The following is a 57,671-nucleotide window of genomic DNA, read 5'->3' as shown; positions in this document are numbered from 1 at the left end:
TCGCGAAATCTCGTACTTCTTCGCAGCTACTGAAGTAACCACTCGCTAAGCATTGCTTAAGAGTGAAGGTGAATCCATGACTACATCGACTGTAAAAACCAACCTGCTGGGTCTGACTCAACAGGAAATGGAAAAATTCTTCGACTCAATCGGGGAGAAGCGTTTCCGTGCCGGTCAGGTAATGAAATGGATTCACCACCTTGGCGTCGATGATTTCGACGCCATGACGAACGTCAGCAAGGCCTTGCGCGACAAGCTCAAGGTTATTGCCGAGGTTCGTGGTCCTGAAGTGGTCAGCGAGGACATTTCCACCGACGGCACCCGTAAGTGGGTGGTGCGTGTGGCGTCCGGCAGCTGCGTCGAGACTGTGTACATTCCCCAGGGCAAACGCGGCACGTTGTGCGTTTCGTCCCAGGCAGGCTGTGCCCTGGATTGCAGTTTCTGCTCCACCGGCAAGCAAGGTTTCAACAGCAACCTCACCGCCGCCGAAGTCATCGGTCAGGTGTGGATTGCCAATAAATCGTTCGGCAGCATCCCGGCGACCGCCGACCGTGCCATCACCAACGTGGTGATGATGGGCATGGGCGAGCCGCTGCTGAACTTCGACAACGTCGTTGCGGCCATGCACCTGATGATGGACGACCTGGGTTATGGCATTTCCAAGCGCCGTGTGACCCTGTCGACCTCCGGCGTGGTGCCGATGATCGATGAGCTGTCCAAGCACATCGACGTCTCGCTGGCGTTGTCGCTGCACGCACCGAATGACGCATTGCGTAACCAATTGGTGCCGATCAACAAGAAGTATCCGCTTAAGATGCTGCTCGAGTCGTGCCAGCGCTATATGTCGTCCCTGGGCGAAAAGCGCGTGCTGACCATTGAGTACACCTTGCTCAAGGACATCAACGACAAGGTTGAACATGCCGTTGAGATGATCGAGTTGCTCAAGAACATCCCGTGCAAGATCAACCTGATTCCGTTCAACCCGTTCCCGCATTCCGGTTATGAGCGCCCGAGCAACAACGCGATTCGCCGGTTTCAGGATCAGCTTCACCATGCAGGCTTCAATGTCACCGTACGCACCACCCGCGGTGAAGACATCGATGCCGCGTGTGGCCAATTGGTAGGGCAGGTGCTGGATCGCACCCGTCGCAGCGAACGTTATATCGCCGTGCGCGAGTTAAGCGCCGAAAACGATATGGCTTCAAACGCCGCGAAATAATTCAAGAGAGGATCTCTATGTCCCTGCGCTTTGCGCTGCTTTTGCTGTGGGCCAGCCTGTGTGCTGGTTGTGTCCTGTCGGGCGATTTCAACCCGATGAAGACCAGCAAGGGCCGTGATGAGGCGCGTGTTGCATACGTGCAACTGGGCTTGGGCTACTTGCAACAAGGTATGACCGAACGCGCTAAAGTCCCGCTGAAAAAGGCGTTGGAGCTGGATGACTCGGACCCGGATGCCAATGCGGCATTAGGGTTGGTGTTTCAGGCTGAAATGGAGCCTGAACTGGCAGACCAGTATTTTCGCAAGGCGCTGTCCTCCCGCCCCAACGATGCGCGAATCCTGAACAACTACGGCAGTTTCCTGTTCGAAGAAAAACGTTACAAAGAGGCGTACGAGCGCTTTGAACAGGCCGCCGCCGATACGCTGTATCCTGAGCGTTCGCGAGTATTCGAGAACCTGGGCATGACCGCATCAAAGCTGGGTGAGCGTGATCTCGCGCAGCAGCAACTGGAAAAAGCCCTGCGTTTGAATCGCCAACAGCCACGTGCATTACTCGAAATGGCTGAGTTGTCCTTCGAAGACAGGCATTATGTGCCCGCGCGTGACTATTACGATCGTTTTAGCCTGCTGGCCGAGCAAAATGCACGTAGTCTATTGCTCGGCGTTCGGCTGGCAACAGTGTTCGATGATCGCGACAAGGCCGCCAGTGCGGGCCTGCAACTAAAACGACTCTATCCCGGTACCCCGGAATATCAGCAATACCTGTCGGAGCAATGATGAAAGCGGCGCATCCCGAAGTTGTAGCAGCGAATCGCGTTAACCCCGGTGAGACTTTGCGCCAGGCTCGCGAAAGCAATGGCTGGTCGCTGGCCGAAGTGGCCCTCAAGCTCAACCTCACTGTCACCTCCTTGAGCAATCTGGAAGCCGGCGCATTCGACAAGCTGCCTGGGCACACCTTTGCTCGCGGTTATATCCGTGCGTACGCCAAATTGCTGGGCATGGACCAAGCCGTTCTGGTCCAGCAGTTCGACCAATCGACTGGCACCGATTCCCACGGCAGCAGCGTGCATAGCTTGGGTCGTATCGAAGAGCCGGTGCGGGTTTCCCATACGATTTTGCGAATTGTCAGCCTGTTGTTGCTGATCGCGGTCATTGGTGGTGGTTTTGTCTGGTGGCAGGATCAAACCTCGCTGCGCACCAAGGATTTGATCGGTTTGAGCCCGGAACACGTTGAAGTGGAAGGCGCCGACGGCACCACCCAGATCCATCCGCTGGACGAGCCGGAAGACCAGGCTGTCGCGCAAGGTCAGGCTGAAAGCGCTACTCCGCTTGCATTGCCGCAAGCCGAAACCTCCTCTGAAGCGCCGGCTGAAGCTGAAGCAACGGCGCCTGCTGTTGCACCGACAGCCCCGACGCCGGTTACCCCGACACACAACGTCGCTCCAGTTGTTGCAGCACCGGCTGCTCCGGCTCCGGCTGTTCCAGTGGTTCCGGCACCGGTGGTGACCGCTCCGGTTGCTCCGGCTTCCGCTCCGGTCGCAACAGCTCCAGTGGCCGGCCAAGGCCAGGTTCAGCTGAAGTTCACCGCCGACTGCTGGACACAAGTGACCGATGGCGCTGGCAAGGTGCTGTTGAGTGGTCTCAAGCGTAAAGGCGATAGCGTTTCCGTCAGCGGCAAGCCGCCGTTTTCTGTGCGTCTGGGCTTCGCCCGTGGCGCGCAGGTCAGCTACAACGGTCAGGCGGTTGATGTCGCTCCGTTCACCAGTGGCGAGACTGCTCGCCTGAAGTTGGGTCAATAAGTCATGCACGGCGAATCTCCAATCAAACGTCGCGAATCCCGCAAGATCTGGGTCGGTAACGTGCCTGTTGGCGGCGATGCGCCCATCGCTGTGCAGAGCATGACCAACAGCGACACCAATGACGTTGCCGCTACCGTGGCCCAGATCAATCGTCTGGAAGCCGCTGGCGTCGATATCGTGCGCATTTCTGTGCCGGATATGGATGCCGCCGAAGCCTTCGGCAAGATCAAGAAACTGGTCAAAGTGCCGTTGGTGGCTGACATCCACTTCGACTACCGGATCGCCTTGCGCGTGGCCGAGTTGGGTGTTGACTGCCTGCGGATCAACCCGGGCAATATCGGTCGCGAAGACCGTGTACGCGCGGTGGTCGATGCCGCCCGAGATCGCGGGATTCCGATCCGCATCGGCGTCAACGCCGGCTCCCTGGAAAAAGACCTGCAAAAGAAGTACGGCGAGCCCACCCCGGCTGCGCTGGTCGAGTCTGCCCTGCGTCACGTCGAGCACCTCGAACGCCTGAATTTCCAGGACTTCAAAGTCAGCGTGAAGGCCTCCGACGTGTTCATGGCCGTCGAAGCCTACCGCCTGCTGGCCAAGGAAATCGTCCAGCCGCTGCATTTGGGTATCACCGAAGCGGGTGGTTTGCGTTCAGGCACAGTGAAATCCGCCGTGGGCCTCGGTATGCTGCTCGCCGAAGGGATTGGCGATACTATTCGCATCTCGTTGGCGGCTGACCCGGTCGAGGAAGTGAAAGTCGGCTACGACATTCTCAAATCCCTGCATCTGCGTTCCCGTGGCATCAACTTCATCGCCTGCCCGAGCTGCTCGCGGCAGAACTTCGATGTGGTCAAAACCATGAACGAGCTGGAAGGGCGCCTTGAAGACCTGCTGGTGCCGCTGGATGTCGCGGTCATCGGATGCGTGGTCAACGGGCCGGGTGAAGCCAAGGAAGCCCATATCGGCTTGACCGGCGGCACGCCAAACCTGATTTACATCGACGGCAAGCCGTCGCAGAAACTGACGAATGACAATCTGGTGGATGAGCTTGAACGCTTGATCCGCCAGAAAGCGGCCGAAAAGGTCGAAGCTGACGCTGCCGTTATTGCGCGTGGCTGAGCCTGACTAAAGAGCCGAACGAATTTAAGGATTTATTGTGAGCAAGTCTTTGCAAGCCATTCGTGGCATGAACGATATCCTGCCCGAACAGACTCCCCTGTGGCGTCATTTCGAGGGCACTGTTTCGCGTCTGCTGGATAACTACGGTTACAAGCAGATCCGCATGCCGATCGTCGAGTTCACCGAGCTGTTCAAGCGCTCCATCGGTGAAGTGACCGACATCGTCGAAAAAGAGATGTACACCTTCGACGACCGCAACGGCGACTCCCTGACCCTGCGTCCTGAAGGCACGGCAGCCTGCGTGCGTGCGGTGCTTGAGCACGGCATCACCGGCGGTGGCCAGGTGCAAAAACTCTGGTACATCGGTCCGATGTTCCGCCACGAGCGTCCACAGAAAGGCCGTTATCGCCAGTTCCATCAGATCGGTGTCGAGGTGTTCAACCTCGACGGTCCGGACATCGATGCCGAGCTGATCGTGCTGACCTGGCGCCTGTGGGGCGAGCTGGGCATCCGTGATGCGGTCAAGCTCGAACTCAACAGCCTGGGCACTGCCGAGTCGCGCGGTCGCTATCGTGAAGCGCTGGTCGAGTTCCTGTCCGCACATCTGGACAAGCTGGACGAAGACAGCCAGCGCCGTCTGAAGACCAACCCGCTGCGGGTTCTGGATACCAAGAACGCCGACACGCAAGCCATCCTGGTGGACGCGCCGAAAATGGCCGACTACCTGGATGATGAGTCCCGCGTGCACTTCGAGGGCCTGAAGGCTCGTCTGGACGCCGCCGGCATTCCTTATGTAATCAACCCGAAGCTGGTTCGCGGGCTGGATTACTACAGCAAGACCGTTTTCGAATGGGTCACCGACAAGTTGGGCGCCCAGGGCACCGTGTGTGCCGGTGGTCGTTACGACGGTCTGGTTGAGCAGATGGGCGGCAAGCCGACCACGGGCGTTGGTTTCGCCATGGGTATCGAACGCTTGGTGCTGTTGCTTGAAACCCTGGAGCAGATCCCGGAAGAAATCTCCCGTCAGGTCGACGTCTACCTCTGCGCCTTCGGTGAAGCGGCGGAGCTGGCGGGCCTGACCCTGAGCGAACGTGTCCGTGATCAATTGCCCAACCTGCGCCTGCAAGTCAATGCCGGCGCCGGCAGCTTCAAAAGCCAGTTCAAGAAGGCCGACAAGAGCGGTGCGCTGTATGCACTGATCCTCGGTGACGATGAGATGGCCCAGCAAGTGGTAGGTTTCAAACCCCTGCGTGGCCAGGGCGAACAACAAAGTATTGCCTGGGATGCGCTTGCTGCACACCTGGCCACCTGCGTCGTGCAGGGTTGAAGCTGTCAAACAGCCGATTTAGCGATTAAGGAGTATTGGGGTGTCGAGTACCGAAGACGAACATCTGGCGGATTTGAAGGACTGGTGGTCACGCAACGGCAAGCCCTTGGTCACTGGCGGCCTGTTGGCGCTGGTCATCGTGTTCGGCTGGCAAGCCTTTCACAAGTATCAGAGCAATCAGTCGCAGGGCGCCTCGATGCTCTATCAGCAATTGCTCGAAACCACGCTGACGCCTGACGGCAAGCCTGACGCAGCCCGTGTTGCCGACCTGGCCGGCAAGCTCAACAGCGAGTTCGCCGGTAGCGCATACGCTCAGTACGGTAGCCTGTTCGTGGCGAAAGTCGCGGTCGACAGCGCCAAGCTGGACGACGCAGTCACCGAGCTGAAAGCCATTGTCGCCAAACCGGCCAACCCGGCACTGGGCGAAATTGCCCGTCAGCGCCTGGCGCAGGTACTGGCCGCGCAGAACAAGGCCGATGAAGCCTTGAAACTGCTCGAAGGCGATGCCGACAAAGCATTCCTGGCCACTCGCGAAGAACTTAAAGGCGACCTGCTGGTGCAGTTGGGTCGTACCGACGAAGCGAACAAGGCGTATCAAAAAGCCAAGGCCGCCCTGTCGGATGAAGCGGCGGTCGGCGGCCTGCAAATCAAGCTGGATGATCTGGCCAAAGGGGATGCGTGACGTGATTCGTTGGAAGCATGCAGCATTGCTGGCCCTGGCCATTTTGGCCGCGGGTTGCAGCAGCAACAGCAAAAAGGAATTGCCACCTGCCGAGCTGGTCGACTTCAAAGAAGAAGTGGTTCTGCAAAAGCAGTGGAGTCGTTCGATCGGTGACGGTCAGGGTAAATCCTACAACATGCTGGTACCGGCGATTGATGGCGAAACCATCTATGCTGGCGACGTCACTGGCGTGGTGATGGCGATGAATCGCAGCAATGGCGACGTCAAATGGAAGAAAGATCTCGACCTGCCTGTTTCCGGCGCCGTTGGCGTGGGTTACGGTCTGGTCATGATCGGTACGCTCCAAGGCGAAATCGTTGCCATGGACGCGATCAACGGTGAAGAGAAATGGCGCGCTCGCGTGAACAGTGAAGTTCTCGCACCGCCGGCCACCAACGGTGACGTGGTGGTGGTTCAAACTCAGGACGACCGTCTGATCGGTCTGGATGCCGCGACTGGCAACCAGCGCTGGTTGTATGACAGCACCCCTGCGGTCCTGACGCTGCGCGGCACCAGTGCGCCGATCGTGACCAACCGTTTAGCGGTAGCAGGCCTGTCGACCGGTAAAGTGGTCGCTCTCAATGTCTCCAACGGCGTGCCGGTGTGGGAACAACGTGTAGCGATCCCACAGGGTCGTTCGGAGCTGGAGCGTGTGGTCGACATCGACGGCGGCTTGCTGCTGTCCGGCGGTACGCTGTACGTCGCCAGCTATCAGGGCCGTCTTGCGGCACTGGACCTGGAAAGCGGGCGTCAGCTCTGGCAGCGTGATGCTTCCAGCTATGCTGGCGTCGCCCAGGGGTTTGGCAACGTTTACGTGAGCCTGGCTTCGGGCACCGTTGAAGGCGTCGACGAACGTTCCACCTCTGCGTTGTGGAGCAATGATTCGCTGGCCCGCCGTCAACTGTCGGCTCCGGAAGTGTTCTCCAGCTACGTTGCAGTCGGCGATATGGAAGGCTACTTGCACCTGCTGAGTCAGGTGGACGGTCGTTTCGTCGGCCGCGAACGCATCGACAGCGACGGCCTGCGTGCCCGTCCGCTGGTGGTGGGTGACACGATTTATGTATATGGCAACAGCGGCAAACTGGAAGCCCTGACCATTAAGTAACAACTATGCTTGGGGTTTACACCCCAGGCAGCTTCACTTGTGGGTATGAATGTGGGAGGGAGCCTGCTCGCGATGGACGTCAACGATAACGTTTGCGGCCTGAATGAATGCGGTGCCTTTGCGTTTATCGCGAGCAGGCTCGCTCCCACAAAAACAGCCACGGTGATGCCCCGAGCACCAGCCGCTGCCTCGCAGCGGCTTTTGTATTTTCTGAAATAACGAAGTGGAGAGCCGCATGGTTCCCGTAATCGCCCTGGTGGGCCGACCGAACGTCGGCAAGTCCACCTTGTTCAACCGCCTGACCAGGACTCGTGACGCCATCGTCGGCGACTTGTCCGGTCTGACCCGTGATCGCCAATACGGTGAGGCCAAGTGGCAAGGGCGTTCCTACATTCTGGTCGACACCGGCGGTATCTCCGGTGACGAGCACGGTATGGACGAAAAAATGGCCGAGCAGTCGCTGCTGGCCATTGAAGAAGCCGATGTCGTTCTGTTCCTGGTAGATGCCAAGGCTGGCTTCACCGCCGCCGACCAGATGATCGCCGAGCATTTGCGCAAACGTAACAAGCGTTCTTACGTGGTTGCCAACAAGGTCGACAACATCGACCCTGAAATGGCCCGCGCTGAATTCGCCCCGTTGGGCATGGGCCACGCGATCCCTATCGCTGGTGCTCATGGTCGTGGCATCACCCAGATGCTGGAAATCGCCCTGAGCGATTTCCCGAAAGACGACGAAGAGCCGGAAGACGGCGAAGAAGAGATCGTTGCCGAAGGTGAGGAAGCCAAGCGCATTCCTGGCCCAAGCGAAAAAGACGGTATCAAGATCGCTATCATCGGTCGCCCGAACGTCGGCAAGTCGACCCTGGTCAACCGCATGCTCGGTGAAGACCGGGTCATCGTGTATGACCAGCCAGGTACGACCCGCGACAGTATCTACATCCCGTTCGAGCGTAACGACGAGAAGTACACGCTGATCGACACCGCCGGTGTGCGCAAGCGCGGCAAGATCCACGAAGAAGTTGAAAAGTTCTCCGTGGTCAAAACCCTGCAGGCGATCAAAGACGCCAACGTGGTGATCTTCGTCATGGACGCGCGCGAAGGCGTGGTGGACCACGACCTCAACCTGCTGGGCTTCGCCATTGAGTCGGGTCGTGCGCTGGTTATCGCGATCAACAAGTGGGACGGCATGACGCCGAGCGAGCGCGACTTCGTGAAGGTCGAGTTGCAACGTCGACTGTTCTTCGTTGACTACGCCGACATCCACTTTATCTCGGCTCTGCACGGCACGGGCGTGGGTAACCTTTACGCCTCGGTACAGAACTCGTTCAAGTCCGCCGTGACCCGCTGGCCAACCAACCGCCTGACCCAGATTCTGGAAGATGCGGTCGGTGAGCACGCGCCGCCGATGGTCAACAACCGCCGGATCAAACTGCGTTATGCCCACTTGGGTGGCGCGAACCCGCCGATCATCGTGATTCACGGTAACCAGATCGAGAAGGTGCCGAAGTCTTACGTCCGGTATCTGGAAAACACTTACCGTCGTGTCTTGAAGCTGGTCGGTACGCCGATCCGCATCGAGTTCAAGGGCGGCGAGAACCCGTACGAAGGCAACAAGAACTCGCTTACAGACCGTCAGGTCAACAAGAAGCGTCGCATGATGTCGCACCACAAAAAGGCCGACAAAAAGCGCCGCGACAAGCGCTGATCCACGTCTGCCGTAGATCGTTCCCACGCAGAGCGTGGGAACGATCAAGCAAAAAGGGTCCTGTTCGGGACCCTTTTTTGTGCCTGAAGGTTTGAGCTTGACCGCTTGCAGCTTGTCGCTTGAAACTTGCAGCTCACCTGCAAGGGGCTACCGATGATCACCAGTAAGCTGCCGAATGTCGGCATCACTATCTTCACTCAGATGTCTCAACTCGCGGCACAAACCGGAGCAATCAATCTGTCCCAGGGTTTTCCCGATTTCGATGCCCCGCAGGCCCTTTGCGATGCGGTTGGCCGGCACATCGCCAATGGCCATAACCAATATTCGCCAATGACTGGCCTGCCTGCTTTGCGTCAGCAAGTGGCGGCTAAAATCGCTCGCAGTTATGGCGTCAATGTCGACGCCGACCACGAAGTGACCATCACTCCTGGCGCCACGCAGGCGATCTTCTGCGCGATTCAGGCGGTTATCCACAGCGGCGACGAAGTCATCGTGTTCGACCCCTGTTACGACAGTTATGAACCGTCGGTGGAACTGGCCGGCGGACGTTGCGTGCATGTGCAACTCGGGCTGAATGATTTTTCCATAGACTTCCAGAAGCTGGCCGAGGCGATAACGCCGCGCACGCGGATGATCGTTCTCAACTCACCGCACAACCCGAGTGGCGCGTTGATCAGCCGTGCGGAGCTGGATCAGTTGGCGGATTTGATTCGCGGTCGCGACATCTATCTGGTCAGTGACGAAGTCTATGAACACCTGGTGTTCGATGGCGTGCCTCACGTCAGTGTGCTGAATCACGAAGAGTTGTATCAGCGCGCTTTCGTGGTCAGTTCCTTCGGTAAGACTTACCACGTCACGGGCTGGAAAACCGGCTACGTGGTCGCACCGCCGGCGCTCACTGCCGAGTTGCGCAAGGTTCATCAATACGTCAGTTTCTGCGGTGTGACACCGCTGCAATTTGCCTTGGCCGACTTCATGGCCGAGCACCCGGAGCATGTCGAAGAGTTGCCAGATTTCTATCAAGCCAAGCGTGATCTGTTCTGTGATCTGCTGACGCCGTCGCGGTTCAGTTTCACTCGCGTGACCGGTACTTATTTCCAGTTGGTCGATTACTCGCAGATTCGCCCGGACCTTAATGACGTCGAGATGGCACTGTGGATGACCCGCGAACATGGCGTGGCGAGTATTCCGATCTCGGTGTTCTACCAGGCCCCACCCGCAGGCCAGCGCCTGGTGCGCTTGTGCTTCGCCAAACGCGAGGAGACCCTGCGTGAAGCAGCGGCAAAACTATGCGTGATCTGAGTGCACTGCCCAACCTGAATGTTGCGCTGATCCAGACCACGCTGGCCTGGCACGACCGGAAGGCCAACCTGGAGCATTTCGAACAGTTGCTGGAGCAGGCTCGCGGTGCGGACCTGATCATCCTGCCTGAGATGTTCACCACCGGTTTCTCCATGGAATCGCAAACCCTGGCGGAGTCGGAAAACGGTCCGACCAGCAAGTGGTTGCGCGTTCAGGCGGCGAAGCTCGACGCGGTGATCACCGGTAGCATCATCGTTCAGGCCGCTGACGGCAGTCATCGCAATCGCTTGCTGTGGGCGCGCCCGGAAGGGGAGGTGTGGCACTACGACAAACGTCATCTGTTCCGCATGGCCGGCGAGCATAATCACTTCACGCCGGGCGAGCGTCAGGTGCAGTTTGAACTCAAGGGCTGGCGAGTACGGCCACTGATTTGCTACGACCTGCGTTTCCCGGTCTGGAGCCGCGATGCGCACGACACCGACTTGCTGCTTTACACCGCCAACTGGCCCGGTGCACGCCGCCAGCACTGGAACCGTTTGCTGCCTGCGCGGGCCATCGAGAACCTCTGCTATGTGGCGGCGGTGAATCGCATTGGCACGGACGGTAAAGGTTTTGCCTACACCGGCGACAGTCAGGTGCTGGATTTTCAGGGGGAGACCTTGCTCAGTGCAGGCGAGGCCGATGGGGTGTTTCAGGTGGTACTGAACGCTGCGGATCTACAGGCATATCGCACGCGGTTTCCGGCTAATCTGGACGCTGATACGTTTGAGTTCACGTAACCGATCGTTCCCACGCTCTGCGTGAGAATGCAGCCCGTGACGCTCCGCGTCACTGGACGCGGAGCGTCCCTAGAGGCATTCCCACGCGGAGCGTGGGAACGAGCAGACAAACAAAAAGGCCCCAAGGTTCGCACCTCGGGGCCTTTTATATTTCAGCGAACACTTACGCCGCTTTCGCTTCCGGCTGGCTCAGCGAGCGGTTCAGTGCGCTGAACAGGGCCTTGAAGCTGGCAGTGGTGATGTTTTCATCAATACCGACGCCATGCACCGCACGCTCACCGTTCACGCGCAGTTCGATGTAGGCCGCTGCCTTGGCATTGGTGCCCGCGCCGATGGCGTGTTCGTTGTAGTCCATGATCTCCACCGGGATCGGCAGGCCGGCCACCAGGGCTTCCAGCGCACCATTGCCCTTGCCGCGCCAGTGCAGGTTGGTTTCGCCCTGACCTTTGCTGGAGACTTCCACTTCCACGGAGCTGTGACCGTTTTCTTCCTGCAGGCGATGGCTGACCAGCGCGTACGGGGTGTTGGCCTGCAAGTACTCGCTGTGCAGCAGCGCGTGGATTTGCTGAGCGGTCATTTCCAGGCCCAGGCGATCGGTTTCACGCTGCACCACCTGGCTGAATTCGATCTGCATGCGACGTGGCAAGTTGATGCCGTATTCCTGTTCCAGCAGGTAAGCGATACCGCCCTTGCCCGACTGGCTGTTGACGCGGATGACCGCCTCGTAGCTGCGACCGATATCGGCCGGGTCGATTGGCAAGTACGGCACTTCCCACAGCGCATCCGGTTTCTGCTGGGCGAAGCCCTTGCGGATGGCGTCCTGGTGGGAGCCGGAGAACGCGGTGTGGACCAGGTCGCCAACGTACGGGTGACGTGGGTGCACCTGGATCTGGTTGCACTCTTCGACAACCTTGCGCACGCCGTCGATGTCGGAGAAGTCCAGCTCAGGGTGAACGCCCTGGGTGTAGAGGTTCAATGCCACGGTCACGAGGTCGACGTTACCGGTACGCTCGCCGTTGCCGAACAGGCAGCCTTCGACACGGTCTGCGCCGGCCATCAGGCCCAACTCGGTGGCGGCTACACCGGTGCCACGGTCGTTGTGGGTGTGCAGGCTGATAATCACGCTGTCACGACGGTTGATGTGACGGCCGAACCATTCGATCTGGTCGGCGTAAATGTTCGGGGTGGCGCATTCGACGGTCGCAGGCAAGTTGAGGATCATCTTGTGCTCAGGCGTCGGGTTCCAGACCTCGATCACGGCATCGCAGACTTCTTTGGCGAACTCCAGCTCAGTGGCGCTGAAGGTCTCTGGCGAGTACTCGAAGGTCCACTGGGTTTCAGGCTGCATGGCGGCGTATTTGACGAACAGCTTGGCCGCGCTGACGGCGATTTCCTTGATCCCGTCCTTGTCCTGATTGAAGACAATCCGGCGGAAAGAAGGGGAGGTTGCGTTGTACAGGTGAACGATGGCTTTCTTCGCGCCACGCAGGGATTCGAAGGTGCGCTCGATCAAGTCTTCACGGCCCTGGGTCAGCACCTGAATGGTGGTGTCGTCCGGGATGTGGTTGCCTTCGATCAGGGTACGCACGAAGTCGAAGTCGGTTTGCGAAGCGGCCGGGAACGAGGCTTCGATTTCCTTCACACCGACGGACACCAGGGTTTTCCAGAAGCGCAGCTTCTTGACCGCGTCCATTGGCTCGATCAGCGACTGGTTGCCATCACGAAGGTCGGAGCTGCACCAGATCGGCGCGGCGGTGATGGTCTTCGACGGCCAGGTGCGATCCGGGATGTCGATGGTCGGGAACGCGCGGTATTTCGAAGACGGATCTTTGAGCATGCTCATCGGGGGAATCCTTATTGTGTGGGCCGAAAAAAGGCGGCCTGCCGGTGGATCAAATGTTCTTGGGGAAAGCGTAGAGCGAGGCACCGCAAATTCAGCCCGGCAGTCGTGCGCTGACGAGGCACAGGCTGCGGTGCTGGCGAAGCTGAATGAGGGTGTGAGAGGTTTTCATGCCTTCAACCCTAACCGCGGGGGGAAAGGATGGCAAGCAGTCGAAAAAAATTGAGAGGAATACCCTGAAAGTCGATTTTATCGAGATTTTATTGCTGTGGGTTGCGGCGATTGTTGTGATGATTGCGCGAGGCTTGAGCACTGCGCAATTGGAGGATTGCGACGACGCCCCGCTGAGCACAGCTATGCTTTATGCTTAAAGCCTGAACACGGCAGGAGTTGGACATGAACGAGTCGGACTGGAAGCGGTATAGCGCGTTGCGTCCCTTGGCTCATGAGCGGATGTGCATCCGGATCATGGAAGAGGTCGAGCGCATGGTGTTGGATAAAAGCCTGGCGCCTTACGAGCGGATTGAAGCCACTGAAGAGCTGCTTCAGTCCAGGCAAAAGGAGTTGTATTGGGCGTTTGGTGTGTTCAGGTTTTCACGGCATGAGGCTCGGTCGCACTTGCTTGGGCTGTGCGCGCGGGAGTTGATCACGTCTGAAGAGTTGGCGGGGTTCTCGGCGGAGACTCAGGAGTGGATCAAGCATTGTCTGGCGGACCGGGAAGCTCATGGAATTGAGGATCTTGAGGCTGAATAGGTGGCGTCTGTTATGCCGCCATCGCGAGCAGGCTCACTCCTACAGTTGATCTATGGTGTACACAAATCCAATGTAGGAGTGAGCCTGCTCGCGATGAGGCCGATAGCCTCAACAACGATTTATGGTTGAAACGCCCCGATAAAAATCGCCGGATCCACCCGCGCATCATTCAGGCTGATATTCCAGTGCATATGCGGCCCGGTGGCGCGGCCCGTCGCCCCCACTTTCCCGACCACCCCGCCACGCGCCAGTTGCTGGCCAACCTTCACGTCGATTTTCGACATATGGCAGAACATGCTGATAAAGCCTTGCCCGTGATCGACAAACACCGTGTTGCCGTTGAAGAAGTAGTTGCCGATCAGAATCACCTTGCCCGCCGCCGGCGTCTTGATCGGCGTACCGGCAGGCACCGCGAAGTCCAGGCCGGCATGCGGATTGCGCTCTTCACCGTTAAAGAAACGACGCACACCAAACTTGCTCGACAGCGGCCCGTTGACCGGCTTGTCCAGCAAGAGGTTGCTCGGGGTGTTCGGGCTGAAGCTGCGGTAGGCCTGGATCTGTTCGGCCAGTTCGCCTTCGATGCGCTTGAGGTTGTCCGGATTCGGATTGACCTGCTGCGTATTTTTCAAGGTGATGTGCTGTTCCGGGTACTTCTTGTTGCCGACGGTGAAACTCAGGTTACGACCGCCGCTGCTGAGCTGCTGCGTGCCCGGTTTGACCGTCAAGGGCACGCCGACAATCGCCAGCCAGTTGCTCTGTTCCTTGACCACCAAAACCGGTTTGCCTTGATAGCTGGCTTTCGGCGCCTGGGCGGAGGCGCCCAGATCCACCACGGCCACACCGCCCGGCACCGGTTTGTTCAACAGGCGTGTGATGTAGCTGTCGGCGTGGGCATTGAAGGTCAGGCATAGCAACAGCAGCGGAGCTAAAAAACGCGGCATGGATCAATCCAGTAAAGAAAGGGTGACAGGCGTCAGGTGATTGTCTTCGACCCGCACTTGCAGTTCGCCGTTGCCGAGTTTGGCCTTGAGGCGCTGACCGTTGTGGGTTTGTTCGGCGCTGCGGATCGCGTTGCCGCGTTCGTCCAGCAGAATGCTGTAGCCACGGGCCAGTGTCGCCAGCGGGCTGACCACTTGTAGCGTCTGCACCTGACTTTGCAGTTGCAGGCGCCGCGACTTGAGACCTTCGCGGATGGCACGGGGCAGGCGTTCGGCGAGGCTGTCGAGGCGCTGGCGGAGCATCGCCAATTGTCGGCCGGGATGTTGCCCGGCGAGACGGGTTTCCAAACGAATCAAGCGCTCGCGACGGGTATTGAGGCTGCGTTCGAATGCGCGACGCATGCGCATGTCCAGGTCATCCAGGCGCTGTGCTTGCTGGCGCAGACGTTCGCCGGGATGACGCAGACGGCGGGAAATGCCCTCCAGGCGCAGCCGGTCGCGCATCAAACGGTCGCGCATGCGCATCACCAGTCGGCGATGCAGACTTTCGACCCGACGCACCAGATCGCTGGAATCCGGCGCGAGCAGTTCGGCGGCGGCAGACGGCGTCGGGGCGCGGACGTCGGCCACAAAGTCACTGATCGAAACGTCGGTTTCGTGGCCAACGGCGCTGACAATCGGCGTGACGCAGGCGTCGACGGCGCGGGCCACGGCTTCTTCGTTGAAACACCAGAGGTCTTCCAGCGAACCGCCACCACGGGCCAGGATCAGCGCGTCGAAGCCACGGGCGTCCGCCAGTTTCAGCGCGCGGACAATCTGCGCGGTGGCTTCGCGACCTTGCACGGCTGTGGGGATCAGCGTCAGCTGGATCTGCGGTGCACGGCGACGGAACACGCTGATAATGTCGCGAATCACCGCGCCGGTCGGCGAGCTGATGATGCCGATGCGTTGCGGATGCGCCGGCAGCGGCACTTTGCGCTCGGCGCTGAACAGGCCTTCGGCGCTGAGTTTTTCTTTCAAGGCATCGAAGGCCAGGCGCAGCGCGCCATCACCGGCCGGTTCCACGGTGTCGAGGATCAGCTGATAGTCGCCGCGTCCCTCGAACAGCGAAACCTTGCCCCGGACTTTGACGGCCAGGCCATCCTTCAACGCCTGACGCACCCGTGCCGCGTTTTGCCGAAACAGCGCGCAACGCACCTGGGCGCCGCTGTCCTTAAGGGTGAAATACACATGGCCGGACGCCGGGCGGGCGAGGTTGGATATTTCGCCTTCGACCCAGATATTGCTGAACACGTCTTCGAGCAACACCCGCGCGCGGCCGTTGAGCTGGCTGACAGTCAGGACTTCACGGTCCAGGCCGAGTCTTGCAAAGGGATCTTTAATCATGGGGCGCAGTTTAAAGGCATTCGGCGACCAATCTCCATGAATCAACAAAAATCCCCTTGTAGGAGCGAGCTTGCTCGCGAAGGCGGTTTTACATTCAACATTGATGTTGACTGGACCGCCGCTTTCGCGAGCAGGCTCGCTCCCACAGGTATAAAGTCGCCCCGGGATTCAAGGAAGACATGGAATGAATGCATTTGAGTTGTTGCACCAATGGCCCTTCGGCACAACGGATTGGCTGGTGATCGGGCTGGGCATCGCCCTGGCTTATATCGTGTTCGGCATCGCCGGTTTCGGCACCGCGCTGGTGGCGGGGCCGATTCTGATCCTGTTTATGCCGCTGTCGAAGATCGTGCCATTGCTGGTGTTGCTGGATTTTGTCGCGGCGTTCGGCAATTTGCTGCCCTCGCGACGTGATGTGGCGAAACCCGAGTTGCTGCGGTTACTGCCTTGCATGGCGGTGGGTTGCACGCTGGGGGTGATCTTTCTGCTGAACCTGAAATCCGATGTGTTGCTGCTGTTGATGGGGCTGTTTATCAGCGCGTATGCGGTTTACAGCCTGTGGGTCAAAACCCGTCCGACGCAGTTATCCGCCGGTTGGGCGGTGCCGATGGGCACGGTGGGCGGGATGTTCGGGGCGTTGTTTGGCAGTGGCGGCTTTTTATATGCGATCTATTTGAACAGTCGCCTGCCCAAAGAGGCGGCCCGCGCGACGCAGAGTGCGCTGATCAGTTGCAGCACGGTGGTGCGCTTGAGCCTGTTTGCCGTCGCTGGCGTGTATGCCGAGCTACCCTTGTTGGTGTTGGCGCTGTGTTTGTTGCCGGCCATGGCCTTGGGATTGTGGATCGGGCGGCGGTTGACCATGAGATTGTCCCGCGAGGCGTTTGTGCGGCTGGTGACCTGGTTGGTGCTGGCCAGCGGGATTGCCTTGATCGGGCGTTACTTGAGTACTTGACCAGAGTTCGTCAGGTATTAAGCTGCCGCCCGCAAATCCTGTAGGAGTGAGCCTGCTCGCGATAGCGGTGTATCAGTCGACAACATTATTGAATGTTAAACCGCTATCGCGAGCAGGCTCACTCCTACAAGGGTGATCATTCAGAATTTGCAGGGCCGCACCATGAATTCACAAAGCATCATCGTCCCGAAAATCTCCACGTTGCCGGTCCATGAACCCCGGGCTCGCGCGGTGGTGCGGTGGCTGGTGCGCAAGAACATCGTCCAGGAAGAACTGACCACCTGTGGTCGCACCGGCAACCGCATGGCCCACGCCATCGCCGACGGTGCCCGCGCGGTGGTGCTGCACCCGCAAGCGCTGCCGTTTGGTGAACCGATCAATGGCCTGGAGATCGTCACCAAACGCTGCATCTATACGCCGGCCAAAGGTTTCCTTGAAGAGGCGGGATGCGCCGAATGCCGCAAGGAAGTCGGCGAAGCGCTGTTCGAAAGCCTGGAAGACTGGATGCCGGGCCGCACCGATAATTTCACCTGTCCCGAATGCGGGCATGAAGATGACATCAACGGCTTTCTATTCTTGCAGGAATGCGGCTTTTCCAACCTGGGATTTATCTTCAACAACTGGGCAGAAGCCGGGTTCAAGCAGAGCTTTATCGACGAATTTGCCGATTGGCTGGATCAGCCGGTCAGTTGGGTGAAAGTCGAACTGTAGGAGCACAGCTTGCTGGCGATGGCGGACTTAAGGACGCCATCGCGGGCAAGCTGTGCCCCTCCAGAATTCGGGGTTAAATGCCCGTCAATCGACAGTATCGATAATAGACAGAGTTTTACATTGAACCCGAGGGGGTGTCTGACTATAATGGCGCGCTTCCATTTTCCCGCTCGGGAGCCCCCGCGATGCTGCGTATCAGCCAAGAAGCTCTGACATTCGACGACATTCTCCTAGTGCCTGGTTATTCCGAGGTGCTTCCTAACGAAGTCAGTCTCAAGACCCGCCTAACCCGTGGCATCGAGCTGAATATTCCTCTGGTTTCTGCCGCCATGGACACCGTTACTGAAGCCCGTCTGGCAATCGCCATGGCTCAGGAAGGTGGCATCGGCATTATCCACAAGAACATGACCATCGAGCAGCAAGCTGCCGAAGTGCGTAAGGTCAAGCGTTATGAAGCCGGCGTGGTCAAGGACCCGATCACTATCGAGGCTGATGCCACGGTTCGTGAACTGTTCGAATTGACCCGCATGCACAACATCTCCGGCGTTCCGGTACTGCACGATGGCGACCTGGTCGGCATCGTCACTTCCCGTGACGTGCGTTTCGAGAACCGTATGGACGTCTCCGTCCGTGAAGTGATGACGCCTAAAGAGCGTCTGGTCACGGTCAAGGAAGGCGCCGACAAGCACGACGTTCGCGAGCTGTTGCACAAACACCGCATCGAACGCGTACTGATCGTCGACGACAAATTTGCCCTCAAAGGCATGATGACCGTCAACGACATCGAAAAAGCCAAGGCTTACCCGCTGGCCAGCAAGGACGATCAAGGTCGTCTGCGTGTGGGCGCTGCCGTCGGTACCGGTAAAGACACCGGTGATCGCGTCGCTGCCCTGGTCAACGCCGGCGTTGACGTGGTGGTGGTCGACACCGCACACGGTCACTCCAAAGGCGTGATCGACCGCGTTCGTTGGGTCAAACAGAATTTCCCTGAAGTGCAGGTCATCGGCGGCAACATTGCCACCGGCGCTGCCGCCTTGGCTTTGGCCGAAGCAGGCGCTGACGCGGTCAAGGTCGGTATCGGCCCTGGCTCGATCTGCACCACCCGTATCGTCGCCGGTGTCGGCGTCCCGCAAATCAGTGCCATCGCCAACGTCGCCGCTGCCCTTGAAGGCACTGGCGTTCCGTTGATCGCCGACGGCGGCATCCGTTTCTCCGGTGACCTGTCCAAGGCCATCGTAGCCGGTGCTTCCTGCGTGATGATGGGCTCGATGTTCGCCGGTACTGAAGAAGCGCCGGGCGAGATCGAACTGTTCCAGGGTCGTTCGTACAAGGCTTACCGTGGCATGGGCTCGCTGGGCGCCATGTCCCAGGCTCAAGGTTCCTCCGACCGTTACTTCCAGGACTCTTCGGCAGGCGCCGAGAAGCTGGTTCCGGAAGGCATCGAAGGGCGTGTTCCTTACAAGGGCACCCTGAGCGCCATCATCCATCAGCTGATGGGCGGCCTGCGTTCCTCGATGGGTTACACCGGCAGTGCCGACATCGAAGAAATGCGCACCAAGCCTGAGTTCGTGCGGATCACCGGTGCTGGCATGGCCGAGTCCCACGTTCACGACGTACAAATCACCAAAGAAGCGCCAAACTACCGCGTAGGTTGAGGCTTCCAGCAAAAAGTTAAGTAACCGGGGCTGTTTTATTCAGCCCCGAGTTGTTTCTGAACTACATAGACGAGACTGACTTCATGGCCCTCGACATTCACGCTCACCGCATCCTGATCCTCGACTTCGGTTCCCAGTACACCCAGCTGATCGCTCGCCGCGTGCGTGAAATCGGCGTGTACTGCGAACTGCATCCGTTCGACATGGACGACGAAGCGATTCGCGAATTCGCGCCAAAAGGCGTCATTCTCGCCGGCGGCCCCGAGTCCGTGCACGTCGCCGACAGCCCGCGCTGCCCGCAAGCGGTGTTTGACCTGGGGATACCGGTCTTCGGTATCTGCTACGGCATGCAGACCATGGCTGAACAGCTGGGTGGCAAGGTCGAAGGTTCCGAGCTGCGTGAGTTCGGTTACGCTCGCGTTGACGTGGTCGGCAAGAGCCGCCTGCTCGACGGCATCGAAGACCACATCGACGCCGACGGCCTGTTCGGCCTCGACGTGTGGATGAGCCACGGTGACAAAGTCACCAAAATGCCGCAGGAATTCCACATCCTGGCCAGCACCCCGAGCTGCCCGATTGCCGGCATGTTCGACGACGCTCGCGGTTACTACGGCGTGCAGTTCCACCCGGAAGTGACCCACACCAAGCAGGGTGGACGCATCCTGTCGCGCTTCATCCTCGACATCTGCGGCTGTGAAGCCCTGTGGACGCCTTCGAAGATTGCTGAAGACGCCATTGCCAACATTCGCGCCCAGGTCGGCAGCGACAACGTACTACTCGGCCTGTCCGGTGGTGTGGATTCCTCGGTGGTTGCCGCGCTGCTGCACAAAGCCATCGGCGACCAACTGACCTGCGTATTCGTCGACAACGGCCTGCTGCGTCTGCACGAAGGCGAGCAAGTGATGGCCATGTTCGCCGAGAACATGGGCGTCAAAGTGATCCGCGCCAACGCTGAAGATCAGTTCCTGGACAACCTGGCCGGCGAGTCCGATCCGGAGAAGAAACGCAAGATCATCGGCCGTACCTTCATCGACGTGTTTGATGCCCAGTCCAACAAACTGGACAACATCAAGTACCTCGCTCAAGGCACTATCTACCCGGACGTGATCGAGTCGGCTGGCGCCAAAAGCGGCAAGGCTCATGTGATCAAGTCGCACCACAACGTGGGTGGCCTGCCGGAAGAAATGAACCTCAAGCTGGTTGAACCCCTGCGCGAGCTGTTCAAGGACGAAGTCCGTCGTCTGGGCCTCGAACTGGGCCTGCCGTACGACATGGTCTACCGTCATCCGTTCCCGGGCCCGGGTCTGGGTGTGCGCATCCTCGGTGAAGTGAAGAAGGAATACGCCGACCTGCTGCGTCGTGCCGACCACATCTTCATCGAAGAACTGCGCAAGGCCGACTGGTACCACAAGGTCAGCCAGGCATTCGTGGTGTTCCAGCCAGTGAAATCGGTTGGCGTGGTGGGCGATGGCCGTCGTTACGCTTGGGTTGTTGCCCTGCGTGCCGTAGAAACCATCGACTTCATGACCGCACGTTGGGCACACCTGCCTTACGAGCTGCTGGAAACCGTCAGCGGCCGCATCATCAACGAAATCGAAGGCATCTCCCGCGTTACTTACGACGTGTCGAGCAAGCCGCCGGCGACGATTGAGTGGGAATGATCCCGCGCAAACCTTGAAGGTTTGATCGCAGGTTGCAATAAAGGCCGTGTGAACACTGTTCACACGGCCTTTTGCGTTTTATCCACAGGGGCAAATCCGCAGGCCTGCGTCTGCGCGTCACGGTCGCTTTGCTGTTTCTTTCACAACTGCGGGTGTATCGTATTCGCCTTTTGCGGGCCTGGGCCTGCCGCTTTCATGTGAGGTAGTTGAGTTCATGTCCTTTACCCGTCGACAAATACTCGGTGGTCTGGCCGGTCTTGTGGTGGTTGGCGTGGGGGCTGGTGGCGCGTCGCGTTACTGGCTGGGCAAGATGGCCGATGCTGATGCGGGCCACGACTATGAGTTGATTGCGGCGCCGCTGGACGTCGAGCTGGTTGCGGGTCACACCACCCAGGCCTGGGCATTTGGCCCGTCGGCGCCGGGCACTGAATTGCGCGCCCGTCAGGGCGACTGGTTGCGGGTGCGGTTTATCAACCACCTGCCGGTAGCGACCACCATTCACTGGCACGGCATCCGCCTGCCGCTGGAGATGGACGGCGTGCCGTATGTCTCGCAACTGCCGGTATTGCCGGGTGAGTATTTCGACTACAAGTTCCGTGTGCCTGACGCCGGCAGCTACTGGTATCACCCGCATGTAAACAGCAGTGAAGAGCTGGGTCGCGGGCTGGTTGGCCCGCTTATTATCGAAGAGCGCGAACCTACCGGTTTCAAGTATGAAAAAACCCTGAGCCTGAAGAGCTGGCACGTCGATGAAGAAGGTGCGTTCGTCGCGTTCAGCATTCCTCGCGAAGCCGCGCGCGGCGGTACGGCGGGACGTTTGTCGACCATCAATGGCGTCTCGCAAGCGGTGATCGACTTGCCCGCCGGGCAGATCACTCGTGTTCGCTTGCTCAACCTCGATAACACGTTGACCTATCGCTTGAACATTCCTGGCGTCGAAGCGCAGATATACGCACTGGACGGCAACCCCATCGAGCCGCGCCCGCTGGGCAAGGAATACTGGCTCGGCCCGGGTATGCGTATCTGTCTGGCAATCAAGGCACCGCCGGCCGGTGAAGAATTATCCCTGCGCAACGGTCCGGTACGCTTGGGTACGTTCCGTTCGGTGGCAAATAGCGATGCACTGACCGAATGGCCGCCTGCGCTGCCCGCCAACCCGGTGGCTGAGCCGGACCTGGCCAATGCCGAGAAACTCAACTTCAATTTCGAGTGGGTCGGTTCTGTGTCGGTCAACGTCGAAAACGGTAAACCGCCGAGCCTGTGGCAAATCAACGGCAAGGCGTGGGACATCACGGACAAGACCTGCGCAGACCGGCCGATTGCCAAGCTTGAGAAGGGCAAGAGCTACATTTTCGAATTGAAGAACATGACTCAGTATCAACACCCAATTCACCTGCATGGCATGAGTTTCAAGGTCATCGCCTCGAACCGGCACAAGGTCATTCCGTACTTCACCGACACGTATCTGTTGGGCAAGAACGAGCGTGCGCAAGTGGCGCTGGTGGCGGATAACCCGGGCATCTGGATGTTCCATTGCCATGTGATCGATCACATGGAAACCGGCCTGATGGCCGCCATCGAGGTGGCGTGATGCGTCAGATTCGTCCAACCGCCATCATCGACCGCAGCCGTGATCGCGACTTCATGCGTGAAGCCCTGGCCTTGGCGGCTCAAGGTGCCGCGCTTGGCGAAGTGCCGGTGGGCGCGGTGCTGGTGCAGGACGGTGAAATCATTGGTCGCGGCTTCAATTGCCCGATCAGCGGCAACGATCCGAGTGCGCATGCCGAGATGGTCGCGATTCGCGCCGCGTCCTTGGCCGTGAGCAACTATCGCCTGCCGGGCAGCACGCTGTACGTGACACTGGAGCCGTGCAGCATGTGCGCAGGTTTGATCGTGCATTCGCGGATTGCGCGGGTGGTGTATGGCGCGCTGGAGCCCAAGGCCGGGATTGTGCAGAGTCAGGGGCAGTTCTTCACCCAGGGCTTTTTGAATCACCGGGTGTTGTTTGAAGGCGGGGTGTTGGCGGAAGAATGCGGGGCAGTGCTCAGCGAGTTCTTCAAGGCGAGACGCGCAAAACCCACTGAATAAACACAATGCCCAATGTAGGAGTGAGCCTGCTCGCGATAGCGGTCTGACAGTCACATCAATATTGACTGTCAGACCGCTATCGCGAGCAGGCTCACTCCTACAGGGTTATGCGGTGTTTGATAGATTTACTTACGGGCAACAATCACCGCACGCATCGGCGCCGGCAGTCCTTCAATCGTCTTGCTGTGATCGTCCGGATCAAGGAAGTCACTCAACGATTGATATTTCATCCACTCCGTCCCGTGCTGTTCTTCGACCGTGGTCACGCTCACGTCAACGCAGCGCACATCCGTAAACCCGGCACGCCGCAACCACAGCTCCAGCGCCGGCACCGACGGCAGGAACCACACGTTGCGCATCTGCGCGTAACGGTCTTCCGGCACCAGCACCTGTTGTTGATCGCCCTCGATCACCAGCGTCTCCAGCACCAACTCGCCACCTTTGACCAGGCAATCTTTCAGCGCCAGCAAATGCTCGATCGGCGAACGACGGTGATAGAACACGCCCATGGAAAACACCGTATCAAAGCCTTCCAGCTCCGGCGGCAGGTCTTCGAATGGGAATGGCAGGTGCCAGGCATTAGGTTCGGACAGGTAACGCTGCACCGCCTGGAACTGGCAGAAAAACAACCAGTTTGGGTCAACGCCGATCACGCTGTCGGCCCCGGCACCGAGCATGCGCCACATGTAATAGCCATTGCCGCAACCGACATCGAGGATGCGTTTGCCCTTCAGATCCAGGTGCGGGGCGACGCGCGACCATTTCCAGTCCGAACGCCATTCGGTGTCGACATGTACACCAAACAGATCAAACGGCCCTTTGCGCCATGGCGACAAACCCATCAGCGCGGTACGCATCTGCGCGCGGGTTTCGTCGTCGCACTCGGTGTCCAGCATCAGGCCATTGAGCAAGTCGACGTCGCTCGGCTGAATCTTCGGCAATGCATCCAGCGCACTTTGCCAGCGCTCAAGGTCGCCGTGACCTTTCTCCATTTTCTTGTCGAGTTGCGCTTGCAGAGTGTTGGCCCAGTCGGCCAGCGGTGTACCGGCCAGACGGCGGGCGAGGGGGGACAGATCAATCATGGCAAGGCAATCAACGAGGCAAAGTTAAGACACTGGAACCACGGCACGACTTTCGAGAACCCGGCGGCCAACAGGCGTTCGCGGTGTTCTTCGAGGCTGTCGGGCTTCATGACATTTTCGATGGCGCTGCGCTTCTGGGCGATTTCCAGTTCGCTGTAGCCGTTGGCGCGTTTGAAGGCGACGTGCAGGTCGGTGAGCAGCGCGTGTTCTTCGAGGTCGTTGAAGCGCAGCTTCTCCGACAGAATCAGCGCGCCACCGGGCAACAGCGACTGGCGGATGCGCGAGAGCAACGCCGTGCGCTGGTCCGGGGCGATGAATTGCAGGGTGAAGTTCAGCGCCACCACCGAGGCTGGCTGGAAGTCGAGGGCGAGGATGTCGCCTTCGATCACCTCCACCGGCAGCAACTCCTGGAACATCGAGTCCTGACCGTTGAGGTATTCGCGGCAGCGTTCGACCATCGCCGCCGAGTTATCCACAGCGATGACGCGGCAACCGTCGGTGCGCACGTGACGGCGCAAGGCCTGGGTCACGGCGCCCAACGACGAACCGAGGTCGTAGAGCACGCTGTTGGGCTGGGCGAATTGCGCGGCGAGCACGCCGAGGTTTTCCACGATGGTCGGATAACCCGGCACCGAGCGCTTGATCATGTCCGGGAACACCCGCACCACGTCCTCGTTAAAGGCGAAGTCAGGCACCTGGGCCAAAGGCTGGGCGAAAAGGCGATCGGGTTCTTTGCTCACGGCGGTTCCAGCGGCGTTGGTGGAAAAGGCCGGCATTTTAGCCAAATTGACGGGGGGATGCGCGGGTTGTCTGATAAAGCGTGTCGTTGACCATGGGAAAACGATATCGCCCGCACTGAGAAATTGAAGGCAGGGAGGCATGTCAGGTTCAGAACGGTTGACTCCGACATTTTGGAGTCAGCCGTTCAGGGGTGAATAACGTATTCTTACAGCGAATAAACGATAACCTTGGAGTTGGAATGCCCTTTAAGCGTAAGTTTTTCGTCGTATTTGTTTTTTACAGTCAGGTCTAACGTAAAGTTGTAGCTTAAATGATTAACTTTTTTGGTGACAGTAGCTGTTACAGAGCCTGAAATGGCAGGGTAGTCGATTCCGTGAGTTAAGCCGGATACTGAAGAGTACTCGGTATACTGGATTTTAAAAAAAGGTGAGTCGCTTGCACCGATCAAGTAGGTTCCATCTTTGATCTCGTCTTTGAACTCAATCCATAGGAGTTTTCTGTTTTGAATGCTTTCAAAGTTTGCGCGGGTTATCAGGATGGTTTTTTGACCGTCAGAGAGGTATTGCGTGGCCTGACTTTTAAATTCTACCCGATCTGGAATTGCTAGTTTCGTTTCGGCGCTGACATACACCTCCAAATCCAATGCGCTCTTTTCTATATCGCTCATACTGATACTTCCATTCAAGTGAGTAGTAGATTTACGCACTTGAAGAGTAAGACACGCTTTGCTATGTAGGCTACTGTCAGATCTGACAGGTTTTTATGCTGTTTCGCTCTAGTTAAAGATTTCTATACGCATAAAATTAATCTGCAAAAATCAGCCAGGCAAAGAAATCAGCGCACCCTTTGGGAAAACGCTGATGCCGTAATCCCCCATTGCCCCAGCCAATAACTGAGGATGATCACATAGGGCGCTGCGTCGAATGGTGCGACAAAACGGCTGATGCCAATCACGCTGTCGGAAAACACAAACGCCACCGCACCTGCCGCAGCCAGCAGCGCCGAGCGTTTGGGGACTTCAGTGCCCAGCCGAGCCAGTGCCCGCCAGAGCATGGCACTGATGGCCAAGCCGTAAACAATCACCGGGATCAGCAATGGACCGAGGCCGTGAGAGATCAAAATCCCCAACAACACAGCGCCGACACCCAACGCAATCACCAATGGCAACACCGCCAAACGCCGGCAATCGCTCAAATAGGCTTTGAGATAAGCCAGATGCGCGACCAGAAACGCGCCAAGGCCAAACACAAACAAATCCCCCGGCCATGCCAGCAACACATCGCCGAGCAGCGAGAAAATCAGGCCAAGGCTGATCCAGCGGCGATAGTCGCCGGGCGGCGCGTCATGCAGCCAACCGAGCAAGGCCAGCACTGGCATCGGTTTGACCAGCAGGCAGAGCAACGTTGCATGCATGCTCACGCCATACAGAAAGGTCACCGCGCCCATCAGCGCCAGAATGAGCCAGCCCACGATCAGTTAACCGAGATCGCGCAATCGAAAGTTTCCACCGGTAATACCTCCGGGGCCCAGGGTTGTTGTGATGTCAGGCGCAAGCGCCCGGTGCCGGCGGTGAACGCCTGAAAGCGCCAGGTCGAGAGGCCGGCGCTGCCGACGATTCCGGCGTCTTCCGGGTTGCTATACACCTCGGGGCTGAGCGCATGCAGCACACCACCGGCCGAATCCTGAATCGCCCAGCGGTAACCCGTCGACGGGTTGCTAGGCAGGGTCAGGATCAGGTTTTGTCCGCTGTTCAATTTCACCGGGCATTGGCTTTGTTTTACCACGGTCACGTTCTGTTTCGGTTGCGTGGCGCAGGCGGCCAGCAAGGACAGGGCGAAGAGAACAAACAGGCGGGTGGGGGACATGGGGTCAGTGGCTCCGGCGTTCACGACGAACGGTGAGCATAACTCAAGTGGCTTCGGATGCTAATTGGCACAGCGTCAAAAGTCGCACCGACGACTTGCCTTGGTCGTCGGCAGGTTCAGCCATTTTTTAACTTGTCAGGGAATTTGAATACCGAAAAAGCTTTTAATAAGTAACGATTCTTGATCGACCAAAAATCTAATATTCAGGTGGCCGTAATAAAGTTTTTTTATCGGATCGAGACATATCGTTATCTCGCCGTCTTGTGGGGTGGCGTCAAAGTATTGATTGTCTTTCCTGCCGTGATAACCAATTTTGATGCGTTCTTTCTCCAGTGGGTAGTTGTAGCGTCCATTCGCAGGCAAATCCTGTTGTCCGTTACCCGGAATGCCATCCACAATATCTATCGTAAAATCAAAACCGGTATCGCCCTGCCAGTGTGAGCCTTGCAGCATGACAACGTTGCCGTAGATGGTTCCATACAGTTTGCTGGCTAGAACAATTTCATTGTTGATGTCCAAGTGCCAAAGGCCAGTGGCCGCCTGTTGAACGGGTGGGTTTTTCATTGCCTGCTCCGGATTTAGAATTGTGAATGTCTAGTCCGGTTAATCTAGGGAAGTGTTGACGGCAGCGTCCACTGTCATAAATAACAGTGTTCAATATCGTTTCTCTATAGGGGGGCGTTATTTAAAGCATAAAGCGAACGCTGCCAATCGAGATTGGCAGCGTATTAGTCAGGTCAGAACAATATCTTCGCCACATCCGCAAAACGCTTGGCGAAATGCACGGTGATCCCTTCCTTCAGATAGTCCGGCAGTTCTTCAAAGCTGCCACGGTTAGGCTCCGGCAAAATCAACTCGAAAATCTTCTGCCGCCGCGCTGCAATCACCTTCTCGCGCACCCCGCCAATCGGCAGGACATGCCCGGTCAGCGTCAGTTCGCCGGTCATGGCCACGCCTTTTTTCGGCGGCTGGTTACGCGCGAGCGAGAGCAGGGCGCTGGCCATGGTCACGCCGGCGCTCGGGCCGTCTTTCGGGGTGGCGCCTTCCGGGACGTGCAGGTGGACGAAAGCCTCGTCGAAGAACTTCGGATCACCGCCAAACGACTTCAGGTTGGAGCTGACGTAGCTGTAGGCGATTTCCGCCGACTCTTTCATCACGTCGCCCAGCTGCCCGGTGAGTTTGAAGCCACGGTTCAGCGTATGGATCCGCGTGGCTTCAATCGGCAAGGTCGCGCCGCCCATGCTGGTCCAGGCCAGACCGGTGATTACGCCAGTGCCGGACAGCACTTGCTCGTTACGGAACACCGGGTGACCGAGTGAGGCTTCGAGGTCTTTGGGCCCGAGTTTGATAACCGCTTTCGGTTCGTCGATCAACTTCACCACGGCTTTGCGCACCAGTTTTCCCAGTTGTTTTTCCAACTGGCGAACCCCGGCTTCACGGGCGTACCCGTCGATCAAGGCTTTGAGGGCGCTGTCGCTGATGCTCAGGCTGCCTTTGGACACGCCGGCCTTTTCCAGTTGCTTGGGCCACAGGTGGCGTTTGGCGATGGCGATTTTTTCTTCGGTGATGTAACCCGACAGGCGAATCACTTCCATGCGGTCCAGCAACGGGCCGGGGATTGAGTCCAGGGTGTTGGCGGTGCACACGAACAGCACTTTCGACAGGTCCAGACGCAGGTCCAGGTAGTGGTCGAGGAATTCGACGTTCTGTTCCGGGTCCAGCGTTTCCAGCAGCGCCGAGGCTGGATCGCCCTGGTAGCTTTGGCCCATCTTGTCGATCTCGTCGAGCATGATCACCGGGTTCATCACTTCGACGTCTTTCAACGCCTGCACCAGTTTCCCCGGTTGCGCGCCGATGTACGTGCGGCGATGGCCCTTGATCTCGGCTTCGTCTCGCATGCCGCCGAGGCTGAAGCGGTAGAAAGGCCGGCCAAGGGATTCGGCGATGGACTTGCCGACGCTGGTTTTACCCACGCCCGGCGGGCCGACCAGCAGCACGATGGAGCCGCTGATCTCGCCTTTGTAAGCGCCGACAGCGAGGAATTCGAGGATGCGGTCCTTGATGTCGTCGAGGCCGGCGTGGTGTTTGTCCAGCACCTTGCGCGCGTGTTTGAGGTCGAGTTTGTCCTCGCCGTACACGCCCCACGGCACCGAGGTTGCCCAGTCGAGGTAGTTGCGGGTGACCGCGTACTCGGGCGAGCCGGTTTCCAGGATCGACAGCTTGTTCATTTCCTCTTCGATGCGTTTCTGCGCCTGCGCAGAGAGCACTTTGCCGGTCAGGCGTTGCTCGAACTGCTCAATGTCGGCGCTGCGGTCGTCCTTGGTCAGGCCCAGCTCCTGCTGAATGACCTTGAGTTGTTCCTTGAGGAAGAATTCACGCTGATGCTCGCCGATCTTGCGATTAACTTCCGCGGAAATCTCTTTTTGCAGGCGTGCGACTTCGACTTCCTTGCGCAGCATCGGCAGGACTTTTTCCATGCGCTTGAGCATCGGCACACAGTCGAGCACTTCTTGCAGCTCGCTGCCGGTGGCCGAGGTCAGGGCGGCGGCGAAATCGGTCAGCGGCGACGGATCGTTGGGGCTGAAGCGGTTGAGGTAGTTTTTCAGCTCTTCGCTGTACAGCGGGTTGAGCGGCAGCAGTTCCTTGATCGCGTTGATCAGCGCCATGCCGTAAGCCTTGACCTCGTCGGTCGGCTCGGTCGGCTGGTGCGGGTATTCGACTTCCACCAGGTACGGCGGGCGGTGGTGCTTGAGCCAGGTTTTGATGCGCACCCGGGTCAGGCCCTGGGCGACGAATTGCAGTTTGCCGTTTTCACGACTGGCGTGGTGCACCTTGACCAGCGTGCCGTACTCCGGCAGTGCGCTGGTGTTGAAGTGGCGCGGGTCTTCCTGGGGGGCGTCCATGTAGAACAGGGCCAGGGAGTGGTGATCGGCTTTGCTGACCAGGTCCAGTGTCTCGGCCCACGGTTCTTCATTGACGATGACCGGCAGCACTTGGGCCGGGAAGAACGGGCGGTTGTGGATCGGGATGATGTAGACCTTGTCCGGCAGGTTCTGGCCGGGCAGGGCGAGGCCTTTGCCGGTGGTGTGGTGTTCGATTTGCTCGGCTTCGTCGTACTCGTTTGGGTCTTCGGGGAATTCTTGCTGGTCGCTCATGGGGCACCTGCGCATTGGGTATGGGTGTTAGATGGGGCAGGTGGGGGGTGGTTTCAATGGTTCGGGATATTTCAGAGTGTGTGTTCAGGGTTTGGACAGGTGCTTTTGACTTGGCGGCCTACGGGCCGACCATGTTGTTGGTTTTGGTGTATATATCCGTTTCTGCGGTAACGGCCACTTAGGGTTTCGCCCTTACGGCGCCTCACTTTTTTTTCAAACGCCAAAAAAAAGTAAGCAAAAAAAGGCTCGCCCCGAGCGTCCGGCCCCTCGCTAAGGCTCGGCGTTCCTTCGCTCCGGTATCCATCCGGGGACACTGCCCTCCGGTCGGCTTCGCTTCGACCTACATGCAGCGTGTTCGACTGCGTCGAACGGCGCTACGCGCCACTCCCCGGATGAACACCTCCACTCAGCCTCCCGAAGGGGCGGGTGGATCAAGATCAAAAGCTGCAGGCGAGCTAACGCTCGGCCTGATGAGTGGTGAAGAGCAAAGGCGGTACGCCGATCTACTGTAGGAGCTGGCTTGCCAGCGAAGGCGGCCTGAAAGCCGACCAATCTCTGGCGGACGGACACGATCCAATTGTGGGAGCGAGCCTGCTCGCGAATGCGGTATGACATTCAGTGTTGATGTCGACTGACACACCGCTATCGCGAGCAGGCTCACTCCCACAAGGGATTTGGTCCATCAGGGGGATTAGCGGTGTGGCGCGGTTTTGGGTAGTTCGAGGTTGTCGAGCATCCGGTTCGCCGCCAACTCGGCGAGCATGACGATTTGCTGGATTGCCATCGCGGTGTTGCGATGCGGGCCTTCCAAATAGCCGGCAAAATCGCTGGCCATCACACTGGCCTGGGCCAGGGACTCACAGGTGTGGGCCAACAGGTCTTCGTCTTTGAGATCTGGTGCGAGCATGAACATCGTGCTGGGTTTGCGGGTGGGCGGTGATTTGAGCGCAGCGGGATTGAGGTAGTGATTCAGCGCGCGCTCGGCGGCTTCGTTGAGTTTTTTGGAATCGACGGATTCGTAGGGGGAAACGTCGTCGGTTTCGGGGGGATTCGGTGTTTCTTTGATCATGGTGAAGCTCCATTCGAAGATAGGGAGTTCGCCACGACTGCGACCAAGCAGTTGGGTGGCGAACCGTACGCAGGTTGGTCGACCAGGGAATGGAACCCGGCAGGGCCGAAGCCCTCCCACGCACAGCTCGCCATGAAGCAAGCACGAAAAGTGCGCCATTCTAAACCTGGGCGACCAAACCCGGTCGCTGAATTTGCAGCGACGGGCAAAGCCTATCTCCCGGCCTTCCGACACGACAACCGACAGTACCTGTCGGAATCCTCCCCAAAAACCGCCACGGCTGTAGGATCAGCGCAAAATTTTCAGACTGATCTCAATCGAAATGTGGGAGCGGGCCTGCCCGCGAAGGCTGTTTAACATTCAACATGAATGCTGGCTGGCACACCGCTTTCGCGAGCAAGTCGAATCGTCGCACCGCCGCTCCCACATTTGTTCAGTGGTGTGGCGAATATGGCGGCCACAAAAAAGGTGAGGCTTGCCTGCGAAGGCGCCCTGACAGCCGACCAATCTCTGGCGGACGGATCCGCTCCAACAGGGGATTGGCTTCTGCTGGGGGATTAGCGGTGTGGCGCGGTTTTGGGTAGTTCGAGGTTGTCGAGCATCCGGTTCGCCGCCAACTCGGCGAGCATGACGATTTGCTGGATTGCCATCGCGGTGTTGCGATGCGGGCCCTCCAGATAGCCGGCAAAATCGCTGGTCATCACACTGGCCTGGGCCAGGGACTCACAGGTATGGGCCAACAGGTCTTTGTCTTTGAGGTCCGGTGCAATCATAAACATCGTGCTGGGTTTGCGGGTGGGCGGTGATTTCAGCGCAGCGGGATTGAGGTAGTGATTCAGCGCGCGCTCGGCGGCTTCGTTGAGTTTTTTGGAATCGACGGATTCGTAGGGGGAAACGTCGTCGGTTTCGGGGGGATTTGGTGTTTCTTTGATCATGGTGAAGCTCCAAGTAAGTAATGGAGCTGCCACTAATCGCCGCGAAGCGATGGAAGGTGGCAGCTGTGCGCGGGTTCGCGGACCGGAGCTACTTGGAAACCCGGCATACCCGAAGGTATCCCGCGCACAGCCACCATAAAACCAATCGACAAACTACGAGTGAGAGTCGGTTGAGGGCGGTGATTATGCACCAAGTAAGCTAACTCGGGCCGCGATGCCCGGTCGCTGAATTTGCAGCGACGGGCAAAGCCTATCCCCATGGCTTCCGACACAACAACCGACACAACCTGTCGGAATCCTCCTCGAAAATCGCCCCGGCTGTAGGACCTCCACAGATTTTCCAGACCTCCCCCGGTCAAATTGTAGGAGTGAGCCTGCTCGCGATGGCTGTTTAACATTCAACATCAATGTGCCTGACACACCGTCATCGCGAGCAGGCTCACTCCTACAATTTGATCAGTGGGGTGACAAAAATCGCGACCACAAAAAAAGGCGACCCCCTCGCAGGAGTCGCCTTTCCATTAACCGCCGCTAAAACCTATTCCGGCAGTTTGTACGCAATCACATAGTCACCCATCTTGGTGCCCAGCGAACCGTGACCACCCACAACCAACAGAACGTATTGCTTGCCGTCCTTGCCCGTATAGGTCATCGGTGTGGCTTGGCCACCCGCTGGCAGGCGCGATTTCCACAACTCTTTACCAGAGTTCACGTCGTACGCTCGCAGGTACTGGTCGAGGGTGCCGCTGAGGAAGCCGACGCCGCCAGCCGTTACCATCGAGCCGCCCATGCTCGGCACGCCGAGGGTGAAGCCGATCGGGATCGGCGAGCTGTCGCGGCTGGTGCCGTTTTTGCGTTTCCACACGACTTTGCCGGTGGTCAGGTCGATACCGGCGACGTAGCCCCAGGCCGGGGCCTGGCACGGTACGCCGAAGGGCGACATGAACGGGTGCATGATCACGGCGTATGGCGCGCCGGTGTTCGGTTGCACGCCAGCGGTTTCGCTCTCGCGTTTGCTGCCGGCAGCGACTTCTGCGCGTGGCACCATTTTCGAGACGAAGGCCATGTAGTTCGGGCTGGTGAACAGGATCTGGCGAACCGGGTCGACCGAGACGCCGCCCCAGTTGAACACGCCAACGTTACCCGGGTAGATCAGGCTGCCCTGCTCCGATGGCGGGGTGTACTGGCCCTCATAACGCAGTTCCTTGAACTGGATGCGGCACAGCATCTGGTCGAACGGGCTCGCGCCCCACATGGCTTTTTCGGTCAGTTCCGGGGCCAGCAGGTTGAGGTCCGAACGGGCCTGGGTCGGGGCGGTGTGGTCGCCTTTCACGGCGCCTTGCGGAACCGGGATTTCCTTGATCGGGATGATCGGTGTGCCGTCACGACGGTCGAGGACGTACAGGCTGCCCTGTTTGGTCGGGGCGATCAGCGCAGGTTTGACGCCGTCGGCGGTTTTCATGTCGAGCAGGGTTGGCTGGCTGCCAACGTCCATGTCCCACAGGTCGTGGTGGGTGAACTGGTAGTTCCAGCGTACTTTACCGGTGGCCAGGTCCAGAGCCACAACGCCGGCGCTGAATTTCTCGGCGCCTGGGGTGCGGTCGGCGCCCCATTGGTCTGGGGTCTGGTTGCCCAGTGGCAGGTAAACCATGCCGAGTTTTTCGTCGACGCTGGCCAGCGACCACATGTTCGCCGAGTTGCGGCTGTAGGTTTCGCCCGGGGCCAATGGCTCGGTGGCGTCTGGCTTGTCGCTGTCCCAGTTCCATACGAGGTGGCCGTCGCGCACGTCGAAGGCGCGGATCACGCCCGATGGCTCGTTGGTCGATTCGTTGTCGGTAACGTGACCGCCCATGATCACCAGATCACGGGTAATCGCGGCCGGCGAAGTGGAGTAGTAGCCACCGGCAGTAAACGGGCCGATGCCTTGGGTCAGGTCAACCACACCGTTTTTGCCGAAGCCTTCGCAGATCTTGCCGGTGTCGGCGTTCAACGCGATCAGGCGGGCATCGGCGGTTGGCAGGTACAGACGACGCGGGCAGGCCTGGGCAACGGCTTTGCCGGCTTCGGAGATGACGGCGGAAGCGGCGTTTTCAGACTTGGCGTACGCAGCTTCGTCGTAGTACGACACGCCACGGCAGGTCATGTGGGCGAAGCCCTTGAAGCCGACCGGGCTCTTGATCTGTGGATCGAAGCGCCACAGTTCCTTGCCGGTGTCCGGATCCAGTGCCAACACTTTGCTGTGCGCGGTGCAGGCGTAGATCATGCCGTTGGCTTTGAGCGGGGTGTTTTCGTTGGTCAACTCGACCGGGTCATCCGCGGTCGGCAGGTCGCCGGTCTGGATGCGCCAGGCTTCTTGCAGCTTGCCGACGTTGGCCGGGGTGATCTGCTTGAGTGGCGAGTAACGGTCACCGAACTCGGTGCGGCCATAAGCCTGCCAGTCGCCATCCGGCATTTGCGGCGCGGTGCTGGTGGTGTCTGCAGTGTCGCGGCCCAGTTCGCCGAACGTTTCCCCCGGGTGGGTGAACAGGCTGGCCAGTGCGGTGACGCCGGCCAGAACCACAGCCACGGTCAGGCCGCCGGTGCCCATTGGCGCAGGGCCGTTGAGCAACAGTGGACGGCGGAACCACGGCAGCAGCATCACGAAACCGAGGACAAACAACATCGCCAGGCGCGGAACCAGTTGCCACCAATCGAGACCGACTTCCCACAAGGCCCAAACGGTGCTGGCGAACAGCACCAGTGCGTACAGGCCCAAGGCGGCTCGGCGGGCGAGCATCAGCAGCACGCCGGTCAGCGCCAGGCCGATACCGGCCAGCAGGTAATACAGCGAGCCGCCGAGCATGCTCAGCTTGATCCCGCCTGCCAGCATGGCCAGGCCCATTAGCAGAAGCAGAATGCCGAGCAGGGTCGGCAATAGACGGCTTCGACTCAAAGCACCATCAGTGCTCATAGTGTGGTTCTCCGTGACGTTTCAAGTAGTCCCGCGCAAGTTCACTGTAGATGACGATCTGGCGTGGGCATGGTTCATATAAAAACTGCAATCCTTGTAGGAGCTGGCTTGCCAGCGAAGAGGGCGTATCAGTTGGCATAGATGGCGACTGACACCCCCTCTTCGCTGGCAAGCCAGCTCCTACAGGTTTTGTGGTGTCGGTTAGAACGACGACTGGATTTTGATCCCGCCAATCAGTGCGTCATCGACCTGGTCCACGCCACCGGGGTGGCGGATGTATTGCAGGTTCGGGCGTACGGTGAGCCAGTTCGTGACGTGCACGCCGTAATAGAGTTCGGCGCTGTATTCGGTGTCCTGCGGCGGCAGGAACGACGGGTCGTCGTAGTTATCAACGGCGCGCGCTTGATTGGTCGCTTCGGCGTTTTTGCGATAGGCCGGGTTGACGTGGACCCGGGCCAGGGCGAAGCCGATGTCGTCTTTGGCACGTGCATCGAACCAGCCTTTGTAGACCACACCGGCCTGGACGTAGTTGTCGATGGCATTGGTCTTCTTGTCGTGCATCGTGGCGTTGGCAAACACGTTCAAACCACGGGAGTGATCGCTGGCGATGCTGGTCACTTGCTGCTGAATAACGAGCCACTCGCCGTGCTTGCTCGATGCACTGCGATACGCCTCGCCACTCAGGGCGGCAGGCTGGCCATTGCTGTCCTTGTAGACATCGGTGGCATTGGCGCTGCTGTAGTAATAGCCGACGCGGTATTCGCCCGGCAGGTCATGAACCTTCGGCGACCACACCAGTTCCACCGGCAAAATCGCGCCTTGGGTGCCGCTGCCGCTGAGCTTGAAGCCGTTGCCGCGATCCAGGTTCGATGGGTTTTGCTCATAGGCGCCGACCTGCGCAAACAACTGCGGCGTGAGGTGATATTTGACGCGCATCGCCCACTGGCTGACGGGCCAGTTGTACCAGATGCCACCGACCCAGTTGCCGACTTGCGAGCCGCAGAACGCCAGGTTCTGGAAGTCGCAGGGGAAGCTGTTGAAGTCTTCGCCTTCACCGAAGCGACCGACCTTGATGTCGAGTTGCTGATCGAAGAATTTCTGCTGATACCACATCTGCGTCAGGCGCCAGGTCTGCCCGCGCCCCCAGACTTCCTGAGCCGAGGTAAAGCCGCCCACACGCGGATCGTTGATCCGGTCGTTGCTGATGTTATTGCCATTGCGCTCGGTGAGGGTCAGCTGAAATTCGGCGTCGTCCCAGCCGAGGATTTTCTGCAAGTCCAGGTGCGTGCCGAAGGCGAACTGGTCGCTGTAACGCGCGTTGCGGTCATGGTCGTAGCCGCCGTGCAGATTGCTGCCCGTTTCGCCGGTGTAATCGACGTTGAAGTCGTAGCCTTTTTCCGAAAGTTCGGTGCGAGTACCGTTCCAGTCGCCGAGCATCCATGGTGAATCGCTATCGAAGGCGGGAGCCGCCTGGGTGCAGGTGGCAAGGCCCACCGCGGTGAGCCCACCGATCAGGTTCAGGGCTTTTCGGCTGGTAATAGTCGTGCAGACAGCGCTGTCTCGCGAAGTTTGAAAATAAGGCATAGAGAAGAAATTCGGGGTCTTTTTCCAGGAAATAAACGGATTGCAGCAGGCGTAAAGCAGTGTGCGGAAGCGTTTCAGCTTGGCGGGCGCAAGGATAATGTTCTGTTACAAATAGAGAAAGGGCTTTTACTGACATGGATCATTTCAGATTCGGTAACAGTGTCGGGCGGCAGTCTTATCAAGGTCACCTACAGTAAGAGATAGCGCACAGAGCGCTTCCACCCGATCACACCCTCGGCTAAGGTGCGCGGCTTCCCACTCCTTACATCGCTCGAAGGCCCTGCATGACCGAACAGAACAACAACCCGCTGCATGGCGTGACGCTGGAGCAGATCCTCAACGCCCTGGTTGAACATTACGAATGGTCGGGGCTGGCCGAGCGCATTGATATCCGCTGCTTCAAGAGCGACCCGAGCATCAAGTCGAGCCTGACGTTCCTGCGTAAAACCCCGTGGGCCCGGGAAAAGGTCGAGCGCTTGTACATCAAATTGATGCGCACCAAGCGACCGGTCTGAGCATGTCGGGTTCGGCTGCGAGGCGTCGTTTTGTTGCCGTTGCGGCGCTACTGGGCTGGATGGGACTGGCCATTCAGCTGTACCTGATTCTCTATTCGCGCTGGAGTCTGGAAGCCAGTCTGATAGGTGGGCTGGTGAGCTTTTTCAGCTACTTCACGGTGCTGAGTAACACGCTGGTGGCGACGGTATTGACCTGTGAGTGGACGTCCCGCGAGTCAGCGATGCGACGCTGGTTTTTACAGCCGTGGGTCAGTAGCGCGATAGCCGTGAGCATCGCCGTGGTGGGGTTGGCGTACAGCGTTTTGTTGCGACATTTATGGCATCCCGAAGGCTGGCAGTTTCTGGCTGATGAACTGATGCACGACATCACGCCGCTGCTGTTTCTGGCGTATTGGTGGGTGTGTGTGCCCAAAGGCACGTTACGGCTGCGGCACATTGGTCTGTGGGTCATTTATCCGCTGGTGTACTTCGCGTTTGTGTTATGGCGCGGGCATGTGCTGGCGGTTTATCCCTATCCGTTTGTGGATGTCGACAAGTTGGGTTATCCACAGGTGTTTGTGAATGCGGGGGGATTGTTGGCGGGGTTTATTCTCATTGCTCTTGTGTTTATCGGGCTGGATCAGTGGCTTGGGCGTCGTGTAAATACTTCAGGTTTGTAGCGGCTGAGCTATCGTCATCGCGAGCAGGCTCGCTCCCACATTAGACCGCGATCAACTGTGGGAGCGAGCCTGCTCGCGAAGGGGCCTTGGAGCCTGTCACTCCTCTTCGCTGTCATCCAGCCGCCAATAGCCGACGGCTTTGACGAACTGCTCATTCAGGCCGTGCTCATCGAGCAATACCCGACGGATCTGCCGCGACACCTTGCTCTCGGTCGCTATCCACGCGTACAGACTGCCGCTCGGCATTTGCAGTTGCTTGACGGTGGTCAGCAGATTGTCTTTGCCCCCTTCGCGCAGTACCCAGATCACATCGACCTGTGCGGCGCTTTCCAGGCGCTGCTGTTCGGCGCCGTTCTCCACTTCCACAATCACCAGCGCACGGCGATTGGCCGCGAGGCCTTCAAGTCGACGGGCGATGGCGGGCAGGGCGGTTTCGTCGCCGATCAGCAGGTAGCTATCAAACATGTCCGGCACGATCATCGAGCCGCGTGGCCCGCCGATGTGCAGGAACTGGCCGGGCCTGGCTTGCTCGGCCCAGGTCGAGGCAGGGCCGTCGCCGTGCAACACGAAATCAATGTCCAGTTCCAGGGTGTCAAGGTCATAGCGACGTGGCGTGTAGTCACGCATCGCCGGCATCGGCCCGTTGTTTTTGCCCCCGCCGAGCACCAGGGTTTCCAGCGCCGCTTGTTCCGCCGCATTTTGCGGGAACAGCAGTTTGACGTGGTCGTCGGTGCCGAGGCTGACGAAGCCAGCCAATTCCGGCCCGCCCAAGGTGATCCGGCGCATACGCGGCGTCAGGTCGACCACGCGCAACACTTCCAGGCGCCGGCGTTTGATCTCATGCATGACACGGTGGATGGATTGCACGATCACTTCAGTCATTCGGCTTTCTCCTGAAAAGGTTGAATGGCAGGGCCGTCAACAATGGCTTTGGCAGTGTTGTTAAGCAGGTCGCGCACCCGCAGGATTTCTTCCGGGCTCCAGCGCCCATGATGCATCTGCAAGGCGTAACGCAAGTTGTGCACCGCCTCGTGGATCTCCGCCGGACGGTCATGACCGCGTAGCGATCGCTTGCTGACCTCGATGCGCAAGCGCACACCGTCTAGCGCAATGGCTTGATCGGTCAGTGATAAGCGCCCAGCGTCGGTGACGTTGTAGCGTTTTTTGCCGCCCTCGGCGTCGCCCGAAATCATTTCGCTTTCTTCAAGAAAGGTCAGGGTCGGGTAGATCACGCCGGGGCTGGGGCTGTACGCGCCGTCGAACATGCTTTCGATCTGGCGAATCAGGTCATAGCCATGGCAGGGCTGCTCGGCGATCAGCGCCAACAGCAGCAGTTTCAGGTCGCCGGGGGCGAACACTCGTGGTCCGCGTCCGCCGCGTTCACGGCCGGGGCTTGGGCGTTTTTCGACGCCGTCGCGGTTGTCGCTGTGCTCTCGATGGGAATGATGGTCTCTCATTTTGTGTCTTCTCTTGTCGCGTTTAGATACAACTTAAGATATATCTTAAGGCGAAAGCAAGGGGGCTTGACGAACGGTCGAGGGTCGAGGGTCGAGGAGGGCCTGAAGGGAATCAGCACGTGAGGATTGGACGGATAAGAAAGTCACTTTTTTAGAGTAATAAAACTAATTCTATAAGTTCCTCTACTTATCACGGGGCTTTGAGTGTGTTAGTAGTATTGATCTTACGGAAAGTTGATGGCTTGTCGTCTGTGTGTCTTTTTAGCTAGAACTGTGTGTAGTATTTATCTGAGGGCTATACAGCGTAATCAGGGCTTTTCTGTCTATTTTCCTGCTGTTCGAAAGTCATTGTTACTACATGTGCTTCGGAACTTACGTACTTACTTTCTCGAGCGATTGGCCGATCATTCTCCGGCGTCGAAAGTTAAGCGAATTCACCATTACTTCACGGTATGGCATTCGCTTGTTCTAACTTTCTGCGCCCAATCCTTTGAAAAGACAGGTACTCAACAATGTTCAAGAAGTTTGCAATCTCCGTTCCGATGACTCTCCTGGCCCTCAGCTCTTCGCTGGCGTTCGCTGCGGAAGAAGCGCGCACGACCATCAATATCAGCGCCACTATCCCAACCCAGGTATTTCACGCCCAACCGGTGGATCCTGACTTCGGTAAAGATGAAAAAATGGCCTACAACCTGGTGGCCGGTACCTTGAACCCGCTGCGTGCGACTTACGATATCCGCCACACTAACGGTTCGGTCAATGCTTATGTAGAAGGTGGTCCGCAACCCCTGTTCAACGGTGCCAACAACATCGCGCTGACCTACTCCTTCAACGGCGTAACCTTGACCGGTGTGTCTCAAGAAGTGGTCGGCGATACCGAGTCCAACGGGGGCATGCGAGCTGATCTGGTAATTGCCGCTGCCAAACCGACCGCCGCTCAGACGGGTGTTTACACGGCCAATCCGGTCGTGGTCTTCGATGCCATCCCGCGCGTCCAGTAATACGGTTATGAATTAAGGCTTGTCCTTATTCGTCAACGCCGACCGGTCGATGGGTAGTCACTGCCTGTCGATCGGGTTTTAACGTACTTATCTTCAGAGTATCTCGTTCATGTTCCCGATGACTCCCATCGCGGCGGCGCTTGCCCTTTTTTTCTGCGCAACTGCAATCGCCGCGCCAGCGGATAACGGCACTACACCTCGAAGTCTGCTGGCGCAGGCCAAGGGGTTGCCGGCCGAGTTTGAAGAGCACTTCTTTGATGTGCCGCTGGCGGTGCGCGTGGAACTTGACCAACAATTTCTCGGTGAGGCGATGGTGGTGTTATCTCGCGATGACCGCATCACCTTAGTTGAATTCGCTGACGTCAGTGACAGTACGATCAAGCCCAGCGAGCGCGACAGCTGGTCGACCTGGCTGAAACAAGGTGTGGCGTTGGGCAGCTGCGAGGCCAAGTGCCCTGAGCAACTTCTGGCGGTGCATTACAGTCTTGAAAACTCGCTGGTGTCGATTGTCACGGAAAACGCCGAACGTGATGATCAAGCACAGCGTTACTACACGTTGCCCGAAGGTGGCAGCACCGGATTGATCGTGCGCAACCAGTTGAACCTCAATGGCGGCCAGGGCCAGGACCTTGGCGGGCGCTACGGTCTGGAAGCCAGCAGCAGCCTGGGTAACTGGACCCAAGCGGTCAATGTTCAGTGGTCCCGGCTGGGCGGCCTGGATAACACGCTCTACCACGCTGTGAATGAGCTGTTTACCCAACGTGAACTGGAAGGCAACTTTCTGCGCCTGGGCCTGTTCACGCCCTCGTCCGAAGGCCTGACCCGGCAGCCGAATACCTTCGGCACCAGCCCCGACACGGCACTGGGCGTGATGTATGGCAGCTCCGACAGTCTGGCGCTGAATAACCCGAAGCCGGCTGTTTATCCGATTTATGTCACTGCCAATCGGCAAGGGTCGGTGGAAATCTATCGCGACGGTTTGATGATCAATACCCAGGCCGTGCCCGCCGGTTTGCAAACCCTCGATACACGTCCGCTGCCGGGTGGCATCTATGAAGTGGAAGTGCGGCTGATCGAAGACGGCCAAATCACCTCCAGCACCCAGGAACTGATCTACAAGCCGAACAATTGGCGTAACCATGACGAACGCTGGCGCTACAACCTCTTCGCCGGCCGTGAATCGAAAGTGCTCAGCAACTGGGACCAGCAGGACGATGGCGACATGACCTCTGGCGCCGCGTTCAACTACCTGCTGCATCCTCGGGTGATCCTCGGCCTGAGCGCTCGTCAAGTGCGCGACAACTTGCAATACGGCACGTCGGTCGATTGGTCGATCGTCAATAACGCCAGCCTGTATGCCAGCGTCTACGAGACCGAAAATTACGGCACCGGCCTTGACGTGCAGGGGCTCTACTCCTATGGCAGCGGCAGCCTCGTCGCCAGCTATAACCGCAGCTGGCTCGACACCACAAAGCTGTATGACACCCTGCCCGATGGCACGCGGGTGCGGCAGCCAAACGTGTTTATCGGGCAAACCAGCAACTCTTCGTTGTCGATCAACCATCGATTGACCAGTAAAAGCTCGGTCAATGCGCGGGTATCCCACAGTGAGGGCAACACCAATGGCACGGGTGTGGATCTAGGGTGGACCCAGCGCACCCGACTGTTTGGCAGCGATGCCAACTGGCGGCTGTCCCTGTTCGATCGGCCGGGCAGTATCAGTTCAGATGACGAGCGCAACCGTGGTGTCGACCTGAGCGTCAACATTGCCTTGGGCGGCCCCGGTGAACAGCTTTCCGGCAGCATCGGCTCACGCACCGCACGCGAGGGCGGTCGGGATAACAATGCCTCGATCTCCTACCGCAAAGACCTGCAGGATCACCTGCTGCAAAGTGTCTCGGCCACGGTCCTCACCGACACCTACGGCGTGGGCTTGAACGCAATGGGGACGATGCAAACGGACCTGGTCAACGGCGACGGTTTTGTCCAGCGCTCGTCGTTCAACAATGACTTCACCGGTGGCCTGAACCTGGACAGCACCGTGGCCGTTGGCGGCCAGAAAATGGTCGTGACCAGCCAGTACCACCGCAACGGTGCGGGCATGATTATCGATGTCGAATCGGACATCACAGATATCGCCCTGCGCGCCGACGATTTGAGCGGTAGCAGCACGGTACTCAAACCCGGGCGCAATTTTGTGCCGATCACCGCCTACAAAAGCAGCTCGGTCAGTTTCGATTTCGAGGGCAACCATGTGCCCGCCGCGACGATTCAGCCGGCCCGCTCCAGCTATCACCTGAACAAGGGCGGCGTGGGCTATCGCCAGATCAAGGTCATGCGAACCCTCACCGTACTCGGTCGCCTGATCGACCCCCAGGGCAACCCGCTCAAGGGCCACCACGTCATCAACCATGCCAGTCGCGGTGTGAGTGAAGTGGACGGTTTCTTCTCGATGGAAATGAATGCCGGCTCACCGACCCTGGAAGTGCGCCACGGTGATCAATTGCTGTGTCAATTCCGCCTCGATACGAGCAGTGGGCGCACAGAAAACAACGTGTTGATGATCGGTGATTTGCGCTGCACGCCGGACACCTTGGCAGATGCAACTTTTATGGCTCGAACGGCGGGTTGATGGCCCGGCAGAACGTGATTAATCAACGAGGTAAGGGACGATGAAACGTCTGTTGGCAGTATTTGGTTTGTGTTTGTTTACCCAGGCAACGCAGGCAACACCGAGCATCAATATCGGCACCGTGTACGACTATCTGGACGGCGACAAAAGTACCTTTTTGAAACGGGTTTTCAATGGCGGCGACAGCACGGCATTTGTGAAGGTCAACATTCTCGAGATCCTCTATGACGCCGACGGCAAATCACAGGAAGTGCCGCTCAAGACCCAGACCGATGGCAGCGCCCGCGATGGCTTGATGGCCAGCCCGGCTCGACTGATCGTCCCGGCCAATGGCATGCAGGGCACGCGATTGTTGTTCATGGGGGAGCGCGACAAAGAGCGCTATTTCCGCGTGCGTTTTGTACCGGTGGTGCCCGAGAAAGAAGACGAGTTCGCCGTCTCCAGCGAAGAGCGCGAGGACTACAAGAAAACCCTCTCCGCCGGGGTCAATGTACTGGCGGGTTACGGCGCGGTTTTTTTCGTACGACCCAAGCAGACACGCTTTGACAGCGCGATTGAAAACGGCGCGGGCACTTACCGGATCCGCAACAACGGCAACACGGTCGTGGTGATCGATGAGTTCAAGGATTGCTCGGTTAAAAACGAGCATGACTGCCAGCCGACCACCAAGCATCACATTCTCGCCGGCCGCACGTTTACCTTCGAAAAACAGGCCGGCCGCCACTACCAGTTCACGCTGGTGGAAGGTGCAAGCAGCAAAAAACTCGACGTGAAGGGTTGAAGCCATGACCAGGAAACTGATCTTCGGGTTATTGGTGGTTGCTGTTTCGTATGCGAGTCATCCGGCCTTTGCCGCCAGGGAAGTGCATCAGTTCGAAGTGTTCGTGACGATCCCGACCCAGGCGTTCTACGTGATTCCCTCTGACCCGACCTGGATCCATCGCGAGCAGCAACTGCCCTGGAACCTGACCGCATCGACGCTGGGCGGCTTGCGCAAGTATTTCGACGTCAAGAATGCAGCCGGCTCGATCGAGGCAAGGCTTGAAGGCCGACCGTATCTGTCCAACGGCACGCCGGCCGATGACATCGGCTTGCGTGTGCTGTTCAACGGCACGTTGTTGAGTGAGCTTGAGAGCAGCGAAGTGGTGTCCCCGACCGACGCCGCCCCCGGTAAACGCGTCTTGCTGGAAATCGTCCCGATGCCGCCGGCCGCCGGGGTTTACAAGCCCGGCAATTACTTTGGCAACGTCAACATGATCTTCAACGCGGTCATGCCAGGTACTTGATACCGGTTCTACGAGGCTAAAGGGATGAAGCGTTTTCGGACATTACGACGTTGTGCGGGTGCGGTGGTGTTGTGCTCGATGTGGCTGCCAACGGTCTGGGCAGAGGAGGTGTCGATTGAGGCCTCGTTCAAGCCGGATTCGGCAAACCCGCAACGCAATAAATTCACCAACGACACGCCGTCCAGTGGTTACTGCGCCTCTTGGCCTCAGCAATGCAAAGACCATGAAATGTTCAGTCTGCGAGTGCCGATCCAGTTCGATTCCAGTGGGCCGATCACGGCCAATCATGAAGACCCTCGCAAGGGCGCGATGATTAAAGTGCCCGCGCAGTGGCGGGACTTGAGGGTAGTCCATGAGACTACCGGTGAGGCGGAAACCGTGAAGGTACGGATCGCCGGTATTGGCTCCCAATACCAGACGGAAGACGTGGTCAGTCTGGTGGGCGGTGGCGTTGACTATCTACGCGCTCACTATTTGCTATGGGGCAAGGATTGGGTCAATGCGCCTGCTCCCTGTGTGTACAGCGGCGTGGGGTACTACACGACGCGCACGTATGCTTTTTTCTGGAAAACGCCGACTCAGGGGGCGTGTGAGAAACAGGCGAAGTTCAATGTTCCGTGGCTTCGTTATGAGTATCTGGATTTTGCTTACGAACTGGTAACCCCCAACCCGTTAGGCATGTCCTCGGGCAAGTACCGTGGAGACCTGGTCTATTACCTCGGTCCCAACATGGATTTCGACATGGGCGACATTATGCTGCCCACCAGCTCGACCCTGACCTTGAACTTCGCCCTGGATGTTCAGCACACCCTCAAAGTTGATATTCCACCGGGAGGCAACCGCGTGGAGCTGGTGCCCCAAGGCGGCTGGCAGTCGTGGTTGACGCAAGGGCGCAAACCGACACGCCTGTTCCGTGACCAGACGTTCAATCTTTCCGCCAGTTCACGTTTCAAAATGCAGCTCGAATGCCAATACACGCAGGATGGCAACAACTGTTCCTTGCAGGAACCTGTCAGCGGTCACGCCGTTCCCCTGAATGTCAGCGTCAGCCTTCCCCATGGCTTGAGCGATGCCAATGGGCAAGCGGTCAGTCGTCGCCCGCTGCGGCGTGACGGCAGTGGCTCGGAGCTGTTTCAACCGGGCATTTATGTGGATCGCAAACCGGGAACGCTGCACTTTGAAATTCCCGCCGCTGAAGTCGGCGAAATGATTCGTCCAGGCGTCGCTCGCCAATACGCGGGCAACGTGACAGTGATCTGGGATTCGGATGTCTAGCGCTCCGTCAAACGCTGCCCACGGTTCCAACGGGCCGGGCATCACTATGATCTTGAAGGAAAGACAATGAGCAGTCTGCGTACGCAATCATCTGAAAAATTGACTGGCCGTGTAGTGGCTGGCCTGCTGTGCGCGGTGTTTGCACTGTCGGCGCAAGCCTTGACCGTGGATATCGAAGCCACCTTCAAGCCCGACTCATCCAACCCGCAGCGCAATAAATTCATCAATCAGACGCCGTCCGAAGGTTTCTGCCGACAGGTTCCGCAAGCCTGCGAGCCCTTTGGTCTGTTCAGCCTGGGCGCGCCCATTTTGTTCACGGCCAATGCGCCGATCCTGGCCAATCACACCGACCCTCGTCAGGGCGGCATGGCCCGGGTGCCCTCGGAGTGGCGAGACGTGCTGGTGACCCATGAATCGGGTGATACCAAAGTGCTGTCCGTTCGGATTGGAGGGATCGGGCACGAAGCGTCCATCCCTCGTTCCATCACTGAACTGACGGGAGGAGGCGGGTGGGATCAACTGTGGGAAGGAGGACGCTGGATCTATGCTCCGCCACCTTGTGAGAGTGTCGGTTGGGCCACTGTTGGCCCAGTGGGATACAACAGTTTTTGGCGAGTCCCGGTTGGAGCGGGTGTGTGCAGCAAGAAGGCGCTTTTCGACATTCCGATGTCCTTCCGTTATCTGTACTTCGTTTTCGCTTATGAGCTGCGTACACCTGACCCCCTGAACATGAAGGCGGGCAAATACACAGGCTCCATCCCGTACTCGGTCGGCCCTCGCCAGGATTTCGACATGGGCGATGTCATGATTCCGAACGACAACCAGTTGACCCTCAATTTCTCGCTGGATGTTCAACATACGCTCAAGGTGGAGATTCCTCCCGGTGGTACACGCATTGAGCTGGTGCCGCAAGGCGGCTGGCAGGCCTGGTTGACTCAAGGGCGCAAACCGACGCGGTTGTTCCGTGATCAGACGTTCAACATTTCAGCATCGAGCCGATTCAAGATGAACCTTGAGTGCCAGTACGTCAGTGGCAATACCTGCGCGGTGCGGGAACCGACGGCGGGGCATTCGGTGCCGCTCAACGTCAGTGTCACCTTGCCCAGTGGTTTGACCGATGCCGCGAATCAGCCGGTCAATCACCGCCCGCTGCTGCTCGATGGCAGTGGCACGAACTGGTTCCAGCCTGGCTTTTACCTGGATCAGAAACCCGGGACGCTGCATTTTGAAGTGGCCCGGGACCAGGTCGAGGAGATGCTCAAACCGGGTGTTGCCCGAAGTTACTCGGGCACTGTCACGGTCATCTGGGATTCGGAGGTAGGTTGAAAGCAGGGTGGTGTGCAGAAGATTGTCCTCAGGACAAATGCCAGTCAGTTAAGTAAATCTCAGGCAAAACAAGCTCTTGGTAGCAGCTGGCGAAGCCTGCGTTCGGCTGCGCAGCAGTCGTAAAATTAGGCGGTGCGGTGTTTCAGGAAGACTTCGCACTCAGGTTTTACGACTGCTGCGCAGCCGGACGCAGGCTTCGCCAGCTGCTACAAATCGCGTTACGGCTTAACTGACTGGCATTACCCCCGCTGGGCTTTCAGGGGGCGTCTTTACTGCCCTGCCTTCTGCAGCGCTTCACGGGTCAAGCGTCGGCTTAACGCCTTTTCGTCATAGCCGATTTCGTTGAGCAACCGCTCATACACGGCATCGCTCATCTCGGCGCCGGTAAACACCACGCTGTGGGGCACTGGCAGTTGATCGGCGAGGTCCTGCAACTGCCGCCGCAACGGAGCGCGCCGCATTTCAGACCATCGGGCAGAGAGTGCCCAGGCGCGTTGTGCATCGCGCAACTGATCCAGCAGCTCGGGTTTTTCCTGGTAGATCCGGGCGTTACGGCGGTAGGCGTCGGGGTAGGTTTCACGCAGGTACTTTTCCCAGAAGGGCTGTTCGAGCATTTCATTGACCAGCCCATCGCCAGCCTCCATGGAAATCACGGTGTCAAACGCCGTATCGAGGTGTTTGGCGCTCACGCCCGCCACGGGTTCATAGAGCATGGTATTGGATTGCCATGGCAGGCCCAGGCGGTGAGCCAGGCCGGTTTCGTAGGCCAGGTACACCTCGACTTCATCGGGATTGCCCGCTCGACTGCGGACATCGGCACCGGCGATGTCATCCACCCGCGCCAGACGCGCGGCACCTTTTGCCAGGGTCACCAGCCTGCTTTCCAGAGTCGCAGCCGATGTCGAGAGGGCATAGGCTTCGGTGGTCAGTACCTTGATGCCCATGTTGTTGAACAACTGGGCACCGGCATCGGCGCAGGTGGTGGGTGCGGAGGTCATCTCGAACAGTTCGGTGCGCAATCCGGTGTCCAGATCCATGGCCTCGATCATGCGCCAGACGCGTCCGCTGAGGTGCTCGCGCAGCGCTCCCCCCGCGCGATAGTCGGCCGACTGCTTGAGTTTCTCGATCAATGCGAAGAAGTTTTTGGCGCCTGGTTCTCCCATCAAGTCGTGCCAGGCTTCTTTCCTGAACGTACCCAACCCGGCGACGACTGAACTCCACCAACGGGAATCATCCGACATCGGCCAGGCATCGATCGCATTGTCGGCAGCACGGCGATAGAGATGCTCGCGGCTCAGTCCCACCGACTTTCGGTATTGCTCATAAGCCATGCGGTTTGCATCGGAGAGCCGCTCGGCGAACAAACGCGTGCGGGCGACGATGCGTGCATCTTCAGAGCCCGCAACCACAGCCGGCAGTTCAGTGAGCGGGTTTTCCATCAGGTCGAGGAAAAACCCCCGGGGGCGGCGTTTCTTGAACAGACCCTCCGGCCAGCGCGTCACCCCGGTGTTGCTCAAACTGAGGATCATCAGTTTGGGCATACGCTCGACATTGGGCAGCAGGCCCAGTTCCGGGTTTTCATCGAGCCTGAGTGTTTCCATGCGGGTCAGGTTTCTCAGGCTCTCGACGGCTTCGGGTGTCAGGGTGATGTAGTTGTCGGTCAGGCGCAGGGTGCGCAGAAAGTGCATCTTGTCGATGCCGTCCGGCAAGTGCGCCAGCCGGCAGCCTCTGGCACTGAGCTGCTCAAGCTTGGGGAAGTCTTCCAGCAGACAGCCTTCTCTGGGGTAAAAGGTTGCCCGGTCCAGATTCAGCGTGGTGATCTGATCCAGATAGTGCTGGATATCCGGCAACTGATCCCACCACAGATCGAGGTTGATGAGATTGAATTCCGATGACAGATCCAGCGTGTATCCACCGTCGAAGCTGGCGCTACGCTCACCAAAGACCATCGATTTTCGTTCAAAACACTGCAACAGGCGTTCGGCAATGAAGCTCCCACCGTTGTACTTGAAGCTCAACCACAGGCGGTCAACTTCACTGTCACCCGTGCCGTCAAAGACCGCCGGCTCCCAGTTTTGCAGGGTCTGTCGCAGCGTTGCAAGCTCGTCCTCCAGCGCCTTCATGACCTTGAGCGGCTCGTTTTCGGCGTTCAAGGATCGAGCGAAGGTGGCCACTTCTCGATCATTCAGGTTGGGGTAAAGATTGCGTACCCGGTCTTCCAGTGTCGCGGCGGGCTTTGAAAACAGCGGACCACGCAGCAGGGTGACCGTTTCGGGGGGCAGGACGGGCATGTTCGGCGGCTCGGCGAGCAGCACCCGACGCACGCTGGGCTTTTCGGTCTTGGCCATGATCCATTGCTTGAAGAAACGGCCTTGTCCGGGCCGGTAACCCAGTGCCTGACGCCTGTTCGCGGGCACGGCGTGGAGTACCGATTCCATAAAGTCGCCGGCTTCATGCAGTTCATTATTGGCGTCGTCACGCACTTCGTATTGGCCGGATTCATCGCGGATCAGCTGCCGAACGGTCGTCGCATCCTCGGCGCCGACGCTGCATCGCAAGGGGCCGTCGAAGCTGCCTTCGCGCACTTCAATGCGCCGCTCGGCGAAGGTGTCGCTGTGCAGCCGCAAGGTATTGAGCACCAGCCTTTCGGTATCCGCCCCCCACTGTGCGTCAGCATAAAAGCCCTCATAGGCGTGGCTGAGGCGTGCTTCGAAGGCGGCTTCGCGAGCCAGGGTTTTCAAGCGCAGCGGCGGGCGCTGTTCTTTTGACAGGCGTTCCAGTTCACCGCCACGGGCCTCGCCCAGCAGTGTTTCCGCCGTTCGGGCCGGCAGCTCCGGTACGGTTTGGCGCAGAACACGGATACGCGGGGCGTCCGAGGTTTGCCCGGCCTGGTAAAGCTGTTTGAAGATGTCTGTCCTGAGCTCGCCGGCTTCATCAGCCAGCCGATTGCGCAGTGCTTGCACGCGATCACCCTTGGCGACCTGCGGACCGAGCAACGCTTCAAGCTCGGCCTCGTTCAAAAAGTCGACGATGCTTTGCGGTAATTGGCCGCTCATGACATGGGCGAGAGTGGTGGCGAGGGTCTGTTCGTCGCTGGCCTGCTCGTTGCCATACTGGTGAAAGGGCCCGGTCAGGTCGGTGTTTTGGTAAACCTTCAGCGCTTTCTCTGCGGGCCAGCCGTCCAGATAGCTCACCAGTGTTTCGAACCAGTAAGAGGCCGGGTCGAGGGCCTGCCCGGCACGGATTTGCCCGATCGCTGTGTCGATCTGCCGGTCAATCTTCAAACGCTGCAGACTGTCCGCAAGTAGCGACGGCGGTGGCGCGTTGTCGATGTACATCCGGCGCAGCGCATCGTCGTCGGTGCCGCTGGCGATGCGCACCCGCTCAAGCTCTGCATCGCTGAAAGCGTCCACGTCATGACCCAGGCGGCGCATCAATGTCGGGCCTTCCCAGTCCTGCGGGGTTTCGCCTTCATGGGTCCAGGCACCCCGGCCATTGGTCTTTAATTCGGGTAAATAGGCATTGGCTCGGCGAGGATGCTTGATGCGGTAGCGACCCTGCTTGACCTGGTGTTGCACGGCGTAATGTTTGCCCTCCAGTGGCAACACGCGTTGCCCCTTGTGCGAATGCAGGCCCTGTTCATCAGGTCGCGAACCGTCCGGCAACGTGAGGTCTGGCTGCTCGTAGGGTTTGAGGTCGGGATGCCACAGTCGGGACTCACCGTTGGGTAACCTCACCGGTTTCATGCCTTCGATCAAGGGCGAAAGCCTCAGGCGCGCGAATTTGCCCAGCTCTGCACCTACCGCAATAGCCGCCAGTTGCAGGATATTCGTCACCACACCGACGATGTGCTCGGCGGCTTCGGTCCATAACCCTTCGGCCATGTCGACGATGGATTCGACCACCTCACTGGTGATCTGGTAGGCGGTATAGACCATCATCAACTCACCCACGAAGGGGACGAACGGCGTGATGACAATCAGCGCGACGTTGAAGATGTCCGAGACAATCTTCTTGAAGTTGTCCCACCAGGCCCAGCGGGCATTGCTGTCGGCATCGGCGGTGGACACGGCGATGTGTCTGGCGTCGTTGAGAATCTTGTTCAGTTTCTGCTGATAGAGATGCGTCCACAGACCGTCGTTGATCAGCTCGGTACGAAAATGCAGGCGGGGGTGAGACACCGGTTCCTCGCGCCATGGCGGTCGCTGATCCAGTGGCTCTTTTTTGTGCCAGCGCACCTCGGTCAGGTTCTGCTGGAGTTCGGCGAAAAACAGCCCGCGTTGCTGATGAGGGACGAATTGACTGAAGTATTGGCGGTAGGTCATGCCGCTGGATTTGATCAGTTTGTTTTCCCGCAACTGGCGAGTCAGTTCGTTTAAGAAGTCGGGGAGCGACGGGTACGACTTCAGCGGATGTTCGGGGTCTTGCGGTACATAAGCAATCACGTGCTCGGTCTGCCATGTCCGGTCCAGATCCGGGGCGATGAGGACGATGCCGGTCAACGTCGTGTCCAGCATCGACAGTTGGTGAAACCGCAGGTGCTTGCCTTTGAGTTTGATATTGCGTTCACCCTCAAGCATCGCCACCACCACGTCACGGGTGTAGGGCCCGATATCGCCGGTCACCACCGCCAGTTGCGCCGCCGCTTTGAATGCTGCTTTCTGACTTCTGACGACTTTTTTCTTCAAGAGCGTTTTGGCAACGACATCTTCGGGCAACAACATGCTTTGCAGGTATTGGGTGTATCGGGCGCCAATATCCAGTTCGCGACACAGCGTCTGGAACTGAGCGATGGACATCTTGTGTTTGATTGGTTTGATGTCGAACAGCCCACGTTCATCGGGTTGGCTGATGAAATCCGAATCGGCCTCACAGGTTTCGGAGCGGGCGAAGTTGTGCAGCGCCGCGTCCAGCAGAGAAACAGTTCGGGTGACAACACCTTTTGAAATGTCTATGGCGTACCACGGTTGTTGCTTGGGTAAGTAAAGATGCAGGAATGTTGTTTTGACGTCGTCCTCGACGCCATAGTGTTGCTTGAGTGCGGCACTCAATAAGGGTTCGGCAAATTCATAAACATTCTGCAACTTATCGAACAGCCGGTCGATGCTGTTGTGTTCGGTCCACAGTTTCAGATTGGCATCTTGTAACTGGCTGTGATCGTGCTGTGAGGCGGTTGTTATCCAAGTCGCGGGGCTGATTCGCGCGGAACTTAGTTCCCTGGCTCTTTTTAGTGATGAGCTTTTGAACACGAGAGGGATGCGGCTCTTGATAAGCGCGTAGTGACGGCCACTGTCGCCAAGTGTGTCCAGCTCTTGATCTGCGGTTATACGTCCTTGTAGGTCAGACATTGTTCTAATAAACCTTGAGCGTTAATAGGAGCTTCCAGCCTACCTTTCATCGCTCAAAGTTAAAGTTTGAATAACTGCTGTTAAGTCAGAGTTCGTCCTTGAAAAAACATTGAAATTATCAATGTCGAAAATAATTATGTACCACCTGCGCACACGACCGATTCTGCTAACGCCGCACCACTTCAATCGGCAGGCAACCGGTGTTGCCGGTGGGTTGCAGGTACGGCGTCAGAATCGGCGCCATGCCCTTGAGCACTTGCACCGGCAGCGCGGAAGTGAACGTGAACGATTCGGCCGAGCGACCCGGTACGAAGGCGGTGAGGGTGCCGAAATGGTGATCGCCGATGTAAAACACGAAGGTCGCCGTGCGATTGAGGGATTTGGAGCTGATGACCCGCCCGCCGGAACCAATGGCTGCAATGCGGTTGTCACCGGTGCCGGTCTTGCCGCCCATGGCCAGCGGTTTACCGTCGGGCAGGGTGAAACTGCCGGACACACGTCTCGCCGTACCGGCATCCACCACTTGTGACAAGGCTTCGCGCATGGCCGTGGCGACTTCAGACGGCATGACCCGCTTGCCTACGTCCGGATCATTGATCAATTTGGTTTCGTACGGTGTGTTCGCCGCGAAATGCAGGGTGTCGATGCGCAGTGTCGGCATGCGCACGCCATCGTTGAGAATGGTGCCGATCAACTCGCCCAGCGCCGCCGGACGGTCACCTGAGCTGCCAATAGCGGTGGCCAGCGACGGCACCAAGTGATCAAACGGGTAGCCGACTTGCTGCCAGCGCTGGTGAATGTCGAGGAACGCTTCGATCTCGAGCATGGTGCGAATGCGGCTGTCACGGGCGCCCTTGTGACGGCTTTTGAACAGCCAGCTATAGACTTCCTGGCGTTCGAAATGGCTGGCTTTGACGATCTGGCTCCACTTGGCGTCAGGGTTGTTCAACAGGTAGCCCATCAGCCACAGGTCCAGCGGGTGGACCTTGGCGATGAAGCCCTGATCCGGCAGATCGTAGGCACCGGGGCTGTAGTTTTCGTACAGCCGTTGAAGGCGTTCGTCGGTGAGTTTTTCGGTAGGTTTTCCGGTGGGCTTGGGGCCTTTGAGGTGCGAACGCACAAAGGTATTAAAGCTTTCCTGACTGGCTTGCGGCAGCAGATAACGGTGAATCGCCGCCAAGCGAATCGGGGTTGGGCGCAGGCTGTCGAGGAAGGTGTCGAGCCGCGCCTGGGTGTCCTTGTTTTTGTACTTCTTCCAGAACTTCAGCAGGAACGAGGTACCTTCGCGGTCGGCAAAATTGGCCAGGTATTCCTGACGCCGAGGGTCGCGGTCGTCCTTGAGCAGTTCGGCGCTGCTGTTGGGGCCGGAATACGTGGCGTAACGCACCAGGTCGCGCATCAGCCGAATGAACGGCAGGTTGATGGATTCGCGCAGGGCATCGCGCAAGGTGGGGATGCGGCCGTTGTCTTCCTTGCGAAAGTTATGGAAAACGTGCAACCCGCCCCCGGTGAAAAATGCTTCGCCGGGGCTGGCCGAGTATTTGCGATCCAACGCCGCGCCGAGCATGGCCGGCAGGTTGCGGTCTGTGTTCTCGATCAGGTAATCAACGGCCCAGCGGCTCAGGCGGTCCTGGTCAGGGACGTCGATTTTTTTCAGTTCAGGGACCGTCATCCCGGCATATTTATCGTGCAACTCGGCGATGATTTGCAGGTAGGTGGTGAGCACGCGCATTTTTGCAGTAGAGCCCAATTCCAGCTTGCTGCCTTCGTTGATGTCGAACGGCTGGTCGGTGCTGTCGGTCTGAATCCGCACGCGCGCGCCGTCCGGTGTCAGTTCAAACAGAGTGAAGCTGTAGCGCACCTGGGTGGTACTGGTGGGGGTGAGCAGACGTTCGCCCATCAAGCCGATCTGCGTGGCAAACGCCGGATCGGCCAGATGCTTGAGGTACTCGGTGGCCTTGGATTGCAGGTCGCCTTGCAGGGTGCTGGTGGCAGACAGGTCGAGGCGATCAAGGTCGTACAGCGGACGATTGAGCAACCCGCCCAGGCGGCTGCGCGCCACGCTGATGCCTTTGTTGGTCTCGATCGGCTGAATGGTCGGCTGAGTCTGCCAATCGCGATAAGTAACCTTGCTGGCCAACGCCGCCGCCGCGAAAGGCGCATCGATCACGTTGTTCTGTGCCAGTAGACGGATGTGGCTGTCGGTAAGATCGGCCAGTTCATCACGGCCCTTGGTCAGGTAGTGAGAAGGCCGGCGCTGGGCAATCATCAACGAGAGCATTTCACGCAAAGCCAAACCTTTTGCGGCCAGGGTCTTTGGGTCCGTTTCGGTGCTGGTCAGCGTCTCGTTGGCCTTGTTGAAGTCGGCGCCATACCAGACGCGCAACCCCTCGGCCATGCCATGCACTTCACCGTGGCCCGGCACGGCCGACAGCGGCACACTGTTGAGGTAGTCGCGAACCACATTCTGCCGGGCCTGCAGGGTTTCCGGACCTGCCTGATAGGCCCGCACGGTGGCGGAAATCATCTGCCGGATCTTTTCCGCGCCCGACACCGTCAGGCCATCGGGTGAGTGCCGATACTTTTCAAGCTGTGTCGCCAGGGTACTGCCGCCCGCCGACTGGCCCGGCAGGTGAATCAGTTTGGCCACCTGCGACCACGCGGCCATGCCGAAGCGCGGCCAGTCCACGGCGGGGTTGGCCAACGGTTGCTTGGGGTCGAGCAGAAAGCGGTTCTCGATGAACAACAGGCTATTGATCACCACCGGTGGAATCGATTCAAAGCTTGAATAAAGCTGTTGTGGATACTTGAACTGGTACAGCGGTAACGCGCGGCAATCGGTGATCGACAGGCCGGCCTGGATTTTCTCCGAGTAGGGCACGAAAAGGCCTTTGGCGCTGTAGTCCATCAGCTTTGGAGAGAAACGCGTTTGGGCTGAAATCACGTAGTCGCGCTTGAGTAACCGTGGCAGGAACTCATTCAGTGAGCTGTAGCCCAGTCGCAAATCGAAAGGCCCGGCGCCAGGGTAACGAATGGCATCGCTGGGGCCCGGTTCCAGGGTGTAGCTCAGCGACGCGGCGAATTTGCTGGCTTCCCGTGCCTGAAACTTCGAAGTGCGCATTTCTTTGGCAGCAGCGAGCCCCACGACGATCAGAATGATGAGCAGCAGCAACCAAAACGCCTTCCAGCCGTGTTTGACACGGCTGCTACGGGGTTTTTCAGGTGATGGCGCTTCTTCCACAGGTTCAGTCGGGACCACAGTTTTACTCGTATCGGTTTGCCACAAAGCGCCCATAGTCGATTGATCCATTTACGCAGATTGATCGGACTTGTCTCAAGCTTAGACGGTGGTTGGCGATGGTGAAAAAATTGTGGACAAGGATGTCGTGTATTTTTTCTGGATCCACGCAAGTCCCGTAGCAGCTGCCGAAGGTTCGGGGGGATGATGGCATCGTGGTTGAAGAGGCTTGATCTAGAGCCATTGATCGCTAAATAAGGTCCAGGCAAATGCATGACGATGCACCAATGCTGTGCAATACTCGCCGCCGTTTTCAATTGCGAGTGAAATCAGCTTTAGCCAGTTAAAGCCTCTCCTTGAATCGCGCTTTTGCCGAGAGTTGTGGCTGTAATTTATGGTTTATAGAGTGAAAACGCCTGCGAAAAGCTTTTTATACTGCGCGTCCCGCTGATCCTGAAGGTTTTGTCCTACAGGACGGTTTTGCCCAAAAAGCAAACCGGTTTCAGGCAAGCAATGGCTTATCGGTCAGCGCTTCGACACTCGGTGGTCATATCCAATAACAAGACGAGGATGTCCCCTATGCCAGTCGGCAATCACCTGCCCCACGGCGAGACCGCTCAAGGCGGCCCGCTTAAACGCGAACTCGGCGAACGGCATATTCGCTTGATGGCGCTCGGTGCCTGTATCGGTGTCGGTTTGTTTCTCGGATCGGCCAAGGCCATCGAAATGGCCGGCCCGGCCATCATGCTGTCGTACATCATCGGCGGTCTGGCGATCCTGGTGATCATGCGCGCTCTCGGCGAAATGGCCGTGCACAACCCGGTCGCCGGCTCGTTCAGCCGTTATGCCCAAGACTACCTCGGCCCTTTGGCGGGCTTTCTCACCGGTTGGAACTATTGGTTCCTGTGGCTGGTGACCTGCGTCGCGGAAATTACCGCGGTGGCGGTGTACATGGGCGTCTGGTTCCCTGATGTGCCGCGCTGGATCTGGGCGCTGTCGGCGTTGATCAGCATGGGCACCATCAACCTGATCAACGTAAAAGCCTTCGGTGAATTCGAGTTCTGGTTCGCTCTGATCAAGATTGTCACCATCGTTGCGATGGTCATCGGTGGCATCGGCGTGATCGCGTTCGGCTTTGGCAACGATGGCGTGGCGCTGGGGATTTCCAATCTGTGGACCCACGGTGGCTTCATGCCCAATGGCGTGCAGGGCGTGTTGATGTCCCTACAAATGGTCATGTTCGCCTACCTCGGCGTCGAGATGATCGGCCTGACCGCCGGTGAAGCAAAAAATCCGCAGAAGACCATCCCGGATGCCATCGGCTCGGTGTTCTGGCGGATTTTGCTGTTCTACGTCGGCGCGCTGTTCGTGATCCTGTCGATCTACCCGTGGAATGAAATCGGCACCCAGGGCAGTCCGTTTGTGATGACGTTTGAGCGTCTGGGCATCAAAACCGCCGCTGGCATCATCAACTTTGTGGTGATCACTGCCGCGCTGTCGTCCTGCAATGGCGGCATTTTCAGCACCGGGCGCATGCTCTACAGCCTGGCGCAGAATGGCCAGGCCCCGGCCGGTTTCGCCAAGACGTCAAGCAATGGCGTGCCGCGTCGCGCCTTGCTGCTGTCGATGGGGGCGCTGCTGTTGGGCGTGTTGCTCAACTATCTGGTGCCTGAAAAAGTCTTCGTCTGGGTCACCGCCATTGCCACCTTCGGTGCGATCTGGACTTGGGTGATGATCCTGCTGGCCCAGCTCAAATTCCGCAAAGGCCTGAGCGCCAGCGAGCGTGCCGGCCTCAAATACAAAATGTGGCTGTACCCGGTCAGCTCGTACCTGGCGCTGGCGTTCCTGGTGTTGGTGGTCGGCCTGATGGCGTACTTCCCGGACACCCGTGTGGCGCTGTATGTGGGGCCTGCGTTCCTGGTGCTGCTGACGGTGTTGTTCTATGTGTTCAAGCTGCAACCGACCCAAGTGTCGCAAGGTGCGGTACGTTCGGCGTCGTAAAGTGTAAGGCTTGAAATGCAAAAAGCCCCGGTCGAGATGACCGGGGCTTTTTGGTTTCAAGCGACAGCGATGTGCGGTGAGCGATTCAAGTGTTTATTGAACTCCAGCCAGACCCCCAACAACCCCATCAACCCGGCCCCGACCAGCGCGGTAAAGATTTGCATGGCAAATGCATCGCCGGTCAGGGCGTTGATCATATCCGCCAACGGCGCCAGCAACACGCCGAGGCAGAATATTTCCAGCGAATAGCGCCCCATGCGCGAGCATTGCCGGGCCATCCAGTTTTGCGTCCAGCCGGTGTCCGGCAACAGTTTCGCCGTGACGTACGCCAGGGCCAGAAAGTGCAGCAGGCGCACCGGCGACAGATCGGTCTTGCTGATCGGGTACAGCAAGTTATTCAGAAGGGTTGGCATCAGCGCGTCATGTATCTGCGGCCAGCGCCAGGAGACGGTAATCAGCCCGGCAGCCACCACGTAAATCGCCGCACAGACAAACAACG

47 protein-coding genes (2 of these 47 cut by a window edge) are annotated in these 57,671 nt (G+C 58.5%); 28 read left to right on the top strand and 19 right to left on the bottom strand.

Annotated elements, in window-relative coordinates; translation table 11 throughout:
- The 11 genes from ndk to KGB06_RS04695 form a co-directional block, all read left to right on the top strand.
- Window positions 1–49, top strand: the 3' portion of a protein-coding gene (gene ndk / locus KGB06_RS04745) for a nucleoside-diphosphate kinase (protein WP_007916882.1). It extends 377 nt beyond the left edge of the window; the window shows 49 of its 426 coding nt (coding positions 378–426); its start codon lies off the left edge, out of view; its stop codon occupies window positions 47–49.
- Window positions 50–76: 27 nt separating this feature from the next.
- On the top strand, window positions 77–1,219 hold the full coding sequence (gene rlmN / locus KGB06_RS04740; protein ID WP_223512184.1) for a 23S rRNA (adenine(2503)-C(2))-methyltransferase RlmN: 1,143 nt from the start codon (window positions 77–79) through the stop codon (window positions 1,217–1,219).
- 17 nt (window positions 1,220–1,236) lie between these two features.
- The gene (gene pilW / locus KGB06_RS04735) at window positions 1,237–1,995 is read left to right on the top strand and encodes a type IV pilus biogenesis/stability protein PilW (RefSeq protein ID WP_223512183.1); all 759 of its coding nucleotides are present in this window, start codon (window positions 1,237–1,239) and stop codon (window positions 1,993–1,995) included.
- Entirely contained in the window at window positions 1,995–3,017 is a 1,023-nt protein-coding gene (locus KGB06_RS04730; RefSeq protein ID WP_223512182.1) for a helix-turn-helix domain-containing protein, read from the top strand. Before pilW ends, KGB06_RS04730 begins: the two co-directional genes overlap by 1 nt.
- Before the next feature lie 3 nt (window positions 3,018–3,020).
- A complete protein-coding gene (ispG, locus tag KGB06_RS04725) occupies window positions 3,021–4,130 on the top strand; it encodes a flavodoxin-dependent (E)-4-hydroxy-3-methylbut-2-enyl-diphosphate synthase (RefSeq protein WP_027922758.1) in 1,110 nt (369 codons plus the stop codon).
- Window positions 4,131–4,167: 37 nt separating this feature from the next.
- Window positions 4,168–5,457 carry a histidine--tRNA ligase gene (hisS, locus tag KGB06_RS04720; protein WP_223512181.1) on the top strand — a complete coding sequence of 430 codons (1,290 nt, stop codon included), beginning with the start codon at window positions 4,168–4,170 and terminating at the stop codon, window positions 5,455–5,457.
- A gap of 40 nt (window positions 5,458–5,497) precedes the next feature.
- A complete protein-coding gene (locus KGB06_RS04715) occupies window positions 5,498–6,139 on the top strand; it encodes a tetratricopeptide repeat protein (protein ID WP_223512179.1) in 642 nt (213 codons plus the stop codon).
- Complete coding sequence (gene bamB, locus KGB06_RS04710; protein ID WP_223512177.1) at window positions 6,132–7,283, top strand: outer membrane protein assembly factor BamB; 1,152 nt, start codon at window positions 6,132–6,134, stop codon at window positions 7,281–7,283. The genes KGB06_RS04715 and bamB overlap by 8 nt, the downstream gene beginning before the upstream one ends.
- 235 nt (window positions 7,284–7,518) lie before the next feature.
- Window positions 7,519–8,988, top strand: a complete 1,470-nt coding sequence (gene der / locus KGB06_RS04705) for a ribosome biogenesis GTPase Der (RefSeq protein WP_150747938.1) — start codon at window positions 7,519–7,521, stop codon at window positions 8,986–8,988.
- Between the two features lie 153 nt (window positions 8,989–9,141).
- Entirely contained in the window at window positions 9,142–10,290 is a 1,149-nt protein-coding gene (locus KGB06_RS04700; RefSeq protein ID WP_223512175.1) for a pyridoxal phosphate-dependent aminotransferase, read from the top strand.
- Complete coding sequence (locus KGB06_RS04695; protein WP_223512174.1) at window positions 10,278–11,069, top strand: amidohydrolase; 792 nt, start codon at window positions 10,278–10,280, stop codon at window positions 11,067–11,069. Before KGB06_RS04700 ends, KGB06_RS04695 begins: the two co-directional genes overlap by 13 nt.
- Window positions 11,070–11,232: 163 nt before the next feature.
- Here the strand turns inward: KGB06_RS04695 and leuA are convergent, their stop codons facing one another.
- A complete protein-coding gene (gene leuA / locus KGB06_RS04690) occupies window positions 11,233–12,912 on the bottom strand; it encodes a 2-isopropylmalate synthase (protein WP_223512173.1) in 1,680 nt (559 codons plus the stop codon).
- Between the two features lie 167 nt (window positions 12,913–13,079).
- Here leuA and KGB06_RS04685 point away from each other — a divergent pair, with 167 nt between their 5' ends.
- Together KGB06_RS04685 and KGB06_RS04680 are read left to right on the top strand one after the other, a co-directional pair.
- Window positions 13,080–13,280 (top strand): hypothetical protein, encoded by a 201-nt coding sequence (locus KGB06_RS04685; protein WP_223512172.1) that lies wholly within the window; start codon window positions 13,080–13,082, stop codon window positions 13,278–13,280.
- A gap of 25 nt (window positions 13,281–13,305) precedes the next feature.
- On the top strand, window positions 13,306–13,662 hold the full coding sequence (locus KGB06_RS04680; protein ID WP_223512171.1) for a hypothetical protein: 357 nt from the start codon (window positions 13,306–13,308) through the stop codon (window positions 13,660–13,662).
- A 119-nt stretch (window positions 13,663–13,781) separates the two neighbouring features.
- On the opposite strand, the gene KGB06_RS04675 is transcribed toward KGB06_RS04680, so the two are convergent.
- Together KGB06_RS04675 and xseA are read right to left on the bottom strand one after the other, a co-directional pair.
- On the bottom strand, window positions 13,782–14,603 hold the full coding sequence (locus tag KGB06_RS04675) for a peptidoglycan DD-metalloendopeptidase family protein (RefSeq protein WP_223512170.1): 822 nt from the start codon (window positions 14,601–14,603) through the stop codon (window positions 13,782–13,784).
- Between the two features lie 3 nt (window positions 14,604–14,606).
- Complete coding sequence (xseA, locus tag KGB06_RS04670; RefSeq protein WP_223512169.1) at window positions 14,607–15,986, bottom strand: exodeoxyribonuclease VII large subunit; 1,380 nt, start codon at window positions 15,984–15,986, stop codon at window positions 14,607–14,609.
- A 184-nt stretch (window positions 15,987–16,170) separates the two neighbouring features.
- On the opposite strand from xseA, the gene KGB06_RS04665 reads away from it, so the two are divergent.
- The 6 genes from KGB06_RS04665 to tadA all read left to right on the top strand — a co-directional run bounded on the left by KGB06_RS04665 (window position 16,171) and on the right by tadA (window position 23,053).
- Window positions 16,171–16,938 carry a sulfite exporter TauE/SafE family protein gene (locus tag KGB06_RS04665; protein WP_223512167.1) on the top strand — a complete coding sequence of 256 codons (768 nt, stop codon included), beginning with the start codon at window positions 16,171–16,173 and terminating at the stop codon, window positions 16,936–16,938.
- A 162-nt stretch (window positions 16,939–17,100) separates the two neighbouring features.
- Window positions 17,101–17,649 (top strand): sugar ABC transporter ATPase, encoded by a 549-nt coding sequence (locus KGB06_RS04660; RefSeq protein ID WP_223512165.1) that lies wholly within the window; start codon window positions 17,101–17,103, stop codon window positions 17,647–17,649.
- A 185-nt stretch (window positions 17,650–17,834) separates the two neighbouring features.
- Window positions 17,835–19,304 (top strand): IMP dehydrogenase, encoded by a 1,470-nt coding sequence (gene guaB, locus KGB06_RS04655; RefSeq protein ID WP_223512163.1) that lies wholly within the window; start codon window positions 17,835–17,837, stop codon window positions 19,302–19,304.
- 83 nt (window positions 19,305–19,387) lie between these two features.
- The gene (guaA, locus tag KGB06_RS04650; RefSeq protein ID WP_223512161.1) at window positions 19,388–20,965 is read left to right on the top strand and encodes a glutamine-hydrolyzing GMP synthase; all 1,578 of its coding nucleotides are present in this window, start codon (window positions 19,388–19,390) and stop codon (window positions 20,963–20,965) included.
- Between the two features lie 214 nt (window positions 20,966–21,179).
- Window positions 21,180–22,556: a multicopper oxidase family protein gene (locus KGB06_RS04645; protein ID WP_223512159.1), complete on the top strand. Its 1,377-nt coding sequence runs from the start codon at window positions 21,180–21,182 to the stop codon at window positions 22,554–22,556.
- On the top strand, window positions 22,556–23,053 hold the full coding sequence (gene tadA / locus KGB06_RS04640; protein WP_223512157.1) for a tRNA adenosine(34) deaminase TadA: 498 nt from the start codon (window positions 22,556–22,558) through the stop codon (window positions 23,051–23,053). Before KGB06_RS04645 ends, tadA begins: the two co-directional genes overlap by 1 nt.
- Window positions 23,054–23,178: 125 nt before the next feature.
- On the opposite strand, the gene cmoB is transcribed toward tadA, so the two are convergent.
- From cmoB to KGB06_RS04585, 11 genes are all read right to left on the bottom strand, one after another.
- Window positions 23,179–24,135, bottom strand: a complete 957-nt coding sequence (gene cmoB / locus KGB06_RS04635; RefSeq protein WP_223512155.1) for a tRNA 5-methoxyuridine(34)/uridine 5-oxyacetic acid(34) synthase CmoB — start codon at window positions 24,133–24,135, stop codon at window positions 23,179–23,181.
- Window positions 24,132–24,911, bottom strand: a complete 780-nt coding sequence (cmoA, locus tag KGB06_RS04630; protein ID WP_223512153.1) for a carboxy-S-adenosyl-L-methionine synthase CmoA — start codon at window positions 24,909–24,911, stop codon at window positions 24,132–24,134. The genes cmoB and cmoA overlap by 4 nt, the downstream gene beginning before the upstream one ends.
- A 170-nt stretch (window positions 24,912–25,081) precedes the next feature.
- On the bottom strand, window positions 25,082–25,543 hold the full coding sequence (locus KGB06_RS04625) for a hypothetical protein (RefSeq protein WP_223512152.1): 462 nt from the start codon (window positions 25,541–25,543) through the stop codon (window positions 25,082–25,084).
- Between the two features lie 167 nt (window positions 25,544–25,710).
- Window positions 25,711–26,346 (bottom strand): lysoplasmalogenase, encoded by a 636-nt coding sequence (locus tag KGB06_RS04620; protein WP_223512151.1) that lies wholly within the window; start codon window positions 26,344–26,346, stop codon window positions 25,711–25,713.
- Window positions 26,347–26,348: 2 nt separating this feature from the next.
- Window positions 26,349–26,741 carry a protease inhibitor I42 family protein gene (locus KGB06_RS04615; RefSeq protein ID WP_223512150.1) on the bottom strand — a complete coding sequence of 131 codons (393 nt, stop codon included), beginning with the start codon at window positions 26,739–26,741 and terminating at the stop codon, window positions 26,349–26,351.
- A gap of 135 nt (window positions 26,742–26,876) precedes the next feature.
- Complete coding sequence (locus tag KGB06_RS04610) at window positions 26,877–27,305, bottom strand: hypothetical protein (RefSeq protein ID WP_223512149.1); 429 nt, start codon at window positions 27,303–27,305, stop codon at window positions 26,877–26,879.
- Between the two features lie 173 nt (window positions 27,306–27,478).
- Window positions 27,479–29,896, bottom strand: coding sequence for an endopeptidase La (gene lon / locus KGB06_RS04605; protein ID WP_223512148.1), 2,418 nt, complete (start codon window positions 29,894–29,896; stop codon window positions 27,479–27,481).
- A gap of 691 nt (window positions 29,897–30,587) precedes the next feature.
- Complete coding sequence (locus KGB06_RS04600; RefSeq protein ID WP_223512145.1) at window positions 30,588–30,965, bottom strand: DUF6124 family protein; 378 nt, start codon at window positions 30,963–30,965, stop codon at window positions 30,588–30,590.
- 557 nt (window positions 30,966–31,522) lie between these two features.
- On the bottom strand, window positions 31,523–31,900 hold the full coding sequence (locus tag KGB06_RS04595) for a DUF6124 family protein (RefSeq protein WP_223512143.1): 378 nt from the start codon (window positions 31,898–31,900) through the stop codon (window positions 31,523–31,525).
- A gap of 538 nt (window positions 31,901–32,438) precedes the next feature.
- The gene (locus tag KGB06_RS04590; protein WP_223512141.1) at window positions 32,439–34,850 is read right to left on the bottom strand and encodes a glucose/quinate/shikimate family membrane-bound PQQ-dependent dehydrogenase; all 2,412 of its coding nucleotides are present in this window, start codon (window positions 34,848–34,850) and stop codon (window positions 32,439–32,441) included.
- Window positions 34,851–35,051: 201 nt separating this feature from the next.
- Window positions 35,052–36,434, bottom strand: coding sequence for a carbohydrate porin (locus KGB06_RS04585; RefSeq protein WP_223512140.1), 1,383 nt, complete (start codon window positions 36,432–36,434; stop codon window positions 35,052–35,054).
- A gap of 284 nt (window positions 36,435–36,718) precedes the next feature.
- On the opposite strand from KGB06_RS04585, the gene KGB06_RS04580 reads away from it, so the two are divergent.
- Together KGB06_RS04580 and KGB06_RS04575 are read left to right on the top strand one after the other, a co-directional pair.
- A complete protein-coding gene (locus KGB06_RS04580) occupies window positions 36,719–36,949 on the top strand; it encodes a VF530 family DNA-binding protein (RefSeq protein WP_162438744.1) in 231 nt (76 codons plus the stop codon).
- A 2-nt stretch (window positions 36,950–36,951) separates the two neighbouring features.
- Window positions 36,952–37,608 carry a Pr6Pr family membrane protein gene (locus KGB06_RS04575; RefSeq protein WP_223512139.1) on the top strand — a complete coding sequence of 219 codons (657 nt, stop codon included), beginning with the start codon at window positions 36,952–36,954 and terminating at the stop codon, window positions 37,606–37,608.
- 96 nt (window positions 37,609–37,704) lie between these two features.
- On the opposite strand, the gene KGB06_RS04570 is transcribed toward KGB06_RS04575, so the two are convergent.
- Together KGB06_RS04570 and KGB06_RS04565 are read right to left on the bottom strand one after the other, a co-directional pair.
- Window positions 37,705–38,490, bottom strand: a complete 786-nt coding sequence (locus tag KGB06_RS04570; RefSeq protein ID WP_223512138.1) for a siderophore-interacting protein — start codon at window positions 38,488–38,490, stop codon at window positions 37,705–37,707.
- On the bottom strand, window positions 38,487–39,065 hold the full coding sequence (locus KGB06_RS04565) for a PadR family transcriptional regulator (RefSeq protein WP_223512137.1): 579 nt from the start codon (window positions 39,063–39,065) through the stop codon (window positions 38,487–38,489). The genes KGB06_RS04570 and KGB06_RS04565 overlap by 4 nt, the downstream gene beginning before the upstream one ends.
- Before the next feature lie 512 nt (window positions 39,066–39,577).
- Here KGB06_RS04565 and KGB06_RS04560 point away from each other — a divergent pair.
- From KGB06_RS04560 to KGB06_RS04535, 6 genes are all read left to right on the top strand, one after another.
- Complete coding sequence (locus KGB06_RS04560) at window positions 39,578–40,066, top strand: CS1 type fimbrial major subunit (RefSeq protein WP_223512136.1); 489 nt, start codon at window positions 39,578–39,580, stop codon at window positions 40,064–40,066.
- 109 nt (window positions 40,067–40,175) lie between these two features.
- Window positions 40,176–42,698, top strand: a complete 2,523-nt coding sequence (locus KGB06_RS04555; protein ID WP_223512135.1) for a TcfC E-set like domain-containing protein — start codon at window positions 40,176–40,178, stop codon at window positions 42,696–42,698.
- A 40-nt stretch (window positions 42,699–42,738) separates the two neighbouring features.
- Window positions 42,739–43,479: a molecular chaperone gene (locus KGB06_RS04550; RefSeq protein WP_223512134.1), complete on the top strand. Its 741-nt coding sequence runs from the start codon at window positions 42,739–42,741 to the stop codon at window positions 43,477–43,479.
- A gap of 4 nt (window positions 43,480–43,483) precedes the next feature.
- Entirely contained in the window at window positions 43,484–43,984 is a 501-nt protein-coding gene (locus KGB06_RS04545; RefSeq protein WP_223512132.1) for a CS1 type fimbrial major subunit, read from the top strand.
- 24 nt (window positions 43,985–44,008) lie between these two features.
- The gene (locus KGB06_RS04540) at window positions 44,009–45,259 is read left to right on the top strand and encodes a hypothetical protein (protein WP_223512130.1); all 1,251 of its coding nucleotides are present in this window, start codon (window positions 44,009–44,011) and stop codon (window positions 45,257–45,259) included.
- Window positions 45,260–45,325: 66 nt separating this feature from the next.
- Window positions 45,326–46,585 (top strand): hypothetical protein, encoded by a 1,260-nt coding sequence (locus KGB06_RS04535; protein WP_223512128.1) that lies wholly within the window; start codon window positions 45,326–45,328, stop codon window positions 46,583–46,585.
- A gap of 269 nt (window positions 46,586–46,854) precedes the next feature.
- On the opposite strand, the gene KGB06_RS04530 is transcribed toward KGB06_RS04535, so the two are convergent.
- Window positions 46,855–51,933, bottom strand: a complete 5,079-nt coding sequence (locus tag KGB06_RS04530; RefSeq protein WP_223512126.1) for an NEL-type E3 ubiquitin ligase domain-containing protein — start codon at window positions 51,931–51,933, stop codon at window positions 46,855–46,857.
- 166 nt (window positions 51,934–52,099) lie between these two features.
- A complete protein-coding gene (locus KGB06_RS04525; RefSeq protein WP_223512124.1) occupies window positions 52,100–55,228 on the bottom strand; it encodes a transglycosylase domain-containing protein in 3,129 nt (1,042 codons plus the stop codon).
- A gap of 522 nt (window positions 55,229–55,750) precedes the next feature.
- Here KGB06_RS04525 and KGB06_RS04520 point away from each other — a divergent pair.
- Window positions 55,751–57,172, top strand: a complete 1,422-nt coding sequence (locus KGB06_RS04520) for an amino acid permease (RefSeq protein WP_223512123.1) — start codon at window positions 55,751–55,753, stop codon at window positions 57,170–57,172.
- Between the two features lie 56 nt (window positions 57,173–57,228).
- Here KGB06_RS04520 and KGB06_RS04515 read toward each other — a convergent pair whose 3' ends face one another.
- Window positions 57,229–57,671, bottom strand: partial view of an OpgC family protein gene (locus KGB06_RS04515; protein ID WP_223512122.1) — the 3' end only. 682 nt of this gene lie beyond the right edge of the window; only the last 443 of its 1,125 coding nucleotides appear in the window; its start codon lies off the right edge, out of view; its stop codon occupies window positions 57,229–57,231.

Origin of the sequence: Pseudomonas sp. GL-B-19 (assembly GCF_019956415.1) — a bacterium.
Classification (GTDB): Bacteria; Pseudomonadota; Gammaproteobacteria; order Pseudomonadales; family Pseudomonadaceae; genus Aquipseudomonas.
The sequence above is the reverse complement of the archived record's forward strand: the minus strand, read 5'-3'. Positions and strand labels throughout refer to the sequence as shown.

Excerpts from the sequence above, each read along its gene's own strand:
- KGB06_RS04560 (WP_223512136.1), top strand. The coding sequence starts at position 39,578 with ATGTTCAAGAAGTTTGCAATCTCCGTTCCGATGACTCTCCTGGCCCTC.
- KGB06_RS04625 (WP_223512152.1), bottom strand. The coding sequence starts at position 25,543 with ATGAGCGATATAGAAAAGAGCGCATTGGATTTGGAGGTGTATGTCAGC.
- KGB06_RS04680 (WP_223512171.1), top strand. The coding sequence starts at position 13,306 with ATGAACGAGTCGGACTGGAAGCGGTATAGCGCGTTGCGTCCCTTGGCT.
- pilW (WP_223512183.1), top strand. The coding sequence starts at position 1,237 with ATGTCCCTGCGCTTTGCGCTGCTTTTGCTGTGGGCCAGCCTGTGTGCT.
- KGB06_RS04540 (WP_223512130.1), top strand. The coding sequence starts at position 44,009 with ATGAAGCGTTTTCGGACATTACGACGTTGTGCGGGTGCGGTGGTGTTG.
- KGB06_RS04645 (WP_223512159.1), top strand. The coding sequence starts at position 21,180 with ATGTCCTTTACCCGTCGACAAATACTCGGTGGTCTGGCCGGTCTTGTG.
- KGB06_RS04685 (WP_223512172.1), top strand. The coding sequence starts at position 13,080 with ATGCCTTCAACCCTAACCGCGGGGGGAAAGGATGGCAAGCAGTCGAAA.
- KGB06_RS04530 (WP_223512126.1), bottom strand. The coding sequence starts at position 51,933 with ATGTCTGACCTACAAGGACGTATAACCGCAGATCAAGAGCTGGACACA.
- KGB06_RS04555 (WP_223512135.1), top strand. The coding sequence starts at position 40,176 with ATGTTCCCGATGACTCCCATCGCGGCGGCGCTTGCCCTTTTTTTCTGC.
- ispG (WP_027922758.1), top strand. The coding sequence starts at position 3,021 with ATGCACGGCGAATCTCCAATCAAACGTCGCGAATCCCGCAAGATCTGG.
- KGB06_RS04570 (WP_223512138.1), bottom strand. The coding sequence starts at position 38,490 with ATGACTGAAGTGATCGTGCAATCCATCCACCGTGTCATGCATGAGATC.
- KGB06_RS04545 (WP_223512132.1), top strand. The coding sequence starts at position 43,484 with ATGACCAGGAAACTGATCTTCGGGTTATTGGTGGTTGCTGTTTCGTAT.
- KGB06_RS04575 (WP_223512139.1), top strand. The coding sequence starts at position 36,952 with ATGTCGGGTTCGGCTGCGAGGCGTCGTTTTGTTGCCGTTGCGGCGCTA.
- KGB06_RS04660 (WP_223512165.1), top strand. The coding sequence starts at position 17,101 with ATGAATTCACAAAGCATCATCGTCCCGAAAATCTCCACGTTGCCGGTC.
- tadA (WP_223512157.1), top strand. The coding sequence starts at position 22,556 with ATGCGTCAGATTCGTCCAACCGCCATCATCGACCGCAGCCGTGATCGC.
- KGB06_RS04610 (WP_223512149.1), bottom strand. The coding sequence starts at position 27,305 with ATGAAAAACCCACCCGTTCAACAGGCGGCCACTGGCCTTTGGCACTTG.
- KGB06_RS04700 (WP_223512175.1), top strand. The coding sequence starts at position 9,142 with ATGATCACCAGTAAGCTGCCGAATGTCGGCATCACTATCTTCACTCAG.
- KGB06_RS04525 (WP_223512124.1), bottom strand. The coding sequence starts at position 55,228 with ATGGGCGCTTTGTGGCAAACCGATACGAGTAAAACTGTGGTCCCGACT.
- KGB06_RS04665 (WP_223512167.1), top strand. The coding sequence starts at position 16,171 with ATGAATGCATTTGAGTTGTTGCACCAATGGCCCTTCGGCACAACGGAT.
- leuA (WP_223512173.1), bottom strand. The coding sequence starts at position 12,912 with ATGAGCATGCTCAAAGATCCGTCTTCGAAATACCGCGCGTTCCCGACC.
- KGB06_RS04535 (WP_223512128.1), top strand. The coding sequence starts at position 45,326 with ATGAGCAGTCTGCGTACGCAATCATCTGAAAAATTGACTGGCCGTGTA.
- KGB06_RS04675 (WP_223512170.1), bottom strand. The coding sequence starts at position 14,603 with ATGCCGCGTTTTTTAGCTCCGCTGCTGTTGCTATGCCTGACCTTCAAT.
- KGB06_RS04600 (WP_223512145.1), bottom strand. The coding sequence starts at position 30,965 with ATGATCAAAGAAACACCGAATCCCCCCGAAACCGACGACGTTTCCCCC.
- cmoB (WP_223512155.1), bottom strand. The coding sequence starts at position 24,135 with ATGATTGATCTGTCCCCCCTCGCCCGCCGTCTGGCCGGTACACCGCTG.
- bamB (WP_223512177.1), top strand. The coding sequence starts at position 6,132 with ATGCGTGACGTGATTCGTTGGAAGCATGCAGCATTGCTGGCCCTGGCC.
- KGB06_RS04590 (WP_223512141.1), bottom strand. The coding sequence starts at position 34,850 with ATGAGCACTGATGGTGCTTTGAGTCGAAGCCGTCTATTGCCGACCCTG.
- cmoA (WP_223512153.1), bottom strand. The coding sequence starts at position 24,911 with ATGCCGGCCTTTTCCACCAACGCCGCTGGAACCGCCGTGAGCAAAGAA.
- der (WP_150747938.1), top strand. The coding sequence starts at position 7,519 with ATGGTTCCCGTAATCGCCCTGGTGGGCCGACCGAACGTCGGCAAGTCC.
- KGB06_RS04615 (WP_223512150.1), bottom strand. The coding sequence starts at position 26,741 with ATGTCCCCCACCCGCCTGTTTGTTCTCTTCGCCCTGTCCTTGCTGGCC.
- guaA (WP_223512161.1), top strand. The coding sequence starts at position 19,388 with ATGGCCCTCGACATTCACGCTCACCGCATCCTGATCCTCGACTTCGGT.
- KGB06_RS04565 (WP_223512137.1), bottom strand. The coding sequence starts at position 39,065 with ATGAGAGACCATCATTCCCATCGAGAGCACAGCGACAACCGCGACGGC.
- KGB06_RS04585 (WP_223512140.1), bottom strand. The coding sequence starts at position 36,434 with ATGCCTTATTTTCAAACTTCGCGAGACAGCGCTGTCTGCACGACTATT.
- KGB06_RS04595 (WP_223512143.1), bottom strand. The coding sequence starts at position 31,900 with ATGATCAAAGAAACACCAAATCCCCCCGAAACCGACGACGTTTCCCCC.
- KGB06_RS04520 (WP_223512123.1), top strand. The coding sequence starts at position 55,751 with ATGCCAGTCGGCAATCACCTGCCCCACGGCGAGACCGCTCAAGGCGGC.
- lon (WP_223512148.1), bottom strand. The coding sequence starts at position 29,896 with ATGAGCGACCAGCAAGAATTCCCCGAAGACCCAAACGAGTACGACGAA.
- xseA (WP_223512169.1), bottom strand. The coding sequence starts at position 15,986 with ATGATTAAAGATCCCTTTGCAAGACTCGGCCTGGACCGTGAAGTCCTG.
- rlmN (WP_223512184.1), top strand. The coding sequence starts at position 77 with ATGACTACATCGACTGTAAAAACCAACCTGCTGGGTCTGACTCAACAG.
- KGB06_RS04730 (WP_223512182.1), top strand. The coding sequence starts at position 1,995 with ATGAAAGCGGCGCATCCCGAAGTTGTAGCAGCGAATCGCGTTAACCCC.
- guaB (WP_223512163.1), top strand. The coding sequence starts at position 17,835 with ATGCTGCGTATCAGCCAAGAAGCTCTGACATTCGACGACATTCTCCTA.
- KGB06_RS04695 (WP_223512174.1), top strand. The coding sequence starts at position 10,278 with ATGCGTGATCTGAGTGCACTGCCCAACCTGAATGTTGCGCTGATCCAG.
- KGB06_RS04580 (WP_162438744.1), top strand. The coding sequence starts at position 36,719 with ATGACCGAACAGAACAACAACCCGCTGCATGGCGTGACGCTGGAGCAG.
- KGB06_RS04550 (WP_223512134.1), top strand. The coding sequence starts at position 42,739 with ATGAAACGTCTGTTGGCAGTATTTGGTTTGTGTTTGTTTACCCAGGCA.